Below are 57671 nucleotides of genomic sequence, written 5' to 3'. Positions count from 1 at the left end.
CGATCACCTGGCATCCCCACAGTTTCTGGGAAGTCGTGGTGACGCCCTCGCTCGCCAACACCCGCGCCGACTTCATCTTCACCGGGCGCACCTCGCATGCCGCGGCCTCGCCGCATCTCGGCCGCAGCGCGCTGGATGCGGTCGAACTGATGAATGTCGGCGTTAACTACATGCGCGAACACATGCCGAGCGACGCGCGTGTTCACTATGCCCTGCTCGACACCGGCGGCATCGCCCCCAACGTGGTGCAGGCCCATGCCCGCGTGCGCTATTCGATCCGCGCCCGCGATCTGCCCGGCATGAACGAACTGGTGGAGCGCGTCCACAAGATCGCGCAAGGCGCGGCGCTGATGACCGAAACGGGTGTGGAGATGCGGATCATTTCCGCCGTCTCCAATTTGCTGCCCAACACCCCGCTCGAACAGGCCCTTCACGACATCATGGAGGAACTCGGCCCGCCGCATTTCGACGAGGCTGACAAGGATTTCGCGCAAAAAATCCGCTCGACGCTGACCGAGAAGGATATCGCTACCGTCTACCATGCGATCGGCATGGAGCCGACCGACCGGCCACTGGCCGATTTCATCGTGCCGCTGGACGCCAAGCGCAACCCGCTGATCGGATCCACCGATGTCGGCGACGTGAGCTGGGTCGTGCCGACCGTCCAGGTTCATGCCCCGACCATTGCCATCGGCACCCCCTTGCACACCTGGCAGGTGGTGGCGCAGGGCAAGAGCCCGCACGCCCACAAGGCCATGGTGCAGGCCGCCAAGGCCATGGCGGCGCTGGGCGTCAGGGCTCTGACGGAACCGGACCTGATCGCCGCCGCCAAGGCTGACCTGAACAAGCGCACCGCCCGCACCCCCTATGTCAGCCCGCTGCCGGACAGCGTGGCCCCGCCGCTGGACATGTCGCTGGTCTGACCAAGCGAACAAATTTGGCGCACAGAAACGGCCGGATTGCCGAAGCCGTGTGCGGTGCAAGGACTTTTTGCCCAAACGACGACCATTGAACCGTTTGCGTTCAAACGATGCGCAATCTACCTTCCGTCGGCCGCGGCCCGCGGGCCCGGCCACAACCAAACGAAAACCAGACGGGGACAACGATGCTGGACACTGAACTCAAAGCCATGATCGACGAAGTAAAGGACGGGCGCATGGATCGCCGCGGCTTCGTTCGGCGTATGCTTGCTTTCGGTCTCACCGCACCCATGGCGACGCAGATTCTGGCCATTGGCGGCGTGGCCATGGCCGAAGGCCCCTCCGTCTACAAGCCGACCAAGCGCGGCGGCGGCGGCGCGCTGAAACTGCTCTGGTGGCAGGGACCGACCCTGCTCAATCCGCATTTTGCCACCGGCACCAAGGACCAGGACGGCTCGCGCCTGTTCTATGAGCCGCTCGCCTGCTGGGACCCGGACGGCAACATGAAGCTGGTTCTGGCCGCCGAAATTCCCTCGCTGCAGAACGGTGGCCTCGCCGCCGACGGCAAATCGGTGATCTGGAAACTCAAGCCCGGCGTCAAATGGCACGACGGCAAACCCTTCACCGCCGATGACGTGGTGTTCAACTGGGAATACGCCCGCGATCCCGCCACCGCCACCGTGACCATCGGCTTTCATCGCGACATCACTGTGGAGAAGGTCGACGACCTCACCGTCCGCATCCTCTTCAAGAAGCCGACGCCATTCTGGGCCGATGCCTTTGTCGGCGCCCCCAACTGCATCATCCCAAAACACCTGTTCGCGGACTACAAGGGAGCCAAGTCGCGCGAAGCGCCGAACAACCTCGCCCCCGTCGGCACCGGTCCCTACAAATTCGTCGAGTTCAAGCCGGGCGATGTGATCCGCGGCGTGCTCAATCCAGACTACCATATGCCGAACCGCCCACACTTCGACACCGTCGAGATGAAGGGCGGCGGCGACGCGGTCTCGGCTGCGCGCGCCGTCATCCAGACCGGCGAGTATGATTTCGGCTGGAACATCCAGGTGGAAGACGACGTCCTGCTGCGCCTGGAAAAGGGCGGCAAGGGCAAGACCGTCTATGCGGTCGGTGGCGACACCGAATTTATCGCCCTCAACTTCACCGACCCCAATACCGAGGTCGACGGCGAGCGTTCCTCGATCAAGACCAAGCACCCGCTGCTCTCCGATCCCGCGGTGCGCAAGGCACTCTCGATGCTGGTCGACCGCGAGGCCGTTAAGAAAGTCATCTATGGCCGCGCCGGACGCGTCACTCCCAATTTCCTCAACGGCCCCGAGAAGTTTGTTTCCAAAAACACTAGCTGGGAATTCAGCATCGAGAAGGCGTCCAAGCTGCTGGAGGACGCGGGCTGGAAAGTCGGCGCGGACGGCATTCGCGAGAAGGACGGCAAGAAGCTGAAGCTTCTTTACCAGACCGCGATCAACGGCCCGCGCCAGAAGACCCAGGCGATCGTCAAGCAGGCCTGTCAGAAGGCCGGCATCGACGTCGAGCTGAAATCGGTGGTCGCCTCGGTGTTCTTCTCCTCCGACGTCGCCAACCCCGACACCTACGCCAAGTTCTATGCTGACCTCGAGATGTTCCAGATCCCGATGAGCCAGCCGGATCCGGCCCAGCACATGCGCCGCTATCATTCGCGCAATGTCGCCACCAAGGAGAACAAGTGGCAGGGCGTGAACTTCCCGCGCTGGGTCAACAAGGAATATGACGCGACGATCGACGCCGCCGAGGCCGAGACCGACATGGTGAAGCGCGCCGCTCTCTACATCAAGGCCAACGACATCATGATGCAGGACATCGTGTTCATCCCGGTGATGCACCGCCTGAAAGTGGAAGCTGCCGCCAACACGCTCCGCCCGGTGATCAGCGGCTGGGCCAACGAGACCGACAATCTGTTCGACTGGTATCGGGAGGCGACGGGCTGATCGCGAAGGGATTTTTCCCTCATGAGCCAGTATGTGCTGCGTCGTCTCATGATCGCCGTGCCGAGCCTGCTCGGCATTTCGCTCGTTCTGTTCATCGTGCTGGCGCTCGCGCCCGGCGATCCCTTCAGTGAACTGGCGACCAATCCGAACGTGCCGCCCGAAGTCGGGGCGGCGCTTCGGGCCAAGTTCGGCCTCGACGATCCGATCTACGTCCGCTACCTACGCTGGCTCGCGGCGATGGCGCAAGGCGACTGGGGCTTTTCCTTTGTCAGCCGGATGAATGTCGACACGCTGATCCTGCAGCGCCTGCCGACCACGCTTTACGTGATTGGCTCGGCGCAAATACTGGCGCTGCTGATCGCGATTCCCGTGGGCGTGTTCGCCGCGACCAGGCCCTATTCGATCTTCGATCAGATTGCCAACACATTTGCCTTCATCGGCTTCTCGCTGCCGACTTTCTTCACGGGGCTGCTATTCATCCTGGTCTTCTCGATCACGCTGGACTGGCTACCCTTTGTCTATTCCAGCGACATCAAGGCGACCGGGATACGCTGGCTTTTCGAGCATATCCGCCAGGCCATCATGCCGGTGATGGTGCTCGGCCTGTTCCAGGCAGCTTCGATGACGCGCTTCGTGCGTTCGGCCATGCTGGACGTGATCCGCCTTGACTACGTCACCACCGCCCGCGCCAAGGGCCTCGGGCAATCGAGAGTGATCGTCAAGCACGCGATGCGCAACGCGATGATTCCGGTCGTCACCCTGGTCGCGCTGCAGATGCCCGCCGTGTTCGGCGGCGCCATTGTCACCGAGCAGATATTCCGGATTCCGGGGATCGGCTCACTGCTGATTTCCTCCATCCTCTCCAACGACACGCCGGTTGTGATGGCCGTGACCTTCGTCTTCGCCTGTCTTGTGGTGCTCTTCAACTTGATCGCGGATGTCCTCTATGGCTGGCTTGACCCTCGCATCTCCTTCCGCTGAGCGGCGGCCGGCCTGGTCGCCCTGGCGCGAGACTTGGCGGCGCTATCGCCGCCACAAGCTCGCCGTGGTCAGCGCGTTCCTGCTGCTTGTCCTGATCGCAGCGGTGGTATTCGGTCCCTTCGTCTGGCGCGTCAGCATCAACGACATCGATTTCAATGCGCGCCTTGAGGGCCCCTCGCTCGCCCATCCCTTCGGCACCGATGATCTCGGACAGGATATCCTCGCCCGCATGATCTATGGTGGACGTATCTCGCTCGCGGTTGGGCTTGCCGCCATGGCGGTCGCCGTCCTCGTCGGTACGCTGATCGGTGCGCTCGCCGGCATGTCGCGCGGGGCGCTCGGGCACGCGCTGATGTGGCTGACCGACCTGTTCCTCTCGCTACCGCAACTGCCGCTGCTGCTGCTTCTGATCTATCTGTTCCGCGACGGGCTCAAATCCGTGTTCGGGCCCGAGGGCGGCATCTTCATCCTGATCGTGCTCGTCATCGGCGGCCTGCGCTGGATGCCGGTCGCGCGGCTGGTGCGCGCTCAGTTCCTCTCCTTGCGCGAGAAGGAATTCGTCGAAGCCGCGCGCGCGCTCGGCGCCAGCCCGTTGCGGCAGGTGGTGCGGCACATCCTGCCTAACGCAGTCGGCCCCGTGATCATCGCCGGCACCATCGACGTCGCCGCCGCGATCATCGCCGAATCGACGCTGTCGTTTCTCGGCCTCGGCTTTCCGCCGGATACCCCGACCTGGGGGCGGCTATTGTTCGACGCCAAGGATTATCTCGACATCGGTCCGCATTGGGCGTTGTTTCCGGGCGGCGCCATCTTCATCGCGGTCGTGGCCATCAATTTCATCGGCGATGGCATGCGCGATGCGCTCGATGCGAGGCGGGTGATCTGATGGCCCCATTGCTCGAAATCAAGGGCCTGAAAACCCACTTCGCCACCGACGACGGCATGCTGAGGGCGGTCGACGGCGTCGACATCACGCTCAACAAGGGCGAGACGCTCTGCGTGGTCGGCGAGTCCGGCTGCGGCAAGACCGTCACCGCGATGTCGGTCCTGAAACTGATCGCAATGCCGCCCGGCCGCATCGTCCAGGGCCAGATCCTGTTCGAGGGCCGCGACCTGGTGCCGCTCACCAGCAGCGAACTGGATAACATCCGCGCCAAGGATATCGGCTTCATCTTCCAGGAGCCGATGACCTCGCTCAACCCGGTGCTGACTGTCGGCGAACAGGTTGCCGAGAGCCTGCGCCGCCACGAGGGCCTCTCTAACAAGGACGCACTCGCCCGCACGGTCGAGATGTTCAAGCTGGTACAGATCCCCAACGCGGAAGCCCGTGTCCATGATTACCCGCATCAGTTCTCGGGCGGCATGCGCCAGCGCGTCATGATCGCGATGGCGCTGGCCTGCAAGCCCAAGCTTGTCATCGCCGACGAGCCGACCACCGCGCTCGACGTGACCATCCAGGCGCAAATTCTCGACTTGTTGCAGGACATGAAGGAACGCTTCGGCATGGCGGTGATGCTGATCACCCACGCCATGGGCGTGGTGGCCGAAACCGCGCAGCGGGTCGTCGTCATGTATGCCGGCAAGGTGGTCGAAGAAGCCGATGTCGACAGCCTGTTCGAAAGCCCGCGCCATCCCTACACGCAAGGCCTGATCCGCTCGATCCCGCGCATCGACCTTGCTGCCGCGCGCAAGACCCGGCTGGAAGCGATCGGCGGCACGGTGCCGAACCTGATCAATCCCGCACCCGGCTGCCGCTTCGCGCCGCGCTGCCGCTACGCCTTTGGTCGTTGCGCCGAACAGGAACCGGTGCTGCGCGAGGTCGCACCGGGCCATCGCATGGCGTGTCACCTCGAAGACGTGCGCGGAGAGACGGCATGAGCGAACCCCTGCTGCGCGTCACCGATCTGAAAAAGCACTTTCCCGTCAAGGGCGGATTCCTTTCGCGCGAGGTCGGGCGCGTGCATGCGGTGGACGGCGTGTCGTTTGCAGTCAATCGCGGCGAAACGCTCGGGTTGGTCGGCGAGTCCGGCTGCGGCAAGTCCACCACCGCGCGCTGCGTGCTGCGCCTGGTCGAACCCAGCGAAGGCGAGATCGTCTTCGATGGGCGCGACGTGCGAGGCCTTTCCGGCGGCGACCTGCGCGCCATGCGGCGCAACATGCAGATCGTCTTCCAGGACCCCTTTGCCTCGCTCAATCCGCGCATGACGGTCGGCGCGATTCTCGGCGAAACCTTCACCATCCACGCGCTCGCTTCCTCGGCAAGCGAGCGGGATGACCGCGTGGCGAGCCTGCTCGTCAAGGTCGGGCTGAAGGCCGAGCACATGCGCCGCTACCCGCACGAATTTTCCGGCGGCCAGCGCCAGCGCATCGTGATTGCGCGCGCACTTGCGGTGGAACCCAAGTTCATCGTCTGCGACGAGCCGGTTTCCGCGCTCGACGTCTCCATTCAGGCGCAGGTGATCAATCTGTTGGAAGACCTGCAGGCCGAGCTCAAGCTCACCTATCTGTTCGTCGCCCACGATCTCTCCGTGGTCGAGCACATTTCCGACCGCGTCGCGGTGATGTACCTCGGCCGTATCGTCGAGTTGGCTGACGCGAGCGACCTCTACCGCAATCCCCGGCATCCCTACACGCAGGCGCTGCTTTCCGCCGTGCCGGTGCCGGACCCGAAGGTGAAGCGCAAGCGGATCCGACTGCAGGGCGACGTACCCAGCCCGATGAACCCGCCGCGCGGCTGCCACTTCCACACCCGCTGCCCGATCGCCGAGCCGCGCTGTCGGGAAAGCGCGCCCGAACTGAAGCAAGGCAGCGACGGGCATTTCGTCGCGTGTCATCTGGCCTGACAGCGGCGGCTTATTCCGCCTGGCTATCCGCCGCGTCTCATGGGGCGGCGGCACAGAATTCAATCCTTGAAAACAATACGGCCCCGCCCCGGCAGCGGTCGAACCACTCGTGCCGGGGCGGGGCCGAAATCAGATCGTGGGCGCTAGTCTAGCGCGTGTGGACGCCGTTTTTGCGGATCAGGTCCGAAAGCTGGGACAAAAGCTCCCGAAGCCTGGCATTCTCCTCGATCAGCGCATGGGCTTCGTCGGCCTGTTCGTTTCGACGAAGGGCGGGCTCGTCCCCGCGCAGGGCATTCTCAAGCAGTGAAAGAGCGTCGTCGGTCGGTTCCTCAACCCAAAATGAAGGTTCAGCGCGGCGGTCTCGCTTATTAAGCTGCGGATGGTCTACTCGCATGATTGATACTCCAATTTTAAAAAGCGGAACGTGCCCCCAGTCACCCTGTCTCGCGCGCGGAGAATGAGGTGAGTCGGCAGGCAAATTTGCGACTAAAATTGGAATCGTGCGGAGACGACCCCGGCGCTAAAGCGGCGTGATTGCGGCAAACCGTAAGGCCCGCGCGGGGCAAACCTGCAGCCTGCGCGTGCGATTTAGAGAAACGTCGACAATTGATAGAGCGCGTAAAGAACCTCAAGCCCCATGAGAACGAGGGCTGCGATCATCAGATAATAGCCAAAATGCATGCGGAATTTGAAACCAATGCCTCTCGCGGCCCGTGCGGAATCGCGCCAGGCCGTAAATCAAACTCGATACGCGTCGGAAGGGACAAGCCTCCGGCGAACCATGCGTCGGGCAACCAGGAGCAAAAAGGCCTCCGCCGCCGCGGAAGTGACGCCTTTGCCTCTGCCTTGGTCGCGAGCCTCTTCTTGACCGGAGGTCTCTAGTTCGACGCCAGCTCGCCTGTTCACACACCGTGGAAAATCTTGATTCCCCACAGCACGATGACGATGGCCAATACCAGCGTGGCCGCCGTCAGTACACTTTCTAAGGAAGCGACTCTCATACTAACTCTCCGCTTCCCAGCCCCGCTAACGGTCTAGGCGATTCGTTGATTCGACCGCAATCGCGCGATCACAATGGCTTGAACGTTGCTCGGCGGTTGTGTTTTAGAGGTCACACATCTGGCGTATGGCGGCGCGTTTCTCCGCCGCGATGACGAAGCGGAAAATGCCCGCCTCTTGCGACGGTTTCTCGATTGAAGGGTTTATTCGGGCCGGCTTGCCGGAACGTAGGAGCCCGCCGGAACCGGCGCGCTTCGCCGCTGTTCGGCGAGCGCCGCCAAGCGATCGTATTCTTCCGCTACCTTGAGCAGGCGCCCCTGATCCTTGACGGCAACCGCAGCTAGCTCCCTCGTCCGTTCCGCGCGCTTGCGCCAGTGCTCCGCATTGGTCAGGAAATCCGTCATCGGTACGCCCCTAAGGTGGTTTGCTCCCCCAGCCCACCCCGAGACGCCAGAAAGGCCGGCGGTACGTCAAAAATTGGGCCTAATCCGATCTGCCGTGTGACTCGAACGACGCATGAACTATCTGGCGAGCCTTTTCGCCGTTGCCTTTCCGACGCAAATTTGCCCCGGACTCAATGGAAAGTTGGTCGCTGAAAAGGCGACTGTGCCACCTTGTGATCAGGAAATTGTCATGAGTACCGAACATTCACCGCGTGCCAGACAGGCCGGCGTCGATGCATTTCGGGACGCCGGACATCGCGACAACGTCGTGCCGCTGCGTCAGGGCAAGTACGAGCTTCAAGCGCGCGACGCGCCGCTTCGAGGCGACGCCCTGCTTGCCGCGCTATCGCCCCTGCTCGACGAAGCCGACGGACTTCGCAGAGATGGCGCGCGGCAGCAGGAAAACGGCGATCTCGGGCTGCTGCTCGAGGAGAATGTCCGGCTGCGAAAGCTTGCGGTCAGGCTGTCGAATCTCCTTGGCGACCTTCCCGAACAAGGCAAGTGAGATCGGCCTTGCCGCCGCTCGTCACGCATACGTCGCCGTAACGCTCCCGAACGGGCCGAAATCCGCGACATAGGTCTCACCGGGCTTCGGCCGCAACATGCCTGTCAGCGTTCCCGTGCTGACGGTCTGTCCCGCCTTCATTCCGATGCCGGTGCGCGAGAGCTCGTTGGCGAGCCAGGTGAGCGGCACCATGGGATGGTCGAGCGCCTCCCCCGCCGTGCCCTTTCGGCGCAGCATGCCGTTGCAGGTCAACGACACTTCCTGCCCGGCGATGTCGCGCGTCTTCCAATCGGGGATCGCGGCGCCGCAGACGATGATGCCGCTTCCCGCGCCATCGGCGAGGATCGCGGGCAGCGGCGGAAACGCGGCGTCGTGGACGAAGCGGCATTCGGCGAGTTCGATTCCCGTATGCAGCGACACGACCGCCTCGGTGACCTCAGCCAGCGTGTAGGACTTTTCGCGCGGCGGCAGATCGACGCCCAAGCGCGCCTGATACTCGACTTCGGGAATCGGGCTGCAGAGTTTGGCGTGCTCGACACTGGCCGGCGATTCCATGATCGGTGCGAACACGCGGCCATAGATCGGCGAGTCCGTGCGAAGCTGACGCTGCAGCCCCTCCTTCATGCCGGCGATCTTCCAGCCGACGACCTCCCAGCCCAGTTCTTCCGCGACCATGCCGGCGACGCGATAGGCTGTCGCCTTGTCGGGCGGCACCAGCCGTTGATCGAGGCCGCTCTGCGGTCGTCGTTCACGGCGCAGCGTCGCGAGCAGGCGGGCGAGTTCACGTTGGTGAGCGATGTCCATGACCTATCCCTGCACCAGCGCGGCAGCCTCGCGCAGCGAGACCGGCGCATCGCCGAGCAGCAAATCGATCGCTGCGTTCTCCCAATGCTGCGCCTGCAGATTGGTCGACGAATGTTCGGCCAAGCGATGCTCGAGCACAAAACGCGAAAGCAGCAGGCGGCGTGCGTCGCCGCCGTCGTTGCCGAGGCGCGTACCTTGGGACGCCAATAGCGCGGCCGTCGTGGCGTGGTAGAGCTTTCCGGCGGCGATCCTGCAAAAACGCTCGTTCTCGGGATCCGCCCCAACCTCTTCCGCAAACCGCATCGCATCCGTCAGCGCGCCGGAAAGGCGCGTCCGAAACTGACCCGGCATCCCGGCCGTGTCGTCCAACCGGCGGCCGAGATCGTCGCGCAACGCTTCGTGGCCCCGCGCCTTTCCGACCGCGCGCTGGACCGCATCGAGCGCGTTGATGTTGCTGGTGCCCTCCCACAACAGGCCGAGGTGGGCATCGCGAACCAGCCGCGCGTTCGGCCAGTCCTCGATGTAGCCATTGCCGCCACGGGCCTCCATCGCACCCGTGGCGACCGTGACGTTGTCCCGGCACGCCCGGTATTTTGCGATCGGCGTCAGCAGCCGCAGCACCCTGTCGGGCGCGGTTGCCGCGTACAGTAGCGCCGACAGCGCCTGCTCGGTCGGGACCATCAGCTTGAGCAACTGCCGGCGCATCAGCGGATGGTCGATCACCGCGCGCCCGAACGCGCTGCGATGCCGGGCAGCGATCATCGCCTCATTGAGGCATCGCCGCATCATGCCGGCCGCGCGCGCAAGGTGCGACACCCGGCTCGAATTCACCATCACAAGCATGTGCTTGAGGCCCTGATCGAGCTCGCCGAGCTGGTACGCTGTGGCGCCCTCGAACACGATCTCGCCGCTTGCCATGGTGCGGCTGCCGAGCTTGTCCTTCAACCGCAGGATCCGGTACGAATTCCGCCGTCCATCGGGAAGCACTTTTGGCATCAGGAACAGGCCGAGCCCGCGGCCGCCGGCCACCGCGCCCTCGGGCCGGGCCAGCAACACGGCCAGTTCAGCGTCGACGTTCGAGCAGAACCACTTTTCACCCCACAGCTTCCAATCCTGGCCATCGCTGACAGCAGCGAGTTCGCCGGCGCCCACATCGGAGCCGCCGGTTTTCTCGGTCATGAACTGCGCGCACTTGAGCAGCGCGGCAGGATCCTGACTCCACATCCGTTCGAGATATCGCTGGCGCAGCTCATCCGTGCCGAAACGGCGCACCAGCTCCGAAGAACTGTCGGTGAGGTTGACCGGGCAAAGCAGGCCGAACTCGGCTTGCGCAAACAAATAATGGAATACGTATTTTGCGATCGGCGGCATCGGCGATGGCCAACCCAAGACGCCACCGCGATTGCACATCGCGTGCATGCCGAATTTTTCGAACGCGATGCTTTCCATCTCGCGATACGCCGGGTGATACTCGACCCACTCCTCGTCGCGGCCATAGCCGTCGCGCGGGTGCAGCACCGGCTGATGGCGCTCGGCCTTATCAGACAGGTCATGCAGCCGGCCTCCGGCGAGTTCGCCGAGTTCCGAAAGGTGCGGCGCGAGATGCGCCAGCAGTGATGCCTCCATGTAATGGGGCAAGAGGTCGCGCAGGCTTTGGTCGAGCGAATAATAGTTCAGCCCGCGACAGGTCGGCGCCAGTGCTCTGGAGCGCCGGGCTGCCGCCTCGCGGCCGGTCAGATCGACATGAATGGTCATGGGCATCTCCCTCGGCTCCGCCCGCCCGGGCCGCACCGGCCTGGACGAAACTTGCGGAAAATATCGGCGTATGAGCCGGGGAGCGTCCGTGCAAACGACTTCTTGGGTCGGGGGCTTGAGCCAGACTCAACGCTGCGGTTCCCCCGTTTGCCGGCCGTTCCTTTTGAACTAAGCTCCCGCGATGGCATCACGACGACTTCCTCCCTTGCATGCGGTGCGGGCGTTCGAGGCCGCTGCACGGCATTTGTCGATCACCCGGGCCGCCGACGAACTGAACGTGACCGTCGGCGCCGTGAGCCGGCACGTGCGCGCCCTGGAAGCGCGAATGGGGACCGCGCTCTTTCTGCGCGGCTCGCGCGGCCTGGTTCTCACCTCCGCAGGCAAGACCTTCGCCGATTCCGCCCGCGAAGCATTGGACCGGATCGCAGATGCCGCCGACGGCCTGCGGTTGCGGCGTTTCAGGCGGCTTTCGGTCGGGGTCTACGGCTTCTTCGTCTCGCGCTTCCTGCTGCCGATCTGGCCCACGCTCAATGCGGCCTATCCCGATCTGGAAGTCGACCTGCACACGAGCTCCAATCCGCTCGACCTTCTCGCCAGCCGTTACGATGCGGTGATCGCCGTCTCGGACGGACAGCCTCGCGCCGGGCTCGTCACCCATCCATTGATGCCGATTGCGACCGTGCCGGTCTGCGCGCCGCAATTCATGACGAGCGGCGCCGTGGATTTCGCAACCGTTCCTCTCCTGCATGCGCGGCCGCGCCCGGACGATTGGCGGCGGTGGCTCGATCACGCGCAATTCGCCGACGTGCCCGTGCAGGGCGGCAGCAGCTTCGAAAGCCTCGGCCTGACCATTGAAGCCGCCGCCGCCGGCATGGGCGTCGCCATCGCCATCGACGGCCTTCTCGCGCCCGACCTCGCACGCGGCAATCTCGTCAAGGCCCATCCAACCGTTCGCCCGACGCGCCGGCAGTTCGTGCTCGAATACGAGCAGCGTATGGCTGACGATCCCGCCCTGACCGCCTTCGTCGCCTGGCTGAACAATGCGCGTGGCCAGCAAGCGCCGAAGAAGCCCGCCGCGAAGAAGACTGCGATGAAGGCAGGTTCAGAATACGCGCGTTGAGTTTCACTCAAGGCGCGTTCAAAACGGCTCGAATATTTCGGCTTTGCGGATGAGACGTAGACGGGTAGCGAACGCGCGGCACCCTTGCATCAAGTATCATGGCTCACTGCGATCCGCCGTTCCGGCCGCCGGATATCTTCACGCTCGCCGTATGAACCGAACTCGCGCAAGATCTTGTCTCTGTCCTCGGACGAGATGACCGATCTGGGCGCGAACCGGCTGGCCTTTTTCTCGAGCAAAGCGTGCCGAAAGCCAAATCGGCAGATCACGCTATCCAGACTCTCATCGTTGCGCCGAAGGCGGCGGCCATGAAAATCCATCCACTTCTCGATCCGCTGCAAGCTCAGGCGCCCAAGGCCAGGCTGCCCAAGGAGTTCGCCCCTGGTATGGAGCGACGCAATCTCGAGAAGGTAGTTGATGCGCGTGGATGGTTCCTTGCTGACGAGCCCCGCGTGGTGACTGCGAACCAGTATGGTTGCAATTCGCTCCGGCAGATAGCCATCGATATGCTGCTCGAGAGGGACGGATTTTATCATGACCGGTTCCACGTTGAATATCTGCCGATGCGATTGAGAATGAATCTATCAGTACCGCAAGCGCACGCGATCTCGGCTTGTCTCAGTTAGATGGATTCTAAGTCAGATCACCTCGACACGGCCTGTATACACCCGGGGGTTGCAGACGGTTGCACATTGGTCGATAAGCCCGTGGACATGGCCAACTCCCTGAAGGCTCGACAAGGACCATTTGCCGCATCGCTTTCAATGGCGCATGCAAGCGTCTCACTCGCGTGGTCGATCGCCGTGAAATGCGCGACTCCGCAGGATCAATTGCGGGTGCGATGCTTGGGCGATGCGGATATCACGAGGCCGGTCGGGCCGTTGGAACCGGAAGAAATTCTTTTCTGGCTGGCAGCGATACCTCCATCGCAGGAGATCGCTGCCGGCGAACCCGGCATGCTCAGCGTCGAGCGAGCTGCGAAGGTGCTCGATGCCGATGAGACCGATCGCATGGGGCGATTTCTGCACATCGAAGATCGAATGAGCTATCTGGCTGCGCATGCGGGCGTTCGCCTCATGCTTGGCGGGCTTGTCGGTCAACCGGCCGAAGCGCTGCGGTTTCAACCATCGGAGCATGGCAAGCCCATGCTCGTTGCTGGTCCAGTGGAGATCGACTTCAGCCTGAGCCACGCGAGGGGCTCTGTCGCCGTTGCAGCGGCCCGCATGCCGATCGGCGTCGATATCGAACCGCGGCGGGAAATCGCCGATATGGATTCGGTCGCCGAAATCGTCCTGGCGGCCGAAGAGCGGGAGGTTCTTCGGAACGCTCCCGCGGCGCTTCGGTCCCGGCTCTTTCTTCGCTACTGGACCCTCAAGGAAGCCTTGCTGAAGGCGGCCGCCCTCGGATTCACGATAGCTCCGAACACCGTGATCGTCGACGCAGGCCCGTCACCTGCCGTGCTGTCGGTGCCGGCCGCGCTTGGATCAGCCGCGCAGTGGCGGCTCATCGCGCCCGCCATCTGACGCCCTACGCGATGAGCTCGCGGCGTGAAATCGTCGAAAGCAGCGATTCTGCGATTTCCTGCGAGCGCGTGGCAAGAACGGAGAGCAGCGTGTCGCTCAGGCCGTGAGAGGCCTCCGAATATCCCTGCAGATGGATTTGCGGCCGAAACGCCGGGGTGGTGACGAGCTTGTAGTTGCGGTCCAAGACGGTGTCGCGAATGTAGCGCTGGATCGGCTCCAGAAACGCGTGCGGCGTCTCCCGGTCATAGCCCGTCGCCAGGATGACGGCATCGTAGGTGGATCGGCGCTTTGCACCGCCGAACTTGTCAACTGTGCCGATCTCGATGCCTTCAGGTGCGGCATCGATACTCACTATTTCGCTACGCGGATGCAACGCGATCCCTGTCGTGCCGCTGACGCGCTGCTGGTAGAGCAATCGATACAACTGATCCAGGAGGTCGGCATCGACCACCGCATAGTTCGTGTTCCGGAAGTTGCGAACGATCGCGTCTCGCCGCTCGGCGGGCTGCGCATAGATGAAATCGGTGTAATCAGGATTGAAAATCTCGTTGACGAACGGGCTGCTGTCGGACGGCTTCAAGGCATGGCCGCGAAAGATCAGATCAATGCTCGCGTCCGGAAATCGTCCGCGAAGGTCGACCGTCACCTCGGTCGCGCTCTGCCCTCCCCCGACCACGGCCACGCGCGCGGCCTTTCCAATGAGGCCGATGTCATCGACCGTGTCGAGATAGCGGCTGGAATGCAATAATCTCGGATCATCGGCGATCTCTGCAAACACTTGTGGGATATACGGTCGCCCTCCCACCGCGACCACCAGGTTCCTTGCAAGCCGCACCGTTTCCCCGCCGGCGAGTGTCCGTGAATGAACGCGCAAGGACGTCACCGACTGCCCGACCGTCACCGGCTTGATGGCGACGATGGTCTCGCCGTAAGCCGCCTGAGACTTGAACTGGGCTGCTACCCACCGCAGATAGTCGTTGAATTCAATCCGGCTCGGATAGAACGTTCGGCAGTTGATGAAATCCTGCAAACGGCCGCGCTTGTGCAGATAGTTCACGAACGTGAACGGACTGGTCGGATCACGCAACGAAACGAGGTCCTTGAGAAACGAGATCTGCATGTCGCTGCCTGGAAGCAGCATGCCGCCGTGCCAGGTGAATTGCGGCTGCTTCTCCACGAACAGAGCGGCGCATTTCAGACGTGATCTTCTGGCGGATTCATCCAATGCGATCGCAAGCGCAAGATTGGACGGCCCGAATCCGACGCCGATAACGTCGTGCTCGATCGCAAACTGGTGAGACATGAGCTGCGCTCCGTTCGGGCGTTAGGACGTGGTCGCCGGGCTGGTAGCTGCCGGCAGCCACAGCCGGTCACCAAAGAAGCGTTCGCGCAACAGCATCACGAGCGTGGCCCGCTTGTGCGGAAAATCGAAGTTTTTGATCTTTGCGAATCCCGAGACTTCCAGATTGCGGAGTTGCTGCGCATGCGCCGCCGCCGGCTCGCCGACGATTCGTTGTGTTCGACAGTCGTCCAGGAACATGTAGTGCATCAGTGATGGCAGCCAGGCGCTGATATAGCGGCGCCCGCGATAGGCGTCCTCGCCGACGACGACATGCCAGCCGCGATCGTAATCGTCGGCATCGTAGAACGGCGCGATACGATTCTCCTTGGCCCAGTAGAGCTCGAAATAGCCAAACGGCTCGTCGTCGAAGCAGCCGATGAGCGGCAGCATGTGCGGGTCCGCCAGGATACCGGAGAGATAACGCCGATGCTTTTCGAGATCGCCCGCTTCGTTCCAGAACGCGTCGACACGGGGATCGTTCATCCACCGGTGCAGCAGATGCAGGTCACCGTCCGTGTTGGCGACGCGAAAGGAGATAACTTCGGCGAGCCAGGGTATGAAGCGGGCATAGACTTTTCCCACCGGCTTTGGCGAACGTCGCGGATGGCGCTTGCCGTCCGTCATGACGTGGAGTTGCGGCAATGGCGGCCGTCCGGCATTGACCAGCCAATTGTCCCGCCGCTGCATGATCAGTTCGGGAAGCAGCACGAGGTCTGCCCCCGCCATGAGAGCGAGACCGTGGTTCATCAGCTCGCGCGCAAGCTCCACGCTGGCTGAATCCAGCACAAGCCGGTCGAGACTCGGCCGCCATCCAAAAATGGCTTCAGCCGCCGCCGAAACCGCCGAGATCGCCAGTTGCGGATCGTCGGGAGCGGTCAAGATTTTCAGGTGATCGAGCCGTTCATCGAGACACAGGCGCATCACCGTCGTGATGCCTACGGCAACGCGGATATCTCCACCGCCGTCTTGAACGACGGTCATGGAAAAATCCGGCCCAATCGGGAATGCGCGAGGCCCAGTCGCGGAGCTCGAAGCTTTGTTCATCCGGCCCTCGCATCGCAAACGTGGTTGCTTGAAACAGCACGCGATCTTGACGCGCGCCTTGCGGTGTAAAGCACTCGCGTACAGGATGACAAGAAATGCAGGCACACGCAGTTTAGATTTCTTACAAATCTGACAAAACGGCGTCGCGAAAGACATCGCACGCGTTCCCCGGCGCGCCTCTCGAAAGAGCCTGAACTTCGACGCAAATCTTCCGGAAGAATAAAATAGCTCTAAAGAGAGGCGTCAGTTGGAACCGATGACGACTTGATGATGTCATGGGTCTTCGCATCGCCCGCGACAATCTTGCCGTGCCGCAGTCGCACCAGATGATCTGCCACGCCGAAATAACGGTCATCATGTGAGATCACGATGATCGTCTTGCCCATACGTTTCAGGTCCGGCAGCAGTTCCGTGTAGAAGATATGCCGGAAGGCAGGGTCCTGATCCGCGGCCCACTCGTCGAACACGAGTACCGGCCTCTCCTCGAGCCAGGCATTCATCAATGCCAGCCGCTTGCGTTGACCGGTCGACAGGTCCGTCGTCGTAAACACGCCGTTCTCGACCGAGACCTTGTGCGCGACCTCCAACCGCTCCAGATAGCGCTCCGCGACGTCAGGCACCATTCCCGCTCCCTGCAGAAGATCTTCGAACAGGTAATAGTCGGAAAAGATGGTCGTGAAGAGCTGCCGGTAATCATCCCGCGTTTCCGTCACGACGGGCATACCGTCGCGAAGCAGCGTACCGCTCTGTGGAGCGTAGAGACCCAGCAGCAATTTGATCAGCGTGGTTTTTCCGCTTCCGTTTTCACCGACAATGAAAACGATGTCCCCTTGCCGGACGTGCAGGTCAATCGGTCCGAGAACGAAGGGGTTGCTGCCGGGCACCGCGCGAAAGCCGTACGATACGCCACGGAGCTCGATCGATTCGATCCCGCCTGATCCATCCGGCGCGGCCGAGGGCGCGGCCAGCAAGCCCTGCTCGGGCGTCGCGAACTGCTCCGAAAGCTCGGCGATCCGCTTCATCGCCACCTGGGCGCGGCCCAATGCCGGCAGGATGCCGATCACCTGATCGATGGGCCCCCGCATATAGAGCAGCACCAGGACGAAGCCGCTGGAGACGGCCGCCGGACTGTCAGGCCAGAGGAACGGACGCAACGTCAGCGCGACGCCGATCACGACGAAAAACAACATCGTACCCAACGCCCGCGCGGTCACAAAGAGGTTGATCGATTTGATCTGCACCGCGCTGATCCGGTCGACGGTGCGCGGAAGCTGGTCGACATAGACGCGCTGACGGCGGGCACGGTTCAGGCGCAGCTCCTTCGCGCCCTCGGCGATCGCGCGGTAGTGCTTCTGCAATTGGTCTTCCGAATCGCGGGCGACGTTGAAGCCCTGAACGCCGCGCGTTCGCGCATAGGCATGCGCGAGCGAGCCGAGAACGATGACCAGCCCCGTGATCAGGAAAAGCGGCCACGATAGCACCGCCAGATAAACCATGCAGCCAAGCGTGATGACGACGGACACGAAGAAGGAGGAGAAGAAGAACGCGAAATCGCTGATGGTGTCGACGTCATGAGTGAGGACCGGAATCAATCGATGCGTCCGGTAGATTTCGAGCTGGTCGATCGGAGCGGCCAAAATTTTCGCGGCGAGCGACTTGCGCAGCTCGGCGATGATCCGCTGCCCAACATAGTTGGCGCTGATATCGGCGCCGATCGAGCCGATCAGGATCAAGAGACACAGGCCCGCAAACGCGAACAGCAGCGTTGTGACGTCGTCTTGCGACGCGTAAAGTCCGCGATTGACGACCGCGAGCAGTCCCGCAACGCTGGCGCCACCGACAACGCCCAGAACGGTGCCGCCCAGCACGATCGGCCAGTAGGGCCGCAGGAGATGCAGAATCTGCGCCGTCAGGCCGCTTCGTGGATTCATCATGAGTGCCGCGCTTGAGTAGAGCTGAAGCGAACCTACACGGCCCGTCGTAATACGAATAGCCTTGCGGGAGTGATGCGAATACACGATGGCAGCATCGCTCTTCCAGAGCTTATTTTTCGGCCTCTTTCGATTGATTCTAATTTGTGATCGGCAACGCGTTTAATAAAATGCGAGTAGTAGAGCCTTTGCGTCGCAGCCGGCGAGCGAGTAGGACATGGATCCACTAGCGACATGGATTCGATGTCGGGCTGCGATATCCGGAAATCGAAGCGTGCGCAGGCCAGCATCGGGCAGGCCCGACTGGAGAAATGACTTTGGATTCGCTTGTTTCCGAAACCCGCATCCCGATTGCTGATGCCGCCAGCCTTGCTGCCCGAATGATCGATCATCTCGCCGAGCATGATATCGCCTTCGAGGACCAAGGTGGCCTGATGGTGGCGAAGCTGCCGTTTGGAACCAGTTCGCTGGCCGTCGAGGCCGAGGCGCTCAAGATCCGCGTCGAGGCCAACGACAAGGGCAATCTGGAAATGCTGCGCTCGGTCGTCGCTTCCCACGTCATCGAGTTTGCCGGCGAGGAGCCGCCGACCATCGTCTGGTCCGGCCACGAATCCAACGGCGGCACGCTGGCCAACTTCCGCGAGGTGCGGCTGAAGGCAGCGATCGACCTGACACCCCGCATGCGCCGGCTGACCTTCACCGGCAACGACATCGCCCGCTTCGTGAACGACGATGACCTGCACGTCCGCCTGTATTTTCCGCCGGAAGGCCTCGCCAAGCCTGAATGGCCATGGCCCGCCCCCGACGGGCGCATCCTGTGGCCGGAACCGGACCGCAGACCCATCACCCGCTACTACACGATCCGCCGCATCGACCTGCAGGCTTGCGAGATCGACATCGATTTCGTGGTCCACGATCATGCCGGACCGGGCTCGGCTTTCGCCCTCAATGCGCAAACCGGCGCCATTTGCGGCATGGCCGGTCCACTCGGACGTGGCATTCGGCCGGCGCGCTGGTTGCTGCTGGCGGGCGACGAGACCGCCCTTCCCGCCATTGCGCGAATTCTTGAGATGCTGCCAGCGACGGCAACCGGCGAAGTCTTCATCGAAGTCGCCGACCGGCTTGAAGAGGTTCCGTTGATCGCGCCAGCCGGTGTATCGATCCAATGGCTGCATCGCGGCGATCGTCCGGCCGGGACGACGCAGCTATTGGTCGATGCCGTCAAGGCCGTGCGATGGCCGGATCATCGCGAGGTCTTTGCATGGGTCGCGTGCGAAGCGCAGGCGCTGAAGACGCTGCGAAACCATCTGCGCGACGAGCGGAAGCTCGCCCGCGAGCAGCATCTTGCGGTCGCGTATTGGAGCCTGCGGCAGCCATGACGTCCCCGCATCCGCAGGCCGACGGGACGACATTCACCTCGCACCGCATTACCCCCGCAGGCACTTTCTCATGCATGTAGTTCGGCCAACCGAAATCGCGCAAGCCGCGCCCGATGCGGCCGCGCCCTTGTTCGAACTGGACCAGGTGGCCTTCGCTGTGGCGGGGCGCGCGCTGCTCGAACCGCTCACCCTGTCGCTTCCCGCGCGCAGCGTCGTCGGCCTGATCGGGCACAACGGCTCCGGCAAATCGACTTTGCTGAAGTTGCTGGCGCGGCAACAGCCAAGCTCATCCGGCACGATCCGTTTCGTGGGCCGCGCTTTACGCGAATGGAGCGATCGGGAATACGCCCGCAAGGTCGCCTATCTGCCCCAGCAGACGCCGCCCGCCGCCGGCATGCTGGTGAAGGAACTGGTGGCGCTCGGCCGCTATCCCTGGCATGGCGCGCTCGGCCGGTTCGGCGACACCGACCGCGACAAGGTTGCGGAAGCCATGGCGCTGACCCACATCGAGCCGTTTGCGGACCGGCTGGTCGATACATTGTCAGGCGGCGAGCGCCAGCGGGTCTGGATCGCCATGCTGGTTGCGCAGGATGCCGAATGCCTGCTGCTCGACGAGCCGACGTCGGCGCTCGACATTGCCCATCAGATCGAAGTGCTGTCGCTGGTGAAGCGGCTCGCGCGGGAGCGCAATCTCGGCGTGGTCGTCGTGCTCCATGACGTCAACATGGCAGCACGCTTCTGCAACGAGATCATCGCCCTACATTCGGGCAAGCTGATTTCGCGCGGCGCGCCGGACAAGATCATGACGCCTACCGAACTCGAAACCATCTACGGCATTCCGATGGCGGTGATGCCGTCTCCGGATCACAGCCATCTCATCAGCTTCGCACGGTGAGATCGCAAGTCATTCGGCGCTTCACCGTCTCATCCGCGCTGCGGGCGCAACAGCCAGAGCAGATAGGGCCCGGCGAGCATCATCGCGAAAATGCCGGCCGGCATCTGGAACGGAAATATCACCATTCGCCCGGCCCAGTCCGCAAACACCATCAGGATGGCTCCAATCAGCGCGGCCAGCGCCGTCTGATGAAGCGCGCGCTGCGCCCCCATCATCCGCGCCATATGCGGCGCGATGAAACCGACCAGGCTCAGCAACCCAACCATCAGCGTCGCGGTCGCCGTCAACAATGCGGTCAGCAGCATGATGATGATGCGGCTCCTCGCCATCGATATTCCAACCGAACGCGAGGCCGCCGAGCCGAGCGGCAGAATGTCGAGCCAGCGAGATAGCATCGGCACCATGATCAACAAAAGGGCCGCCGCGGCGGCAAGCACCGAGGCCTCGGCCGGACTGATCTGATAGAGCGAGCCGGTCAGCAACGACAGCAGCATGCCGATGCGCGGATCGCCGGTCGCCAGCGCCATGGCGACGATTGCGGCAAAAGCCGCGCTCATGGCGACACCGGCCAGCAGCACACGCTCCGGACTGAATTCGGACCGCCGGCTGAACAGCAGTACCAGCCCGAGCACGATGAAGGCTCCGATCCCGCCGCCCGCAATCTGCGCCACGCGGGTGTGGGAGGGAAGGAGATAGAGAAGAACGATCACGCCCATCGCGGCGCCGTAGCTGATCCCCATCACCTCCGGAGCCGCCATCGGATTTCCGGTCATGCGTTGCAGCAGCGTGCCCGCCACCGCCAGAGTGGCCCCCGCGGCCAACGCCGACACCACGCGCGGCCAGCGCCACGGCAGGAATTCCTGGATGCCGGCGAGACCACTCCAGCTCCAGCCCTCGGCGCCGACCCCGACTGCGAGTGCGACCCAGACCACGAGCAACAGCAAGGCCAGACCAAGCAGGATCACCCGCCAGGGATGCTCAAGACGTGGCGGAACGGATGGTGTGAGGTTTCCCACTGGAGCTGCGGACCGTAGCCGCGGCAGCAGCACCAGCAACATGGGCGCGCCGATCAATGCCGTGGCTGCGCCGGCCGGCATCTCGCGATAGCCCGGCGGAATCAGCAGCACAAGCTCGTCTGCCAGCCACAGCAAGCCAGCGCCGCAGAGCGGCGCCCAAATCAGCCGATCGCGGAAACGCCGCGCACCGGCAAGCATGGCGAGAGCCGGCCCGGTCAAACCGACAAAGCCCAATACGCCGACCACGCTGACGACCGAAGCGCTGAGAGCGATCGCAATGCCAAGCGCGCAGACCCGCGCGCCTGTCAGTCCGAGGCCGAGGTTGCGCGCGGTCTCGTCGTCGAAACCGAGCAAGGTCAGCGGGCGGACCATCGCCGCGATCAGCACGAACGAAATCAGAAACCGCGGCGCCAGGAACGCCGCATTGCTCCAGTCCTGCTGATTGAGATAGCCTGCGCCCCAGATGAACAGGCCGATCAGGTAGTCATGGTTGAGCAACACCAGGGCCTGGGTCGTCACGGCGCAGTAGTAGCCCACGATCAACCCGGCCAGCACCAGCACGACCGGCGATAGCGCACGTTTCCAGGTGAGGCCGAACACGCACAGGAACGCAGCGAACCCGCCGACCAGCGCAATCCACTCGCGGCCCAAAGCAAGCAGCGACGGCGCCCACAACGTCGTCACCGCCAGCGCGAGATAGGCGCCGTTCGAGACACCGAGCGTGGTCGGTTCGGCCAGCGGATTGCGCAGCACCTGCTGACAAACAGCGCCGGCAAGGCCCAATGCTGCGCCGGCCAATAGCGCCACCGCAATTCGCGGAAAGACGGTATAATGCACGAGCATCTGCTGCGGATCGTTGATTTCAGGACGCCACAGCACCGGCAACCACGCGTTGACGAGGCAGATATCCCGACAGATGCCGAACGGTCAGCGCAGCGGCCGCCGCAAACAATAAGCCGATCAGTATCGCAGGATGCATCTCGATCCCGGATCGGGCGGGCAGCGCGTCAACCTTGCTCATTGTTTTCCTGCGGCAAACGTTCGGCGAGAAGGCGTGCGAAGCGTTCAGCCGCCGGCACGCCGCCATAGAAGAATTGATTTCCCAGCACCGTCAGCCGCCCCGAGCGGAGGAACGGCAAGGTCCGCAGCACCGGGCTTGCGTTGAGCAAAGCTTCGATATCGGCAACCCGCGAACTCATCAGAACCAGCCGCGCATCCGGAACCGCAGCGAGCACTTCAAGGCCAACGCTGGTATGTCCCCACGGACCGCTCTGGCCGGTCCAGGCATTCTTCAACCCGAATTGACTGAGGACTTCCTGGTAAAGGCTGTTCGGCCCGAACACGAGTGCACGGTTACGCGCGATTTCGCTGACGAGGTACAGCGGCTTGTCGTTGCGGCCGCGAAGCTGGTCGCGGTAGCCGGTCATGGCGGCATCGAAGCGCGCCAGATAGGCCTCGCATGCGGCCTGCACGCCGAGACGCTGAGCCAGCTCCATCGTCGAACTGCGCGCTGTTTCAAGCGGATGGCGGCCGGGCTTGAAAATCGTAAAGACCTCGACCGGGGCAATCAGCTTGAGCCGGGGTATTGCGGCCGTGATGCTGGGATCGATGATGATAATATCAGGCGCAAAACTCTGCAGCAGTTCGAGATTTGGCTCCGAACGCAGGCCGATCTCCTGAACGCTTGACGGGACGGCCGGCTCGACGACGAGCCGGCTGTAACGCTCGATCTCCGGCACAACCAGCGGCACGACGCCGAGCGCCAGTATCGTCTGCGCGCAGGCCCAGCCGAGCGCGGCGATGCGGGGGCCTCCTTGCGGTGCGGCTTGAGCAAGCGCCATCGGCCAGCCACCTGCAACCACCCCGCCGCCGATGCCCGCGCCCGCTGCGAGAAGCGCGCGGCGAGACAGCTTGTAGTCGGAGAGTGAATTCTTGCTCATGGGGTGCGGCTCGGGAACGGCTTGCGGCGAGGCTGCGAGAGACGGGAGTTATGACATACCTTCATATGCCATAGCTTCATATGCTCTGTCTTTCCATGCCCGGCCGCTGCCTTTCGCCTGCGGCTCGAAAGGCGCTGGCCAGCGCCTGCCCGATCGCCGCCCGCGCCTGCAGAGCATCGGCCACGACATTGCCCATGCGCAGGAACTCGTGGATCATGCCCGGATAGATCTGCAGATCGACGGGAACGCCGGCGGCGCGGAGCCTTGCCGCGTAGTCGCGCCCTTCGTCCACCAGTGGATCGTATTCGGCAAGCACGATGAGCGCCGGGGGCAGCGCTGAGAGATCTTCCGCGGCCAGCGGCGCAAACCGCCAATCGTCGCGGTCTGAATCGTCGCGGAGATACTGCCCGAAGAACCAGTCGACGGTGCTTCGTTCCAGGAGATAGCCGGAGCCGTATCGTTCGTAGGAATTAGACGTTTGCCGGGAGCTCAGGCCGGGATAGGCGAGCACCTGGAGGACGGGCTGCGGCAGGTTTCGGTTCGCCCTTGCTTCGATGGCGAGCGCCGCGGCGAGCGTTCCGCCAGCGCTATCGCCGCCAACGGCGACGCGGCCGGCATCTAGTCCCGCAGCAGGTCCCTCGCGGCCGATCCAGGCCAGCGCATCGAGCGCATCCTCGAACGCGGTCGGAAACTTGTGCTCCGGCGCAAGCCGATAGCCGACCGACAGCACAGCCGCGCCGCTGTCTTCGGCGAGACCGCGGCACAATGGCTGATGTGAGTCCAGGCTTCCGACGACAAAACCGCCGCCGTGCATATAGAGCAGGACCGGTGTTGGATTGCGACGGCTCGGCTCCTGCTTCGCGTAGAGCCGCGCGTCGATCGTGGCTCCATCGCGCGTCGGCAGCGCGAGGTGGCGCTCATACGCGAGCGCCGGCGGATCGACGTCGAGCAACGGCGAGGATGCTTCGAAATCAGCCCGTGCCTGGACGGCCGTCAATTGCGGAAACGGAATGCGTGATCCGCTTTCGGTGCCGGCCTGCACCATCTCGAGCAGTGCGGCGATATCGGGATCAAGGCTCATGCGAATATTCACTCCGCAGGTTCCGGCACCGTGTCCTGCGACGCCGCCGATGCCGTCTCCGGCACGAGCAGGCCGCAGATCTCATCGAGCAAGCCGGCATCTTTGAGGATCGTGAAGTGGTTGTCTCCGACAACGCCGCGGTCAATGGCGTCAGGCAGTTGCGTCTCCAGCCGATCGCGCTGCGTCAGGTGGCCCGACGTCCACCAGCACAATGGCTTGACCGCAAGACGGCGCGGCGGCGCGGCATTCTGCGTCAGGGACTTGAGGTGCCGGCCGACTGCGAAGGCTGCTGACAGGTCGTCGACACCAAGCAGCAGTGTGTCGTCCGTCGATGCTTCCTCCCCCAATATCTGTGCGACCAGACGTCGGACGCTCTCGGATGTCTCCGGCATGCCTGCGGCCTTCGCCTCCTCCACATGCAAGCTGATACGAACGGCTGCCGCGTGCGGAAGAACGGCCGACAGCAATCCCGCGAGATCATCGGCCCAGTGGGCTGCCGCTGCCTGCCGCTCCGATCCGCCGTGTTGCCGCAGCACAAAGCTGTCGACCATCAGGAGACAGTCGACAAGTTCACCGCACCGTTCGAGTTCGGCTGCAACAAGCGTGACGAGTAGGCCTCCGAGCGACCAGCCGATCAAACTATAGGGACCGTTTGGCTGAACCCGCCTGATCTCGTTCGCATAATCCGCCGCCATCGCTTCGAGCGACCGATCGCTCCACGAGCTGTCAACCAGCATCCTGGACTGCAGCCCGATCACCTGCCGGCGTCCTTCGAGGCGGCGCGCCAGCGGCCCATAATCGAAAACAGTGCCGAAGCCGCCATGCACAGAGAATACCGGATGCACGCCATCAACCGCGGCATTCAGCGGAAGCAGCGCTGTCGGCGGCGCAGCGGCGGGCGCCGGGGAAACGTTATCCGCGAGCAGCGCGCGGATCGTCGGCTTCTGCAGGAGATCGCGCAGCTTGATCTCGAGGCCAAACGTCTTGTCCTGCCGCAGCCGGGCCACGACCTTGAGGCTGAGAATCGAATTGCCGCCGAGCTCGAAGAAATTATCGGTGACGCCGACCTGCGGCAGCTTGAGGATGTCGGCCCACAGCCGCGCCATCGCGGTTTCGGCCGGCCCTTGCGGAGCCACGAAGCTTCGCCCAGCCGAGTCGGGGGCCGGCAGCGCGCGCCGGTCAACCTTGCCGCTCGACAACACCGGCAGCCGCTCAAGCACCATGATCCGCGGCGGCACCATATAAACAGGCAAGGTCTGCTTCAGGAACGAGGTCAATCTATCGACCAGAGCCTCGGCAGCATCTCCCGCTGCGTTCTTTGCCGCCTTCGGCGCGACATAGGCGACGAGTTGGTTTCCGGCTGCGCCCGCTGGCGCCACCACGGCGGCCTGTTCGATCTCCTCGTGACGAAGCAGGGAGGTCTGGATCTCTCCAAGCTCGATCCGGAAGCCGTTGACCTTGACCTGATCGTCGCTGCGGCCGAGATATTCGACGGTACCGTCCTCGCGCCAGCGCGCGAGGTCACCGGTCCGGTATAGCCGCCCGCCTGGCACCGCAGAGAATGGATCGGGCACGAAACGCTCGGCAGTCATGCCGGCCTTGCCGTAATAGCCGCGCGCCAGTCCGAAGCCGCCTAGATAAAGCTCACCGGCGACACCGGCGGGAATGATATTGAGCGAACTATCGAGGATGTACCCGCGGCGGTCGCCGACCGGCACCCCTATCGGCGCATACGGCGTCTCGCATTCGGATGCGCCATCGACCTTCCAGACCAGTGGCGTAACGACGGTCTCGGTCGGGCCGTAGCCATTGATCAGAATCCGCGGCTTCAGAACGCGCCTGACCTTGTCGAAGCCAGCTTTCGGCATCGCCTCGCCACCGAATGAGTAGAGCTTGACCGGCGGCGGATTGCCCGCCTGCTCGACCGCCTCCGCGACCTGCTGCAGATAGGCCGGCGGCAATCCGATATGGCTGACACGATGCGCGTGCAGGTTCTCAACCGTCTGCTCCGGCGTCCACAATTCGGCGTCCCGCATCAAGAGACGCGCGCCATGCGACAAGACCGTCAGCCAGCGTTCGTGGGCACCATCGAAGGCAAGCGACAGGAAGTGCAACTCGCACGAGCTCTCGTCGATCTCGTAAAGCCGGCCCGTGACATGACAGTGCATCGCGAGCGGCCCATGGGCGACGGCGACGCCTTTTGGCGTTCCCGTCGAACCGGACGTGTAGATCAGATAAGCGAGATTCTCGGGATGCAGCTCCGGTTGCGGCGCATGCTCCCGGCCGGCATCGAAATCGAACGTCGCAAGGGAGACTCTCTCGACACCCTCGATGCCTTCCCGGACATCGAGCTGTCCCGTCAGCAGGAACGAGATCCCGGCATCGCGCATGACAAAGGCGCGCCGCTCGGCCGGAATCTCCGGATCGAGCGGAACGTAGGCCCCGCCCGCCTTCAGTACGGCCAGCAGCGCGACCATCGTAGCCTCGGTTCGCTCGACCACGACGCCAACGCGCTGCTCAGGCTTCAACCCGCGGCCGATCAGGTGATGGGCAAGACGGTTGGCCCTGGTATCGATCGCCCCAAATGAGAGCGTTCTGCCGCCGATGGTAAGCGCTGTCCGTTCCGGATGACGCCGCGCGTGGGCGCTGATCGACTCGTGAACCAGCGGCAATTCGGCCGCCGACGTCGCGTGGCGATTGCAGTTTTCGGCGAGCGCGGCGTCGACCGCCGTGACCGGATCGATATTGCCGAGCAACGCCGACGCGTCGCACGTCAGCACTTCAAGCAGACGCTCGAACTGCGCCTTGATCTGCCCCGCCTGTGCCGCGGTGAAATGGCTCGGCATATAGGTGTACTCGACCTGAAGCGTGTCCTCGACGAGTACCGACAGGTCCATCGGATAGTTCGTCACGTCGACGTTCCTGAGGCCGCCGAACTGCAGCGAGCCGCCGCCCTCGTGCATGCTGCGTTCGATCGGATAGTTTTCGAACACGATGATGCTGTCGAACATCGCCTGACCGGCGCGGCCGGCCCAGCTCTGGATATCGTAGAGCGGCGTATGCTCGTAATCCCGGATCGCCGAATTGCGATCCTGAAGCGCGCGCAGCCATTCTCCCACCGTGCTCGCGGACGGCGGCGTTTCGATCACGGGCAGCGTGTTGATGAAGAGCCCGAGCATCTGCTGCGATCCGTCGAGACTGGCTGGCCGGCCGGCGACCGTAACGCCAAACGTCACGGTCTGCTGGCCGGTGTAGCGTTGCAGCAGCAACGCCCAGATGCCTTGAACGACGGTATTGAGCGTGATCCGTTCACGCCGCGCGAACGCTTTCAGCTCCGCGGTCGCCGTCTCTCCAAGCCGCGTGTAGCAGCGCTCGTGGCCGGATGGCTGGTGACGGCGGGCGCCGAAAGCGTCCGCCAGTTGCGTCGGCTCGTCGAACGATTTGAGCTGTTCACGCCAGAAAGCTTCGGCAGCCTTGGCGTCCTGCGCCAGCAGCCAGGCGATGTAGTCGCGGTAACGCGTCGGGTTCGCCGCGGGCGCGCCGCCATAATAGCATTCCAGAACTTCCCCGACGAACCTTGCCGAACTCCACCCATCCATCAGGATGTGATGATAGGTCCAGATCAGGCGGTAGAGATCGTCTTCGAGGCGCAGCAGCCGCACGCGCTGCAGCGGCGGCGTCGAAAGATCGAACTCGGCGGCGCGTTCGCCGGCAAGCGCCGCCGCAATCCGGTCCTCATTGATGGCTTGTCCGCGCCAGTCTTCCTGTTCGAACGGCGCGACGGCCTCGCGATAGACGGCTTGCAGCGGAGATCCGGCAAGCTCGCGCCACAGGAATCCGGTCCGGAGCATCTGATGGCGTGTGGTCACCTCGCGCCATGCTGGGTCGAGACGCTCCGCATCAAGTCCGCGGATTTCAACGCTGACCTGGTTGACGTAGACGCCGCTGCCGGCATCGCGCAGGCTGTGGAATAGCATGCCCTGCTGCATCGGCGACAGCGGGTAGATGTCCTCGATGCGGCTCCGGTCGAGATCGAGCCGATCGAGCTGTTCGCTGGTCAAACCCGAAAGTGAGCCGCGCGCCGATGCCGGAGTGTCATTGTTCGGGCTGACGTCGCGGGACAACGCGGCCAATGCTTCGATCGTCTGGTGCCGGAAGACATCGCGCGGCTCGATCGATACGCCTTCGCGGCGCGCGCGGCTCACCATCTGCAGCGAGATGATCGAGTCGCCGCCGAGCTCAAAAAAATTGTCGGTGACGCCGACGTTAGGCTGTTTGAGCAGATCGGCCCAGATCGCGGCAAGCGCCGCTTCCACCGGCGTGCGCGGTGCCACATGCTCGGTTGATGTCGCGAGCTGGTCCGGGGCGGGCAGCGCCTTGCGGTCGATCTTGCCGTTCGGCGTCAGCGGCAGCCGGTCCAGCACCACGATCCGCGCCGGCACCATGTAGTCCGGCAGCAGCGACGACAGCGCGGTCTTGAGAGCTGTCCCGTCCAACGACGCCGCGCCGCTGACATAGCCGACGAGCTGGCGGGTAGCGCCGACCTCGCGCGCCACCACCACCGCCGAGCGCACGCCAGCCTGCGCCAACAGCCGCGCCTCGATCTCGCCGAGTTCGATCCGAAAACCGCGGATCTTCACCTGGTGGTCGGCGCGGCCGATATATTCGATCACGCCGTCGGCGCGCCACCGCGCCACGTCGCCGGTGCGGTAGAGCCGCGCGTCTGGCGGGCCGAACGGATCGGGGATGAAGCGCTCCGCCGTCAGCGCGCCGCGCTGCCAGTAGCCGCGCGCCAGGCCCGCGCCGCCGATATAGAGCTCGCCCGCAACGCCAACCGGCGCCAGGTTGAGGTCGTTGTCGAGGATGTGCAACGTGGTGTTGCCGATCGGGCCGCCCAGCACCGGACGATCGTCCTTGGCATCGAGGCGGTGGCGGGCCGACCACACCGTGGTCTCGGTCGGGCCGTACAGGTTCCAGACCTCGCCGGCCCGCGCCACCAGCCGCCGCGCCAGATCCGGCGGCAAGGCCTCGCCGCCGCACAGCACGCGGCAGCTTGGGGGCAGTGATGGGCCGTCATGATCAAGCAGCATCCGCCAGGTCGAGGGCGTCGCCTGGATCATCGTGACGCCGTGCTTCGCTACTATCGACTTGAGGCGCGAGGGATCATGCGCGGCGGCGCGATCGGCCAGCACCACGCATGCCCCGAGCGTCAGCGGCAGCCACAGTTCCAGCACCGCGATGTCGAACGACAGCGAGGTCAGGCCGAGCACGCGATCCTGGGCCGTTATGCCCGGCTGCTCCGCCATGGTTGCCAAAAAGTTTATCACCGCATCATGGCGGACCATCACGCCCTTGGGCAGGCCGGTCGAGCCGGAAGTGAAGATCACATAAGCGAGGTTCTCGGGATGGACCGCGACGTCGAGGTTCGCCGCATCACCGCTCTCGCCATCTCCGTCCTGCTGCTCGTCGAGCAGCCACGCCTCGGCGCCGGTCTCCTTCAGCACGGGCGCAAACTGCTCAAGCAGCGTCCGTTGCGTCAGCACCAGCGCCGCGCCGCTATCGCGCAGCATGTGCGCCAGCCGTTCCGCCGGGTAATCCGGATCGAGTGGCAGATAGGCCCCGCCCGCCTTCAGCACCGCCAGCAGCGCGACCATCATCTCAACGCCGCGCTCCAGCGCCAGCCCCACCACCGCGTCAGTTCCGACGCCGCGATCGCGCAGCCGGCGCGCCAGCCGATTGGCGCGCACGTTCAACACGCGATAACTCAGCTCCTTATCGCCAAACACCAGGGCCACCGCATCAGGAGATTGATCGACCAGTGCCTCGAATTGCTCGACAATTCCCCGGCGCGGCTCATCGCGGCGCGTGTCGTTCGCCCGGGAGAGCAGCGCATCATCGGCCGGATCGCTGGCCGCGATCATGCCGACGGGCCGATCGGCATCGATACTCAACGCGTCCATCAACTGCACAAAAGCGCACTGCAGCCGCGCGATCTGCGCCTCATCAAAATGCCTGCGCTGATAGTTGAAGACCAGCCGCAACCGGTCATCGATGCCGACACTGGCGAACAGCGGATAGTTGCTGGTCTCGACGATCCTGGTCTCGCCGACACGGATCTGTCCATCTTTCCCTATCAGCGCGTGGTCGACCGGGTAATTCTCAAACACCAGGATGCTGTCGAACAGCGGCCGCCCAGGACGTCCCGCCAGGCGCTGGATCTCGTAGAGCGGCGTCCAGCCGTATTCGCGCAAGGTCAGATTGCGATCCTGCAACTCGCGCAGCCATGCGCCGACTTTCTGCTGCGGACCGACATCGTCGATAACAGGCAAGGTGTTGATGAACAGGCCCACCATATCCTCTGCGCCGGCCAATTCCGGCGGCCTGCCTGATACGGTGACGCCGAAGCAAACCGTTCCCTGCCCCGTATATTGCCGTAGCAGTTGCGCCCAAGCCGCTTGCACGAGCGTGTTCAGCGTCACACGCTCGCGCGCAGCAAATTGCTGCAGACGTTCAGTCGCCGCAACATCCAGCTCCAGCGTGAGCATGCCGTGACCGGGCGACTCCGCATCTGCATGTTCGGTCGGACCACCTGCCAGGAAGCTCGGTTCTTCCAGCTTTGCCATGGCATTGCGCCAGAACGCCGCCGATGCATCGCCGTCCCGGCTCTGCAGCCAACCGATGTAGTCGCGATAGCGACGCTGCAATGCAGGCAGCCGGCCGTCGCCATTGTGCTGCATCACCTCGGCGATCAGCCGCGCCGAGCTCCATCCGTCGAGAAGGATGTGATGGTGCGTCCAGATCAGCCAATGACGATTTTCTCCGAGCCGGATCAACCGCACCCGCTGCAGGGGCGGCTTCGACAGGTCGAACCCTTCGACCCGTTCACGCAGCGAAACTTCGCCCAGCGCAGCCTCCAACTGGGACGGCTCGGACGCCGCGGCTCGCGCGCGCCAGTCCTCCTCGACGAACGGCACCTCAGCCCGACGATAGACGATCTGTTGCGGCGAGCCTGCCAGGTCGCGCCAGACGAAGCCCGTTCTCAGCACCGCATGGCGATCGCTGACCGCCTGCCAGGCGCGATGGAGCTTTCCGGCATCGAGGCCGCGCACTTCCGCAGCGACCTGATTGACGTAAAGCCCACTCTCGCCGTCGTGCATGGCATGGAACAGCATGCCCTGCTGCATCGGCGACAACGGATAGATGTCCTCGATCTCTCGCCAATCCAACTCCAGCCTGTCGAGATCGGCCTGGCCAAGTCCTGACAGTGCCACGTCCGACGGCGTCACGCCGCAGGCGCCGCTGGTGCAGTGATCGACCAGTTCGCGCAGCGCCGCTTCGTACAGCCCAGCCAGTCGCTCGATCGTCTCGCGCCGATAGCGCTTGCGACCGAAGCCGAACGAAAGCCGCAACTGGCCTTCGCGCACGGTGCCGTTCACGCTGAGCCAGCGCCGCAACGGGCTCGATGCGTCACGCGAGGGGCCCGCGCTCTCCGATGCCATGGCGAACAATGCCGCGTCTTCAACGCCGCCGTCGATCTGGCCGAGATAGTTGAAGGCAAGCTTCGGCTCGGCAATGTCAGCCAGCGCCGCGCGCTGCTCTTCGGAGCCGAGATAGCGCAATACGCCATAACCGAGTCCCCGGCCGGGAATGCCGCGAAGTTCCTCCTTCACGGTCTTGATGAGTGACGAGGGGTCCTGTGACCCGCCAGCCAGCCGCACGGGAAACGCGGTGGTGAACCAGCCGACGGTGCGCGAGATATCGAGATCGCCGAACAGGTCCTCGCGGCCGTGGCCTTCCAGCTCGACCAGCACATCGTCCTGTCCGCTCCATTGCCGGACAGCGCGTGCAAGGCCGGCGAGAAGAAGATCGTTGATCTGCGTACGATAGGCGGACGGCGTGTCCGTCAGCAGGCGCTGCGTCAATTCCCGCTCGAACGTGAGCAAGACTTCATCGGCATCGGCGACATAGTCGCTGCCGCCGTGATCGTCGTCGCAAGGAATATCCGCATTCGCACGGCGATCGATCCAATAGGACAATTCAGTCGCCAGTTCGGGCGATGCTGCATGATCTTGCAGCCGCTTGCCCCACACGGCATAGGCGTGGCTCTTCGGCGGAAGCGCAACCGCGGCGGCGCCGTTCACTAGCTGGGCATAGGCGGCGGCGACGTCTTCCAGCAGAACCCGCCACGACACGCCGTCGACCACCAGATGATGGATCACGATCAGAAAACGCTGAGTGCCATCGGCGACGTCGATCCCGACCGCCCGCAGCAGCGGTCCCCTCGATATCGAAAGACTTGCCTGCACTGATCCTGCCAACGCCGTCACGGCTTCCCCGTCGGCCGCGCTTCGTATCCAAAGTAAATCGCCGGCGGCGGGTGTGGCACCATGCGCCGCGCGCCACGTCCCTTCGGCTTCCTCGAAGCGAAGCCGCAGCGCGTCATGATGGTCGATCACGGCTGCCATCGCGCGCCGCATCATTTCCCAATCGAGACGATCCCTCGGCCGCAGCAGCACCGCCTGGTTCCAGTGATCGCGCTTTCCTGCGTTCTCCGCAAAGAACCGCGCCTGGATCGGCAGCAACGAATGCGGGCCAGTGACCTGCCCCTGATCGGCGAGCGCTTCGCTGCGTTGCTCGGCACGTGCAGCCAGCGCCAGCGCTTCGAGCGTTTGATGCTGAAACACGTCGCGCGGTTCGATCAGGTAACCGGCGCGGCGGGCCCGGCTTACCATCTGCAGCGAGATGATCGAATCGCCGCCGAGCTCGAAGAAATTGTCGGCAAGGCCGACAGCAGGACGGCCGAGCAGTTCGGCCCAGATCGCCGCAAGCGCCAGTTCGGCCGGCGTACGCGGCGCCTCGTACTGCGCACCCGTGGACTCAACGTCGGGCGCCGGGAGCGCCTGGCGGTCGATCTTGCCGTTCGGCGCCAGCGGCAGCCGCTCCAGCACCACAATCCGCGATGGCACCATGTAATCAGGCAGAACGGCCGACAGCGCCGTCCGCAAAACCTGTTCCTCCAGTTCACTCGCGCCACTGACGTATCCGATGAGCTGGCGGCCTAGTCCAGCCTCGCGCGCCACCACCACCGCAGCGCGGACACTGGGCTGCTCGAGCAGCCGTGTCTCGATCTCTCCAAGCTCGATGCGGAATCCGCGGATCTTGATCTGGTGATCGGACCGCCCGATATACTCGATCGCGCCATCGGCGCGCCAACGCGCCAAATCACCCGTTCGATATAGCAGCGCGCTAGGGCCACCAAAGGGATCGGGAAGGAAGCGTTCCGCCGTCAGCGCCTGACGTCGCCAGTAGCCCCGCGCCAGCCCTGCTCCACCAATGAACAGTTCACCGGTCACGCCGGCCGGCACCATGTTCAGGTCGGTATCGAGGATACGAATGACCGTACCCGGGATCGGCCGTCCGATCGGCACCCGCGCCGCGCCATCGTCACGACAGTTCCAGAACGTGGCATTGATCAAGGCTTCGGTCGGACCGTAGCGATTATCGAAGCGCACATTGGGGAAGGCTGCGAGCACACGCGCCTTCAACTCTGACGACAAGGCTTCGCCGCCGGCAAACAGCCGCCTCAGGGTGACGCAGCGTTTCGCTTCGGGCTCGGCAACAAAATGCTCGAGCATCTGCGGCACGAAATGCAACGTCGTCACGTCGTGAGCGACGATGGCATCGACCAGCAGCCGCGGCTCCCGATGCGCTCCCGGCGCTGCGATCGCAAGCCGTGCGCCGGTTGCGAGCGGCCACAGGATCTCCCAGACCGAGACGTCGAAGCTGAACGGCGTCTTCTGCAGCAACGTCTCGCCGGCATCGAGGCGATACTCCGCCTGCATCCAGCCAAGCCGCGCGGCCAGCGCACCGTGCGAGCACGCGACGCCCTTGGGGATGCCAGTCGATCCCGACGTGTACATCACATAGGCCAGGCTGTCGGCATGGAGCGCTACGTCGAGATTGCGGACCGGCTCTCCGATCGGCCCCCCGGTCTCTTCATCGATAAGCCAGGCCTCGACGGCAGCGTCCGCGATCACCGGCGCAAGGCGCTCCGCTAACCGGCCTTGCGTCAGCACCAGCGCAGCTCCGCTGTCGCGCAGCATATGCAGAAGACGGTCCGGCGGATAATCGGGATCGAGCGGCAGATAGGCTCCGCCGGCTTTCAGCACGGCGAGAACACCGACGATCAGTTCGACGCTGCGCTCCAGTGCGAGCCCGACCAACCGGTCGCGGCCGATGCCGTGGCCTTGCAACCGTCGCGCCAGACGATTGGCGCGAGCGTTCAGCTCCTCATAACTGACCTGCTGGTCGCCAAATACCAACGCAATCGCGGATGGCGAAGCAGCCGCCCGAGCCTCGATCTGAGCAACGATACTGTCGCCAACATTCGGCGCCTTGGCAAAGCCACCGCTCCAGCCGAGCACCTTCCGCGTCTCATCGGCATCGAGCCCGCTGAGTTCACCCAGCGGTCGGGAAGCATCCGCGACGATCTCGGCAAGGAGCCGCGACAGCGTGAGCTGCAGATATCTGATCTGGTCTTCATCGAACCGGCTGCGGTCGTAGCGGAAGCCGAGATTGACCCCGTCGGCCTTGGCGAATACCGCCACCGTCAGCGCATAGTTGGTAATCGAGACCTGCTCGACCCGCCCGAAGCGGCGACCGCTTTCGTTCTCGCCGCGCAAGGCCTGGTCGATCGGATAGTTCTCGAACACCAGGATATTGTCGAACAATGGCCGACCGGATCGTCCGGCGAGGCGCTGGATCTCGTAGAGCGGCATCCAGCCGTGATCGCGCAAATCGATGTTGCGTTCCTGCAGATCCCGCAGCCACGTACCCAAATCAGTTTGCGGCTTTGCCCGATCCACAACCGGCAGGGTGTTGATGAACAGGCCCACCATGTCCTCGGACCCGCCGATCTCTGCCGGCCTGCCCGATACCGTCGCACCGAAGCAGACCACGCGCTGGCCGGTATGACGGCGCAACAATTGCGCCCATGCGCCCTGCAACAGGGTGTTCAGCGTAACGCGCTCGCGCTTTGAAAATGCGTGCAGCTTTGCCGTCAGATCGGCAGTGAGAAGCAGGTCGAGCGAACCATGGCCGGACGCGCCGGTGGATGCAGGTCCTCCCAGCGTATCCGCCAGGAAACCCGGCTCATCCAGTTCCGCCAATGCCGTGCGCCAGAACGTCCCGGACGCGTCGCGGTCCTGCCGTTGCAGCCAGGCGATGTAGTCGCGGTAGCGGCCCTGCACGGCAGGTAAACGATCGCCGCGTTCATGTTGCAGTATCTCGGCCACCAGCCGCGCCGAACTCCAGCCGTCCAGCAGGATATGATGATGCGTCCAGATCAGCCAGTGACGGCTTTCGTCAAGCCGGATCAGGCGCACGCGCTGCAACGGCGCCTGCGACAGGTCGAATCCCCTAGCGCGCTCGGCCTGCGACGCCTTCGCCAGCGCCGCATCGAGTTCGCCGCAGTCCATGGCTGCGGCCTGCTCGCGCCAGTCTTCTTCCGCGAATGGCAGCGTCACATGGCGATATACCACCTGCTGTGCCGCGCCTGACAGCTCGCGCCAGGCAAAGCCGGTTCGCAGCACCGCATGACGCGCGCCCACCTCGTGCCAGGCTGCACGCAACCTGCCGGCATCGAGACCTCGCACCTCGAGACCTACCTGGTTGACGTAATTGCCACTTTCTCCGTCGCGCAGCGCATGGAAAAGCATGCCCTGCTGCATCGGCGACAGCGGATAGACGTCTTCGATATCGCGGCAATCGATCGTCGCGCCCAGGAGATCGAGATCGGCTTGGCTCAAATTCGACAATGCGAAGTCCGATGGCGTGATGCCGTGGGCGCCACTTGTGCAATGGTCGACGAGTTCTCTCAGCGCCGCGGCATAATGCTCCGCGAGGCGTTCGATCGTGGCTCGCCCGTAACGCCTGCGGCCGTAGCTGAACGACAGCCGTAGCTGGCCTTCCCGCACCTGGCCGTTGATGCTCAGCCAGCGGCCAAGCGGCGCGCTGTCGCTGCGCGACGGCCCGGCGCTCTCAGGAGCGATCCTGAACGGTGTGCCCTCACCCACGCTGGAATCGAACTGGCCGAGATAGTTGAAAACGATGCGCGGCTCGAGCAGCGCGGCAAGCGCATGGCGCTGCGCCTCGGTGCCGAGATAGCGCAATACGCCGAAGCCTAACCCGCGGGCGGGAATCGCCCGAAGCTCCTCTTTAACGGATTTGATCAGGGAAGCATCATCGCCGGAGCCGCCCGGCAAGCGCACCGGGAAAGCGGTCGTGAACCAGCCGACTGTGCGGGAAATATCCACCCCGGAGAAGATGTCCTCGCGGCCGTGCCCTTCGAGCTCGACGGCAACGTCCTCAATTCCACTCCAGCGCGATACCGCCCGCGCCAGTGTCGCCAGCAGCAGATCGTTGACCTGAGTCCGGTAGGCGGACGGCGCTTCCTTGAGCAGCCGCGTCGTCAACCCGGCATCGAATGCCAGCAGGATTTCCTCGCCCTCGGCAACCCGGTCGACACCATCATGATCGTCGTCGCACGGCAGATCGGCGCGCGATCCCCGTTCGAGCCAATAGGGCAACTCGGCAGACAGCTCTTCGGTGCCGCTATGTGCCTGCAAGCGCACGCCCCAGGATGCATAGGACTGGCTCCTCGCCAGCGCGATCGACGCTGCGCCTTGCTGAAACTGCCCGTAAGCCGCAGCAAAGTCTTCGAGCAGCACGCGCCATGATACGCCGTCGATGACGAGATGGTGCACGACGATGAGAAGCCGCTGGCTACCGTCGGCGAGATCCATGCCGACCACGCGCAACAGCGGTCCTGCCAGCGACAGGCTCACCTGGGCGGCAGAAGCGACGGCCGTCACCTCGGCTGCATCGCGGATGCCGCTCCGAATCCACAACAACTCCGACGCTGCCGGCGCGGCGCCGTGGGTTGCGCGCCAGACACCGTCGATCTCCGCAAAACGAAGACGCAACGCATCGTGATGCGCGACAACGGCGGCGACCGCGCGCTCAACGCTCGTCCAATCCAGCCGCGCCTTCGGCATCAACAGGACGGCCTGATTCCAGTGATGACGCTCGCCGGCATCCTCGCTGAAGAATCGCGCCTGGATCGGCAACAGCAGATGTTCGCTGCCCTCGAGGTCTCTCTCGGGAGCCGCCGCTTCCACCGACCGTTCAATGCGCGCGGCCCGCGCCAGCTCCTGCAAGGTCTGGTGCCGGAAAACGTCACGCGGTTCGATCACGAGGCCTGCCCGCCGGGCGCGGCCGACCAGTTGCAGCGAGATGATGGAATCGCCGCCGAGCTCGAAGAAATTGTCGTCAACCCCAATGAGCGGCTGGCCAAGCAGCTCGGCCCAGATCGCGGCAAGTGTCGCCTCGGTCGCGGTGCGCGGCGCGACATGTGCGGCCGTTGCAGAGGGCATCTCGGGCGCCGGCAGCGCTCCGCGGTCCACCTTGCCGTGCGCGGTGAGCGGCAGCCGCTCAAGCTTCACGATACGGGCCGGCACCATGTAATCGGGTAGTTCGTCCGAAAGGGCCGCGCGCATTGTTGCTTCGTCGAACGCGCCCTCGCCGGCGACATAGCCGACCAGCTGGCTGGTTACGCCGGCTTCGCGCGCGACGACCACCGCCGATCGCACGCCCGGCTGCCGCATCAGCCACGCCTCGATCTCGCCGAGCTCGATCCGGAACCCGCGGATTTTCACCTGGTGATCGGAGCGCCCGACATACTCGATCACGCCATCGGGGCGCCATCTCGCCAAATCGCCGGTGCGATACAGCCGCGCGCCGGGCGCATCAAAGGGATCGGGGACGAATCTCTCGGCCGTCAATCCGGCGCGCCGCCAATAACCTCGCGCCAGTCCCTCGCCGCCGATGAACAATTCGCCGGTTACGCCAACCGGCACGATGTTCAGGTCCCCATCCAGAATATAAGCCGAGCGGCGTCCCACGGGACGGCCGATGGGCGCATAGTTGCCCTCGATCTCTTCGCTGGCATCGACCTTCCAGACCAGCGGCGTCACGACGGTTTCGGTCGGGCCGTAGCCGTTGATCAATGTTCGCGGCTTGAGCGCGCGCTTGACCTTGTCGAAGCCTGCCTTCGGCATGGCCTCGCCGCCGAACGAGTAAAGCCCGACCGGCGGCGGATCGCCGCGCCACGCCGCAAAGTCGGCGAGCTGCTGCAAATAGGCCGGCGGAAAGCCCGCATTGGTAACGCGCTGCTGGCGCAGCACGTCGAGCGTCTGTTCGGCCGACCACAGATTCTCGTCGCGCATGACGAGCGCTGCGCCGCAGGTCAGCGCCGTCCAGAGCCGTTCATGGGCGCCGTCGAACGTAAAGGACAGGAAGTGCAGTTCGCGCGAGTGCCGGTCCATGTCGTAGAGCCCGGCGGTCACCTCGCAATGCATCGCAAACGGCCCATGCTCGACGGCTACTCCCTTCGGGATGCCGGTGGAGCCCGAGGTGTAGATGACATAGGCAAGGCTTGTTGCTTCGACGGCAATGCTAGGATCGTTCTCCGGCTCCCGGCCGAGATCGCTTGCGTCGAGCGGGACAGCCGCGATCCCTGATGGAAGCGCAGCGAGTGCCGAACCTTCGGCGTCAACCAGCACGAAGCGCACGCCGGCGTCGTGCATGGTTCCGACCTGTCGCTTTGCCGGATGCTCGGGATCGAGCGGCAGATAGGCCGCGCCGATCTTCAATATAGCCAGCAAGGCTGCAACAAGCGACGGCGACCGCCGTGCCGAGATGCCGACCAGATCGGCAGGACTGACGCCCAGGCGGATCAGGCGATGCGCGAGCCGATTGGCGCGACGGTTGAGCTCAGCATAAGAGATCACGTCGTCGCCAAAGATGAGCGCCGGCGCGTCGGGCGTTTCCGCGGCCAGCCGCGCGACCGTTTGATGCACCGGCGTAAACGGCGCGTCCATCCCGGCTCCCGCGCCGTTCCACTTGCGCAGCGTGGCCAGTTCCTGCGCGGAAAGCAGCGCCATGCCGGCGACCGACTGCGCGCCGTCCTGAACCATCGTGTTCAGGATCGTGATCCAATACGACGCAAGGCGTTCGATCGTCGCCGGCTCGAATAGCGCGGTCGCATAGGTAAAGATCGCGCGGATCTCCCCTGCCGGTCCCTCTTCGCTGTCGAGCGCCAGGTCGAACTTGACCGTGTCGACTTCGGCGTCGATCTTCTCGATCTGCAGACCGGTGCGGTCGGGCGGATTGTCCGACACGCGCCGACGCTGATGATTGTAGAGCACCTGAAAGAGTGGGTTCTGGCTCAGGCTGCGCTTGGGTTGCAGGATTTCCAGCAACCGCTCGAACGGAAGGTCCTGGTTCTCCTGGGCTTCGATCGTGGCCGAATGAACGGATGCGATGAAGTCAGCGATCGTCGCGCGACCATCGAGCTGCGTGCGTAGCACCTGGGTGTTGACGAACAGCCCGATCACGCCATGCGTCTCGTCGCGGTGGCGATTGGCGACCGGCACGCCGACGCTGATGTCGGACTGGCCGGTGTAGCGATAGAGCAGCAGTTTGAAGCTCGCCAGCAGGACGACGAACAGCGTGGTCTGATGCCGGCGCGCCACCGCGCGCAAGCCCTCGGCGAGCGCCGGATCGAGCGCCATGCGGAGCGCGGCGCCGGCGAGATCGGGAACCGCCGGCCGCGCCCGATCGATTGGAAGCTGCAGCACCGCCGGATCCTTTAAGCGCGCCGTCCAGTAATTGACCTGGCGCTCGCCATCGACGGCGCTCATCCAGAGCCGCTGCCAACAGGCATAGTCGACATATTCAATATCAGGCTCCGGCAAAGCCGGCGCCTCGCCGCCTGCGAATGCCGCGTACAAGCGCCAGAACTCGTCGACCAGCACGCCCATCGACCAGCCATCGGCCACGATGTGATGCAGGCTGACGACAAGGAGATGGTCGTCTTGTTCCAGCCTCAGCAGCGCGGCGCGCATCAGCGGGCCGGCTTCGAGATCGAACGGCAGCGATCCTTCCTGCCGCGCCAGCAGATACGCCTGTTGCTCGCTGTCATCGCCATCGAGCGATACATGCCGCAACGCGAACGGTTGCGGGTCGAGCACGACCTGCTCGGCTTCCTTGCCCTGCTGCCGGAACACCGTACGAAGCGCGCTGTGACGGGCGACCAGCGCATCGAAGGCCTGCTGCAGGGCGTGCCGCTGGAGCTGCCCTCGCACCCGTACCGTCGCCGATATGTTGTAGGCGGCGCTATCCGGATCCATCCGCCACAAGAACCAGAGGCGCGATTGCGCAAAGGAAAGCGGTGCCCGCGTTTTCTCCTGACGCGCAATCGGCAGCATGGCGAGATTGACGCCCTTCGCCGCGAGCTGCGTCAGGAACGTTAGTTGCTTGCTGGCATCAAGGCGCATCAAGCGTCGTGAGATGTCACGAAGCTGCTGCTTCTGCGTGGCGGCGATATCATTCATCGGAAAGCTCGACTTCCTTCAACATGTCGAGCATCGCGGCGATGTCGTCGCTGCGCTTGTCGACCTGAATCTCCGGGGCAAGCGCAGCAGCCATCGTCTCGATGGTCGTCATTTCAAACAGGCGGTTCAGCGGCAGGTCGTGACCGAGATCGCGCTTGATGCGGCTGACGAGCTGGACGGCGGTGAGAGAGTCGCCGCCGAACTCGAAGAAATTGTCGGTGACGCCGATATTGGGCTGGCGCAGCAGATCGGCCCAGATCGCGGCGAGCGCCGCTTCCACCGGCGTGCGCGGTGCCACATGCTCGGTTGATGTAGCGAGCTGGTCCGGGGCGGGCAGCGCCTTGCGGTCGATCTTGCCGTTCGGCGTCAGCGGCAGCCGGTCCAGCACCACGATCCGCGCCGGCACCATGTAGTCCGGCAGCAGCGACGACAGCGCGGTCTTGAGAGCTGTCCCGTCCAACGACGCCGCGCCGCTGACATAGCCGACGAGCTGGCGGGTAGCGCCGACCTCGCGCGCCACCACCACCGCCGAGCGCACGCCAGCCTGCGCCAACAGCCGCGCCTCGATCTCGCCGAGTTCGATCCGAAAACCGCGGATCTTCACCTGGTGGTCGGCGCGGCCGATATATTCGATCACGCCGTCGGCGCGCCACCGCGCCACGTCGCCGGTGCGGTAGAGCCGCGCGTCTGGCGGGCCGAACGGATCGGGGATGAAGCGCTCCGCCGTCAGCGCGCCGCGCTGCCAGTAGCCGCGCGCCAGGCCCGCGCCGCCGATATAGAGCTCGCCCGCAACGCCAACCGGCGCCAGGTTGAGGTCGTTGTCGAGGATGTGCAACGTGGTGTTGCCGATCGGGCCGCCCAGCACCGGACGATCGTCCTTGGCATCGAGGCGGTGGCGGGCCGACCACACCGTGGTCTCGGTCGGGCCGTACAGGTTCCAGACCTCGCCGGCCCGCGCCACCAGCCGCCGCGCCAGATCCGGCGGCAAGGCCTCGCCGCCGCACAGCACGCGGCAGCTTGGGGGCAGTGATGGGCCGTCATGATCAAGCAGCATCCGCCAGGTCGAGGGCGTCGCCTGGATCATCGTGACGCCGTGCTTCGCCACTATCGCCTTGAGGCGCGAGGGATCATGCGCGGCGGCGCGATCGGCCAGCACCACGCATGCTCCGCGCGTGAGCGGCAGCCACAGTTCCAGCACCGCGATGTCGAACGACAGTGAGGTCAGGCCGAGCACGCGATCCTCGCGCGTAAGGCCCGGCCGATCCGCCATCGTCGCCAGAAAGTTTGTCACCGCATCATGGCGGACCATCACGCCCTTAGGCAGGCCGGTCGAGCCCGAGGTGTAGATCACATAAGCCAGGCTTTCGGGGTGGACCACGACATCAAGATTGCCGCCGTCACCGCCCTCGCCATCTTCGTGCTGCTTCTCGTCGAGCAGCCACGCCTCGGCGCCGGTCTCCTCCAGCACCGGCGCAAACTGATCCAGCAGCGCCCGTTGCGTCAGCACCAGCGCCGCACCGCTGTCGCGCAGCATGTGCGCCAGCCGCTCCGCCGGATAGTCCGGATCGAGCGGCAGATAGGCCCCGCCCGCCTTCAATACCGCGAGCAGCGCGACCATGATCTCGACGCCGCGCTCCAGCGCCAGCCCCACCACCGCGTCGGTTCCGACGCCGCGATCACGCAGCCGCCGCGCCAGCCGATTGGCGCGCACGTTCAACGCGCGATAACTCAGCTCCTTATCGCCAAACACCAGGGCAACAGCGTCCGGAGATTGATCGACCTGCGCCTCGAACTGTTCGATAAACGAGCGGTCCCGTGGATATTGTGCCTGCGTCCGATTCCACGTCTCCAGCAAAAGCTGACGCTCTTCGTCAGGCAGAACATCCAGTTGCCGCACCGGAGAGCGAGGCGCGCGCTCCAGCACCTCCGCCATCTGATCGAGCGCCTGCTGCATCAAGGCGCAGATGCGATCGGCCGAGAGCGGATGGACGACTTGAGCGGTCAAGCCGAGCGCCTGACCATAATCCTCGACCGCCATCATCAAGGGATAGTTCGTACGCTCTTCGCCGCCGAGCCACTCGATGCCCTTCAGGCCTGCGCCGCCCCGCCCCGTGGACGAAGCCTCCGGCATGGCGTTGTGCCGGTAATTCAGGATCGAACTGAACAGGGGCGCGGGGGCGGCGACACCGCTGCATCGCTGCGCGAGCGCCAGCGAGGCATGTTCATGTGCCATCAGCTCGGCCAACCTTGCGTGAGCATGACGAACGCTGTCTTCAACCGCGGTGTCATCGAGATCAAGCCGCAGCGGCAATGTATTGATGAACAGCCCCATGGTGCGGTCGCCGCCGGCGCCCGCATGCATTCGGCCGAACAGAACCGTGCCGAACACGACGTGCTCACGCGCGCTGCTTCGCGCCACTACCTGACCCCATGCGAGATGGCAGAGGCTGGCAAGGCTAACCCCCAGCCGCCGTGCCAGAGCGCGGAGCCGTGCATTGAGCTGCTCCGGAAGCGTTCGCCGCGTTTCCGCCACGCCGCCACCGTCGCCATGCACGCGATCCAGTCCAAACGGCGTGGTCGGCTCATCGATATCAGACAGCATGCTTCGGAAGAAGCGCTCGTGCTCCGCAATAGCTGCCGATCCTCGCGACTGCGCCACCAGATTCCGGAACGGATAGGGAGCCGGAAGCTCATGACCGCGTCCGGACAATATTTGCTGCACTTCCTCGTGCATCACTTCCAGAGTGGAGTGATCGCCGATCATATGATGCAGCAACACCAAAAGCAGCCAGCGCTCCTCGCCGGGATCGCGCGCGACCGCAAATCGCAACAGCGGCGCCTGGCCAAGATCGATCCGATGGCGGCGCGGATCGAAACGCCGCGCAAGCTGCTCATGCGCCGGGCTCTCGCGGTCCAGCACGACCTCGGTGATGACTACAGAAGCGCGCCGCCAAACCACCTGCGCCGGAGCTGATAGCCCCTCCCATGCAATGGACGTGCGGAGAATATCGTGCCGGTCGATGACCTGCTGAACGGCGGCGAGATAACGGTCGATCAGGTCGCGGCTTGCGAACGCCATCTGGCCGACCAGCAGATACGGGTCGCCCTGCTTCGACAGCAGATGGTGAAACAGGATGCCATCCTGTAGCGGTGACAGGCCGTAGATGTCCTGGATGTTGGCGATGCCGCCGGGCACGTTGGCCACGATGCTGTCGATGTCGGATTGCTTCAACGCGATCAACGGCAGCAGCTCAGGCGTAATCGCCGTCGTCTGCGGCGTGATCAGATTGGCCGGAACAGCCGCGCCGACGCCGCCACTGAGGCTGGCGGCGAAATCGGCGAGCACGGGATTGGCGAACAGCACGCGCACATCGGCGCTCAGCGAATGCCGCTGCAAGCGTTCCAGCATGCGGACCGCGAGCAGCGAGTGGCCTCCCAGCTCAAAGAAGTGATCGTTGCGTCCGATCCGATCGACGCCGAGCAGCTCGGTCCAGATCCTTGCGACGACCTCCTCGATCTCCCCCTGCGGCGGCTCGAAACTGCGCCTTGCAAAGGCATCATCCTCCGGCGCGGGCAGCGCCTTGCGGTCGACCTTGCCGTTCGGCGTCAGCGGCAGTGCCTCCAGGCGTACGAACGCCGACGGCACCATGTAGTCCGGCAAACGTTCACGGAGGTGATTGCGCATCACAGCCGCAAATTCACCGGCATCGAGCTTCAGGCCATCGTCCTTCGCGGCCACATAGGCGACCAGGCGCGGATCACCGCTGTGATCCTGACGGACCAGCACCACCGCGTCGGTCACGCCGGTGTGCTCATTAAGGCGAAACTCGATCTCGCCCAATTCAATGCGGAAGCCGCGGATTTTTACCTGATGATCGTTGCGGCCGAGGAACGCGATGTTGCCATCCGGCAGGTAACGTCCGAGATCGCCGCTGCGATACATCCGCGCGCCAGTATCGCTACTGAAGGGATCGCGCACAAAGCGCTCCGCCGTCAGATCGGCGCGACTGAGATAGCCGCGAGCGACCCCTGCCCCACCGATGTAGATTTCGCCGGTCGCACCGAGCGGAACGGGCGCGCCGAAGCTATCAAGCAGATAGATTCGCGTATTGGGAAGCGGGCGACCGATCGGGACGACGTCGCCATCGAAGCCCGCCGGGCGCAACCAACTGGTAGCGCAGACCGTTGTTTCCGTCGGCCCGTAGCCATTGAAGACGGCGACGCCAGGCGGCACACCCCTGATCAATTCCGCCTTGGGCATTTCTCCGGCGAGGACGAGCACCCGCAGCGACGCCAGCCTGCCGAGATCATCGCGCCCCTGCAGCATGGCCGGCGGCAAGGTCGCGTGCGTAATGGCGTTGTCCGAGAGAAAATCGAGCAGTTCCGACGTATTGCGATGCTGTCGCGGACCGACGAGAAACAGCTCGGCCCCCGAGCACAGCGCCATGACAATTTCCCAGGTGCTGGCATCGAAGCTGAACGAGGCAAACTGCACGATGCGGCTGCGCCGGGAAACGTCAAACAGCGCTCGCTGCGCCAGCGCCAGATTTACCAGGCCGCGATGCTCGACCATCACCCCCTTTGGCCGCCCGGTCGAGCCGGACGTGTAGATGATGTAGGCGAGATGCCGTGACGTAAGTCCCGTGACAAGGCCGCCTGGATCTGATGCCGCCAGACTGGCGACGGTGGATGCGCTCGCCTCCAAATCGACAACCTTGCACGCCGCATCCGCGAAGATTGCGCGTCCGGCATCGTCAACGATCAACAATCCCGGGCTTGCATCCTCCACGATCTGCCGCAGCCGCTCCGCAGGATAGGCCGGATCCAGCGGCAGATAGGCGCCGCCCGCCTTCAGCACGGCCAGCAGGCTGACGACCATGGCGATGCCGCGCTCCAGGCAGATCGCGACCGGCTGATCTGGACCGACGCCCAAAGCGATCAGGTGCCGCGCGAGCCGATTGGCCTTCGCATCAAGCTCGCCATAGCTCAGACGAACGTCCTCGTGAACCAGCGCTGTGGCTTCGGGGGCGGTTCGGACTTGCTCTGCGAACAGTTCGTGGATGCAGCGCTCCGATGGGAACGGCGCAGCAGTTTCGTTCCATGTATCCAGAACGAGCTTGCGTTCCTCTTGGCCGACAATATCGATTTGATCGACGATTTGATCCGCGTCGATGACCATGACCCGCAGCAAGACGAGCAGATAGTCTCGGTAACGCTTGATCGTCGCTTCGTCGAACAGTGCCGTTGCATAGTTCAAGGCGCCGACGATTCGGCCATCCGCCTCCCCCAGATTGAGCTCGAGATCAAACTTGACCTGCTGCAGCGGAATATCGGCTATCTCGGCCTTGAGGCCTGGTAGCTCAACGATTGCCGCCTCGTTGTTCTGCCAGGCGAACACGACCTGAAAGACCGGCGTATGCTCTAGCCGCCGCGGCGGTTGAATGATCTCGACGAGTTGCTCGAACGGCAGATCCTGATGATCCTGAGCTTCGAGCGCCGCAGCGCGCACGCGGCTGAGCAACTCCGCCACATCAGGCTCTCCCGATAAATCGACGCGGAGCGCCAGCATGTTGACGAAGAAGCCGACCAGGCCCTCGATTTCGCGCCTGTTGCGGTTTGCCGTCGGCGTGCCGATCACGAGATCGGTCTGCCCGGAAAGTTTTGACAACACCGCCGCCCAGGCCGCCAGCACCGTCATGAATGCCGTCGCGCGGTGCGACTGGCTGAATATCCTGATGCGATGCGCAAGCTCGGCGTCGATCTCGATCGGCAATGACGCGCCGGCGAGAGACCTGACCGGCGGGCGGGGCCGGTCTGTCGGCAATTCGAGCACCGCGGCAGCGCCCGCGAGCGCCTGCCGCCAATAGTCGACCTGCCGCTGCAACCGCTCGCCCGTCAGCCACTGCCGTTGCCAGGCAGCGTAGTCCGGATACTGAATTGCCAGCGGCGGCAACGGATCATTTTGGCCCGCCGTGAAGGCTCGGTAAAGCGCGCCCAGTTCGCGCACGAGCACGCCCATCGACCAGCCGTCAGATATGATGTGATGCTGGGTGAGCAGGAACAGATACTTCTTCTCCGCTGTCCGTATCAGGCGTCCGCGGATCAATGGTCCTGCGGCGAGATCAAACGGCGTATCGACCTCCTCGCGGCACAAGCGCGCGAGTTCCTGTTCGGCATTCAGGCTTTGCCGCAAATCATGTTCGAGCACCGGCAGGTGCGCATCGGCCGGCAGCGATTCAACGCAAGGCTTTCCTTCGACCACGCGGAAGACACTGCGCAGCGCTTCGTGACGCGCAAACAACCGGTCAAGGCTGCGACGCCATGCATCGACGTCGAGATCACCCGCGAGGCGCAAAGCGCCGCGAATGTGATAGTTGGCGTTGGCGCCATCGACCTGCGCCAGCAACCAAAGCCGCTGCTGTGCAAAAGACAATTCCAGCGGCCCGCCGCGCGGCACCGCCGGAATCGAGGAGATTGCATTCTTGCCGGCAGTTCGACCGCGGTCTCTCGCCAGCGACAGGAGCTTTTTCACCTGTGCGGAATCCAGATCACGCAAATCCGGCATTGATGGTTCAGCCATGTTCACTGCCCTGCCGCGATCAGATCCTGGAGCTCATCGGCATCGAACTCCTGCTCGATCAGCCTGATCGACACGACGCGCGCGAATGACGCGAGGTCGGGATGAACGAAGAGATCTGAAACCGGGATCGACACGCCGATCTCCTGCGACACCCGGCTAAGCACCCGCACCGCCAGCAATGAGTGTCCCCCGAGCTCGAAGAAGTGATCGTTGCGTCCGATCTGCTCTACGCCGAGCAGTTCGGTCCAGATCCTCGCCAGCGCGATCTCGATTTCGTCCTCGGGCGCCTCATAGAAGCGGGGCGGCTGGGGATCCTCGTGCGGCGACGGCAATGCGCGGCGGTCGATCTTGCCATTGGGGGTCAGCGGCAATTGCTCGAGCACCATGATCGCCGATGGCACCATGTAGTCGGGCAGAATGGCCGACAGCGCATCGCGCAAGGCGCGGCCGTCAAGCGTCGGCTCGCCGCTGGCATAGGCGATCAACTGACGGCCGGTCCTGCTCTCGCGCGCCACCACCGCGGCGGCGCGCACGCCGCGCTGCTCGAGCAGGCGCGCCTCGATCTCTCCCAATTCGATCCGGAAGCCGCGGATCTTCACCTGCTGGTCGGCGCGGCCGACATAGTCGATCACGCCGTCCGCCCGCCACCGCGCAAGGTCGCCGGTCCGGTAGAGGCGCGCGCCGCTACCGCCGAACGGATCCGGGATAAACCGTTCCGCTGTCAGCGCGACCCGGTTCAGATAGCCTCGCGCCAATCCAACACCGCCGATGAACAGCTCGCCAGTGACACCAACGGGTACAATGTTGAGATCGGCATCGAGAATGTAGGCGGACCTATTGCCAACGGGCCGTCCGATCGGCGCCGGCTGGCCCGGCGTCAACGCGGCGTCGTCGACGAGCCACGCTGTCGGCGCGATCACCGTTTCGGTCGGGCCGTAGGCGTTGACCAGAAGGTCGACATCGGCGGCCTGGCGAAGCGCTTTGATTCCGCTATCCGACCAGGCCTCGCCGCCGACAATGCAGGCCCTGATCGAAAGCCGGCGTCCACTCTGCCGCAACGCTGCGCTCAATTGATCCGCATAGGCCGGCGGCAGAAAGATCGACGTTACCGAGTTTCTCGCAATCTCATCGACGAGGTCGTCGATCAATAGACCTGGCCTGGACGGCAGCACGAGCGAGCCACCTGTCATCAGCGGCACCAGCCAGCGCTCGTGCGCAATGTCAAAATTGATCGAGGCCGACTGGAATTCCCGGTCGCGGGAAGTCATGCGGTACAACCGGCCGATCGCTTCGCAATGCATCGCCAGCGGCCCATGCGTTACCGCCACGCCCTTCGGCGTCCCGGTCGAACCCGACGTGTAGATCACGTAGGCCAGACTATCCGGATGAATCTCGACATTCAGATTGGCTGTATCTTCGCTGACGGGCCGTTGCGGCTCGTCGACGCACCAGGCCTCGACGCCGGTCTCGCGCAGCACCGGCGCGAGAGGTTCGAGCAGCGCGCTTTGCGTCAATATCAGTGTCGCCGCGCTGTCGCGCAGCATGTAGGCGAGCCGCTCGGCCGGATAATCCGGATCGAGCGGAAGATAGGCGCCGCCTGCTTTCAGGACGGCCAGCAGCGCGACCATCATTTCAGGGCTGCGCATCAAAGCGATGCCGGTCAGGCGATCTGGACCGGCGTCGAAGTGGCGAAGCCGCCGCGCAAGCTGGTTGGCCCGGGCATTGACCTCGCCATAGCTCAAGCGCTGGCCGCCCCATACAATCGCAACGGCAGAAGGCGCCGCCGCGGCTTGCGCCTCGATATGCGCGACGACGCCGACATAGGAAGCACCTGTCGCCAAGCGGCCGGCACTGCTCCATTCCAGAATTCGCCGGGCCTCATCACCGGCGGATAATCCGAGATTGCCGATCGGCCGCTCCGCATTGGCAGCGATCCGCTCCAGCAATCCGTGCAGGATGTCCCGGAGGCGCCGGATGGCAACCTCGTCAAAGCGGGCGCGGTCGTAGCTGAACTCGAGATCGAGCCGTTCGCTTCCGGCAAACACGGCAACCGCCAGCGCATAATTTGTCGGCGTCACATGTTGCACCCGTCCCAGGCGCGGGCCGCTCTCCCCCGTTCCGCGCAGCGCCTCATCGATCGGATAGTTTTCGAACACCAGAATGCTGTCGAACAGCGCCTGCCCGGCCTGGCCGGCGAGGCGCTGGATTTCGTAGAGCGGCGTCCAGCCATGCTCGCGCAAGGCCAGGTTCTGCTCCTGCAACTGACGCAGCCACTCGCCGACTCGCGCTTGCGCGCTCGGCGCGTCGACAATCGGCAACGTATTGATGAAGAGGCCCACCATCTCCTCGGAGCCCGGCAGGTCTGCCGGACGGCCCGACACGGTCACCCCGAAACAGACGGCGGCCTGCCCCGAATGCCGCCGCAACAACTGCGCCCACGCCGCCTGAACGAGCGTATTGGGCGTCACGCGCTCGCGCTTCGCAAATGCCTTCAGCCGTTCGGCCAATTCCGGATTCATCGAAAGCGCAATGCTGGCGTGTCCCTCCTCCGATGTTTTGTTGTTCGTAGCCGGCGCATTCGCCAGCAGGGTCGGCGCTTCGAGCCCTGCCAAAGCGTCGCGCCAGAATTTTTCGGCGCCTGCATGATCGCGGCCCTGCAGCCATGCGATGTAGTCGCGATAGCTGCCCTGCACGGCCGGCAGTGTGCCCCCGCTCACATGCCGAAACACCTCCGCAACCAGCCGCGCCGAGCTCCAGCCGTCGACAAAGATGTGATGATGGGTCCAGATCAGCCAGTGGCGCTTGTCGTCGAGCCGGATCAACCGCACCCGCTGCAACGGCGGCTGAGAGACGTCAAAGCCGCTCTCGCGCTCCCGCCGCGACGCGTCCGCCAGCACGGCATCCAGTTCAGCGCGCCCGCCATTGCGTTCCAGCGCTGCCGTCCGGTTGCGCCAATCCTCTTCGACGAATGGCACCGTCACATGACGGTGCACAACCTGCTGGGCCGCGCCTGACATGTGTTGCCAGACAAAGCCGGTCCTCAAGGCGGCGTGCCGGTCACTCACCGCTTGCCACGCGGCTCGAAGCTTGTCGGCCTCGAAGCCGAACAGCTCGAACCCGACCTGGTTGACATAGGCATCCTTGTCACGATCCCGGACCGCGTGGAACAGCATGCCCTGCTGCATCGGCGAAAGCGGATAAATGTCCTCGATGCTGCGGAGATCGAAAGTCGTCGCCAACCGATCGAGATCGGCCTGGTCGAGCCCGGACAACGCAACGTCCGAAGGCGTGAGACCAGATGCTCCGCTGCAGCAATGCGCCACCAGCTCGCGCAGGGCCGTTTCGTAAAGTTTCGCCAGCCGCTCGACCGTCTCTCGCCGATAGCGCTTGCGTCCATATCCGAAGGACAGATGCAGACGTCCCTCGCGCACCAGACCGGTGATGTTCAGCCATCCCCGCAAGGGAGCAGTGGCGCTGCGCGACGCACCCGCGCTCTCAGGCGCGAATCCGAACAGCGAGGAAGCCCCCACGCTGCCGTCGAAGCGGCCGAGATAGTTGAAGACGATCTGCGGCTCCGCCAGTTGCGCCAGCGCCTTGCGCTGGTCCTCGGAGCCGAGATAGCGCAACACGCTGTAGCCAAGCCCACGGTTCGGAAGCGCGCGAAGCTTCTCCTTCACCGTCTTGATCAGGGAGGCATGGTCGTCCGACCAGACTTGCAGCCGCACCGGGAAGGCCGTCGTGAACCAGCCGACCGTCCGGGAAACATCCGCTCCGGGAAATATGTCCTCGCGGCCATGCCCCTCGATCTCGATCGTCACATCGTCGCGCTGGCTCCAGCGCGATACGGCACGCGCCAGGCTCGCCAGCATCAGATCGTTGACCTGGGTCCGATAGGCCGATGGCGCCTCCTGCAGCAGGCTTGACGTCACTTCGGTATCGAACACCAGCGACACCTCTTCGCCGTCACCGACGCGATCGACGCCGCCATGATCATCGTCGCACGGCAGGCTTGGACCCGCCGCACAATCGAGCCAGAACGGCAGTTCGCCAGCAAGCTCCCTGGTCGTCGCATGGGAATGCAAGCGCTCGCCCCAGGACGCATAGGACTCGCTCTTCGGCGGCAGCGTCACGACGGCGCCTCTCTTCAACTGGTCGTACGCCGAGGCCATGTCTTCGAGCAGGACCCGCCAGGATACGCCGTCGACAACCAGATGATGGATCACGATCAGCAGCCGCTGGCTGCCGTCCGCAAGGTCCATCGCCACCGCACGCAGCAAACGACCCGCGGACAGCGACAAGCTTTCCTGCGCGGCCGATGCAAGCGCGGTGACCTGTGTCGCATCTCCGACATCGGTATGGATCCACAGCAATTCCGAGGGCGATGGCGGTGTGCCCTGCGCCGCGCGCCACGCGCCGTCGACCTGCGCGAACTGCAGGCGCAACGCATCGTGATGATCGACGATCGTCGTCAGCGCACGCCGCAGCGTCTCCCAGTCCATCCGCGTCTGCGGTGCCAGCAGCACCGCCTGGTTCCAATGGTTCCTGTTGCCGATGTCTTCGCTGAAAAAACGCGCCTGAATGGGCAGCAAATGACGCATGCCGGTTGCCGCATCGGTCGAAACCTTTGCGGTCGAACTCTCCTTCCTTGCCGCAGGTGCCGCCGCGACGGCGGCAACGGTTGCCAACCCCGCCACGGTCTGCTGGCCGAAGACCTGCTTCGGCGTCAGGCGAATGCCGCGCTTGCGCAAGCGTGCGATGATCTGCAGGCTGAGAATGGAATCGCCGCCAAGCTCAAAAAAATTGTCGTTGCGGCCGATGCGTTCGCGACCGAGTACCTCACGCCAAACCGCCGCAATCTGTTCCTCAGTGTCTCCCAGCGGCGCGGAATAGTTCGCGGCCACCACATCTCCCGCCGGCTCGGGCAGCGCCTTGCGGTCGACCTTGCCGTTTGGCGTGAGCGGCAGCCGCTGCAGAACAATGACGTGCGACGGCACCATGTATTCCGGCACCACCGTCGCCAATTGCTGCTTGATCATATCCGGCTTCGGCGTGGCGCCCATCGCGGGCACACAATAAGCAACGAGCTCCTGGCGTTCGGCGCTGCCGCCGATGGCGCGTGCGACAACCACCGCGTCGTCGATCCCCTGCAGCGCCTTGATCGCGCGCCCGACTTCGCCAAGCTCGATGCGATAGCCGCGCAGCTTGATCTGATCATCGCCTCGGCCGAGGAATATCAGGCGGCCTGCCCGATCGCAGCGAACGCGATCGCCGGTGCGATACAGCCGCGCTCCGGCAGGCCCAAACGGATCCGGAACAAAGCGTTCGGCGGTCAAGCCAGCCTCGCCACGATAGCCCCGCGCAACGCCGGCGCCGCCAATATAGAGTTCGCCGGCTACGCCGATCGGCACTTCGTTCAGCGCATCATCCAGAACGTGCGCGCGCAGATTGGCAAGCGGCAAGCCAATCGGAACCGAACCCGTCCCGCCTTCAGCTTCACATTCGTGCGTGACCGCGCCAACTGTCGTTTCCGTCGGCCCGTAGTGATTCAGAATTCGGCATTGCGGCCGCAACTGCCGGATCTCGTTCAACAGCGCAGAATCACTAGCTTCCCCACCGAGGATCAGCGCATAGCTCGGCAGGAGATCGGCCGAGCGTGACGCCTTCAGCAGCCCTCGCAGATGGCTGGGCACGATCTTGAGAATGTCGACTTCGCCGTCCCGCATGGCTTTCGCGAACGCATCCGCATCGAACACCACTTCGGGCGGCAACAAATGCAGCGTCGCGCCGGAGGCGAGCGCACCGAACAGGACGGTATGGCCGAGATCCGCCGCGACTGTCGAGACCATCGCCATGTTCGCCAAGTGCTGCGGCTGCAGGCGTTGCAGCAGGGCCTGCACATAATTGGCCAGCGCGCCGTGCGAGACGGCGACGCCCTTCGGCGTCCCGGTCGATCCGGAGGTATAGATGACGTAAGCGGTCTGCGCCGGGTGGATCACATTGTCGGGCGGTACGCTCGATGTATCCCCGCGCGCCGCTTCGGCTTCCGCATCGAGCACGAGGCAATCGAGTGCACGCGCTTCCGCCAGCTTATCGCCGGCAGCCAGCACGATTTCGATGCCTCCGTCCTTCAGGATGCGCCTGATGCGCCCCAGCGGCCATTTCGGATCGAGCGGCACATAGGCGCCGCCTGCTTTCAGCACGCCAAGCAGCGCGGCAACAAAGGCCGGCGAGCGCTCGATCCACAGCGCAACCGGCACCTCGCACGTCACGCCCTTGCTTGCAAGCATGTGAGCGATGCGGTTCGATTTCCGCTCCAGCTCGGCAAACGTCAGCGTCTCGCTGCCGCACCGGATGGCAATCGCGGCCTGGCGATCGGCGGTCGACGCGCGATGAAGGCCGACCACATCGGTGAATCCGAACACGGCTGCCTCGCTCGGCACGGCCTGCCGGTTCGCATCGTCGATGACGAAGTCGGAAATCCGCCGCTCCGCATTTTTCGCGATCTGGCGCAGCATCGAACCGAATTGTGCGGCCAGTCGCGCAATCGTCGGGGAATCGAACAGATCGGTGGCGTAGTTGAACGTCGCCTTCATGCCGCCGGCGCCGTCGACGACATCAAGCGCGAGATCGAAATGTGAACCCGCGAGGTCCATGATGTCGATCTCGGCGGTGAGCCCTGCGATGCCGTCGAACCCGCGCGGCGCCGTCATGTAGTTGAACTTGGCCTGGAACAGCGGATTGTGCCCACTGCTTCGTTCAGGGCGCAGCCCGTCGACCAGCATTTCGAACGGCATATCCTGATGCGACAGTGCTTCGATCACCGCGTCCTTGACCTGCTGCAGCAGGTTCGGGAAAGTTGCTTCATCGGCAATCTCGGCGCGCAGCACCAGCGTGTTGACGAAGCAGCCAATCAGCCGCTCGAGTTGGGCGTGACGACGCCCCGCGACCGGCACGCCGACGCGCAAATCGCTCTGCCCCGTATAGCGATACAGCAGCGCCTGATATGCACCGAGCAGCAGCATGAAGACGCTCACGCCATATTTTGCGGCGATGTCCCGCAAGCGGGCGGCCAGCGCGCCATCGATGGCAAGGCCGATCGTATCGCCGGCATGGCTTTGCGTTGCGATACGCGGACGGTCATGGGGCAGCGCCAGCACGGGGTGCGCGTCACCCAGCTTTGCGCGCCAATAGGCGAGCTGCCGATCTCCCTCGCCACAAGCGAGCCAGTTTCGTTGCCAGACTGCGAAATCGGCATATTGCATCATCGGCACCGGCGGCCGGCCTGCGTCCTGCCCGGTGCCGTTGCGGTAGAGTCCCGCCAGCTCTTCGAGCATCACGTCGAGCGACCATCCATCGACGACGATGTGGTGAGCAAGCAGCAGCAATTCGTGCGCATCATCTGCGAACTGAAGCAACAGCGCCCGCAATAGCGGCCCATTGACAAGGTCGAACGGTTTTCCGAGTTCGAACCGTCTGACTTCCGCCGCATGCTCGGCGGAAAGACCCCGGAGATCCTGGTGCCAGATATCGACGCCGAGGGCGTCGTGAATAACCTGCCTTGCGCGACCGTCCGTTGCGACGAATGTGGTGCGCAGCACTTCGTGACGCTGAACGATCTCCGCAATCGCCTGCGACAAGGCGGTATGATCGAGCTTTCCCTTGAGCCGGATCGTGCTCGCGACCGTATAGGCCGTACCATTGGGGTCCAGATTCCAGAGAAACCACAGCCGCTCCTGCGCATGGGACAAGGTCACGCGGTCGGCCGGCGCTGCCCGCTGGATCGGAGGAAGCGCCCTCTTCGCGCCCTCGCGCAACAGGGCGTCGATATGATCCGCGAATGCTGCAAGCTTCGGCACGTCGAAAAAGCTGCGCAGTTCCAACTCGACGCCGAAGCGTTCGCGCAGCGCGGCCGCGGTCTGGCCGGCCGCGATCGAGTTTCCGCCCAGCACGAAGAAATCGTCCTCGCGATGCACGGCCTGGACGCCCAGCGCCTCGCACCAGATCGATGCCAGCGCGCGCTCGGTGTCGGTTACGGGCGCCGTCAGCGTCGCGCCATCGCGGCGTCGCCCTCGCTCAAACACCATAAAGCTGTCGAGCGTGTTGTTGGCCCAGCCGGCGGCGCAGGCGGAGCGCTGCAGTTTTCCGCTCGTCGTCAGCGGCATCGCTTGCGGATTCAACAGCACGATCACGGCCGGATATTCCTGCGCCTGCCGCAGCACCGCCTCGCCGATTCCCTGGGCGAGAGCCTCGGGACGCTCGCGCTTGAGAACGGTACGGCTGAACTCTGCCGCGACACCAATGCTTTCCCGTCCATCGATCTCGACCGCAAACGCGGCAACCCGTCCGCTGCGGACGGTTTCGACCTCGGCCTCGACCGCCTGCTCGACGTCAGTCGGATATACATTCTGGCCACGAACGATCAGCAGGTCCTTGAGCCGGCCCGTCACGATCAGCGTGCCGTCCTTGACGAAACCGATGTCTTCGGTACGCAGCCAGCGCGCGCCATCGCGCGCGACGAAGGCTTTTTGCGTGGCTTCGGGATTGTTCCAGTATCCGAGCGCGACACTCGGGCCGGCGACCCAGATCTCGCCGACTTCGTCGGCCGGTGCCGCAGCCGACCCGTCGATGCACATGATGCGCGTGACGTGGCCCGCGACCGTCCGGCCGCACGCCACGAGATCGGTGCCTTGGTCGGCTGTTGCGACGCGGCCCGCCGCAAGCGCCGCCGTATCGAGGGTATAGCTGACAGTTTGGGTCGAGAGGTCACCTGCCGTCACCAGCAACGTCGCCTCCGCCAGGCCGTAGCAGGCGGTCAACGCGCATCGATTGAACCCCGCCCGCTCGAACCTCTCCCCGAACCTGCGCAGCGTGGTCTGGCGCACAAATTCCGAGCCTGAGAATGCGAACTTCCAGCGGCTAAGGTCGAGCCGGTCGATCGTTTCGTCGGAAATGCGATCGGCACACAGCGCGAAGGCAAAGTCGGGTCCACCACTGATCGTGCCGCCGTGACGATCGATGGCCTCAAGCCAGCGTCGCGGCCGCTCGAGAAAATTGCGCGGCGACATCAGGACGGCGGTAAAGCCGGTAAACAGCGGATTCAGCAACCCGCCGATCAATCCCATGTCGTGATAGAGCGGCAGCCAGCTTACGAAGACGTCGTCGAGCGCCCCTCGGGCCACGGCCTCGATGGCCTTCTCGTTGGCCGTCAGGTTGGCGTGCGAGACGCAAACGCCTTTCGGCTGCGAGGTCGATCCGGACGTATACTGCAGGAAGGCGACCGCATCTGCCTCCGGCCTCGTCTCGCGCCACTCTGCAGCAAGCGCCGCCGGTATCGCATCTACCGCAACGATCTCTATGTTCGCCCGCTCGGAAAGTGCCGCCTCCACCGCACCAACCAGCGCGGCTTCTGTCAGGATGAAGCGAGGCGTCGCATCGCGCAGAATGCCGTTGAGACGCCCCGCATAGCGTTCGGCGCCGCCCTCTGGCGGATAGGCCGGGACGGCGATCACGCCGGAATACAGGCACGCATAGAACGCCACGGCATAGTCGAGGCCGCTGGGCAGCAGGATAACCGCGCGCTCGCCCGCGCCGCCCAACTGCTGCAGGTAGGCTGCGACGGATCGAATCCGGGCGTCGAGACCGGCAAACGTCAGCTCTTCGGCGACGCTGTCTCCCTCCAGGAAGCGCAACGCGATCCGATCGGAGCGTAACGCGGCGTGGCACCGTAGTCGTTCGACGAGGTTGTCTTTGTACATCTTCTCGAATCCAGTCCGCGCGCGACGACGATTCTCGCCGCCCGAAAGTGCCGATCAGCCCTGCCGATGCGCTTCCGCCATCGCGACGATCACCTTGCGCGGCCCCTTGAACGGCGCGCGCGCATGCGCGGTGAGCATGTTGTCGAGCATCACCACATCGCCGGCCTGCCAGGGAAAGCTGATCTTGTGCGTTTCGAGAACGTTGCGGACGGTGGCGAGCGTCTCGTCGTCGATCGGCGAACCGTCGCCGTAGAAGACGTTACGCGGCAGTTCAGTCTCGTCGCCGACCACGTCGAGCAGACTCTCGCGAACTTCCGGCTCGAGATTGGAGACGTGAAACAAATGGGCCTGATTGAACCAGACCCACTCTCCCGTCACC

28 protein-coding genes (2 of these 28 only partly in view) are annotated in these 57671 nt (G+C 64.2%); 11 read left to right on the top strand and 17 right to left on the bottom strand.

Annotation, left to right across the window (positions count from 1 at the left end):
- The 6 genes from V1278_RS13025 to V1278_RS13000 form a co-directional block, all read left to right on the top strand.
- Positions 1-923, top strand: the 3' portion of a protein-coding gene (locus V1278_RS13025) for a M20 family metallopeptidase (RefSeq protein ID WP_334381004.1). 496 nt of this gene lie to the left of the window's left edge; the window shows 923 of its 1419 coding nt (coding positions 497-1419); its start codon lies beyond the left edge, outside the window; its stop codon occupies positions 921-923.
- A 182-nt stretch (positions 924-1105) separates the two neighbouring features.
- Positions 1106-2902, top strand: a complete 1797-nt coding sequence (locus tag V1278_RS13020) for a peptide ABC transporter substrate-binding protein (protein ID WP_334381003.1) — start codon at positions 1106-1108, stop codon at positions 2900-2902.
- 21 nt (positions 2903-2923) lie between these two features.
- Positions 2924-3883 carry an ABC transporter permease gene (locus V1278_RS13015; RefSeq protein ID WP_334364247.1) on the top strand — a complete coding sequence of 320 codons (960 nt, stop codon included), beginning with the start codon at positions 2924-2926 and terminating at the stop codon, positions 3881-3883.
- Complete coding sequence (locus V1278_RS13010) at positions 3849-4769, top strand: ABC transporter permease (RefSeq protein WP_334364248.1); 921 nt, start codon at positions 3849-3851, stop codon at positions 4767-4769. Before V1278_RS13015 ends, V1278_RS13010 begins: the two co-directional genes overlap by 35 nt.
- The gene (locus V1278_RS13005) at positions 4769-5761 is read left to right on the top strand and encodes an ABC transporter ATP-binding protein (protein WP_334381002.1); all 993 of its coding nucleotides are present in this window, start codon (positions 4769-4771) and stop codon (positions 5759-5761) included. Before V1278_RS13010 ends, V1278_RS13005 begins: the two co-directional genes overlap by 1 nt.
- Complete coding sequence (locus V1278_RS13000; RefSeq protein ID WP_334381001.1) at positions 5758-6726, top strand: ABC transporter ATP-binding protein; 969 nt, start codon at positions 5758-5760, stop codon at positions 6724-6726. The genes V1278_RS13005 and V1278_RS13000 overlap by 4 nt, the downstream gene beginning before the upstream one ends.
- 148 nt (positions 6727-6874) lie before the next feature.
- Here the strand turns inward: V1278_RS13000 and V1278_RS12995 are convergent, their stop codons facing one another.
- A complete protein-coding gene (locus V1278_RS12995) occupies positions 6875-7120 on the bottom strand; it encodes a hypothetical protein (protein ID WP_334364251.1) in 246 nt (81 codons plus the stop codon).
- An 808-nt stretch (positions 7121-7928) separates the two neighbouring features.
- The gene (locus V1278_RS12990; protein WP_334364252.1) at positions 7929-8129 is read right to left on the bottom strand and encodes a hypothetical protein; all 201 of its coding nucleotides are present in this window, start codon (positions 8127-8129) and stop codon (positions 7929-7931) included.
- Positions 8130-8241: 112 nt separating this feature from the next.
- Here V1278_RS12990 and V1278_RS12985 point away from each other — a divergent pair, with 112 nt between their 5' ends.
- A complete protein-coding gene (locus V1278_RS12985) occupies positions 8242-8673 on the top strand; it encodes a hypothetical protein (protein ID WP_334381000.1) in 432 nt (143 codons plus the stop codon).
- 21 nt (positions 8674-8694) lie between these two features.
- Here the strand turns inward: V1278_RS12985 and V1278_RS12980 are convergent, their stop codons facing one another.
- Both V1278_RS12980 and V1278_RS12975 read right to left on the bottom strand, forming a co-directional pair.
- Positions 8695-9477 carry a 2-keto-4-pentenoate hydratase gene (locus V1278_RS12980; RefSeq protein ID WP_334364254.1) on the bottom strand — a complete coding sequence of 261 codons (783 nt, stop codon included), beginning with the start codon at positions 9475-9477 and terminating at the stop codon, positions 8695-8697.
- Between the two features lie 3 nt (positions 9478-9480).
- Complete coding sequence (locus V1278_RS12975; RefSeq protein ID WP_334364255.1) at positions 9481-11232, bottom strand: acyl-CoA dehydrogenase family protein; 1752 nt, start codon at positions 11230-11232, stop codon at positions 9481-9483.
- A 181-nt stretch (positions 11233-11413) separates the two neighbouring features.
- Between V1278_RS12975 and V1278_RS12970 the strand changes: the two genes are divergently transcribed.
- Positions 11414-12352, top strand: coding sequence for a LysR substrate-binding domain-containing protein (locus V1278_RS12970; RefSeq protein WP_334380999.1), 939 nt, complete (start codon positions 11414-11416; stop codon positions 12350-12352).
- Positions 12353-12441: 89 nt separating this feature from the next.
- On the opposite strand, the gene V1278_RS12965 is transcribed toward V1278_RS12970, so the two are convergent.
- On the bottom strand, positions 12442-12900 hold the full coding sequence (locus tag V1278_RS12965) for a hypothetical protein (RefSeq protein ID WP_334380998.1): 459 nt from the start codon (positions 12898-12900) through the stop codon (positions 12442-12444).
- Positions 12901-13134: 234 nt separating this feature from the next.
- The gene (locus V1278_RS12960) at positions 13135-13476 is read right to left on the bottom strand and encodes a hypothetical protein (RefSeq protein ID WP_334380997.1); all 342 of its coding nucleotides are present in this window, start codon (positions 13474-13476) and stop codon (positions 13135-13137) included.
- On the opposite strand from V1278_RS12960, the gene V1278_RS36935 reads away from it, so the two are divergent.
- The gene (locus V1278_RS36935; RefSeq protein ID WP_442893768.1) at positions 13363-13875 is read left to right on the top strand and encodes a 4'-phosphopantetheinyl transferase family protein; all 513 of its coding nucleotides are present in this window, start codon (positions 13363-13365) and stop codon (positions 13873-13875) included. The two genes, V1278_RS12960 and V1278_RS36935, sit on opposite strands and share 114 nt — an antisense overlap.
- 4 nt (positions 13876-13879) lie before the next feature.
- On the opposite strand, the gene V1278_RS12950 is transcribed toward V1278_RS36935, so the two are convergent.
- The 3 genes from V1278_RS12950 to V1278_RS12940 form a co-directional block, all read right to left on the bottom strand.
- Complete coding sequence (locus V1278_RS12950; protein WP_334380995.1) at positions 13880-15178, bottom strand: lysine N(6)-hydroxylase/L-ornithine N(5)-oxygenase family protein; 1299 nt, start codon at positions 15176-15178, stop codon at positions 13880-13882.
- Positions 15179-15199: 21 nt separating this feature from the next.
- On the bottom strand, positions 15200-16198 hold the full coding sequence (locus V1278_RS12945) for a GNAT family N-acetyltransferase (protein ID WP_334380994.1): 999 nt from the start codon (positions 16196-16198) through the stop codon (positions 15200-15202).
- A 293-nt stretch (positions 16199-16491) separates the two neighbouring features.
- A complete protein-coding gene (locus V1278_RS12940) occupies positions 16492-18192 on the bottom strand; it encodes a cyclic peptide export ABC transporter (RefSeq protein ID WP_334380993.1) in 1701 nt (566 codons plus the stop codon).
- Between the two features lie 317 nt (positions 18193-18509).
- On the opposite strand from V1278_RS12940, the gene V1278_RS12935 reads away from it, so the two are divergent.
- Positions 18510-19571, top strand: a complete 1062-nt coding sequence (locus V1278_RS12935) for a siderophore-interacting protein (RefSeq protein ID WP_334380992.1) — start codon at positions 18510-18512, stop codon at positions 19569-19571.
- Between the two features lie 70 nt (positions 19572-19641).
- Positions 19642-20466 carry an ATP-binding cassette domain-containing protein gene (locus tag V1278_RS12930; RefSeq protein ID WP_334380991.1) on the top strand — a complete coding sequence of 275 codons (825 nt, stop codon included), beginning with the start codon at positions 19642-19644 and terminating at the stop codon, positions 20464-20466.
- Between the two features lie 29 nt (positions 20467-20495).
- Here the strand turns inward: V1278_RS12930 and fhuB are convergent, their stop codons facing one another.
- The 8 genes from fhuB to V1278_RS12890 all read right to left on the bottom strand — a co-directional run.
- A complete protein-coding gene (gene fhuB / locus V1278_RS12925; RefSeq protein WP_334380990.1) occupies positions 20496-22319 on the bottom strand; it encodes a Fe(3+)-hydroxamate ABC transporter permease FhuB in 1824 nt (607 codons plus the stop codon).
- A 25-nt stretch (positions 22320-22344) separates the two neighbouring features.
- Positions 22345-22503, bottom strand: coding sequence for a hypothetical protein (locus tag V1278_RS12920; RefSeq protein ID WP_334380989.1), 159 nt, complete (start codon positions 22501-22503; stop codon positions 22345-22347).
- Complete coding sequence (locus V1278_RS12915) at positions 22490-23422, bottom strand: ABC transporter substrate-binding protein (RefSeq protein WP_334380988.1); 933 nt, start codon at positions 23420-23422, stop codon at positions 22490-22492. The genes V1278_RS12920 and V1278_RS12915 overlap by 14 nt, the downstream gene beginning before the upstream one ends.
- A 76-nt stretch (positions 23423-23498) precedes the next feature.
- The gene (locus V1278_RS12910; protein ID WP_334380987.1) at positions 23499-24503 is read right to left on the bottom strand and encodes an alpha/beta hydrolase; all 1005 of its coding nucleotides are present in this window, start codon (positions 24501-24503) and stop codon (positions 23499-23501) included.
- Between the two features lie 8 nt (positions 24504-24511).
- On the bottom strand, positions 24512-40957 hold the full coding sequence (locus V1278_RS12905) for a non-ribosomal peptide synthase/polyketide synthase (RefSeq protein ID WP_334380986.1): 16446 nt from the start codon (positions 40955-40957) through the stop codon (positions 24512-24514).
- Positions 40950-47537 (bottom strand): amino acid adenylation domain-containing protein, encoded by a 6588-nt coding sequence (locus V1278_RS12900; RefSeq protein ID WP_334380985.1) that lies wholly within the window; start codon positions 47535-47537, stop codon positions 40950-40952. Before V1278_RS12900 ends, V1278_RS12905 begins: the two co-directional genes overlap by 8 nt.
- Before the next feature lie 2 nt (positions 47538-47539).
- Entirely contained in the window at positions 47540-57292 is a 9753-nt protein-coding gene (locus V1278_RS12895) for an amino acid adenylation domain-containing protein (RefSeq protein WP_334380984.1), read from the bottom strand.
- A gap of 54 nt (positions 57293-57346) precedes the next feature.
- Positions 57347-57671: the 3' portion of a TauD/TfdA family dioxygenase gene (locus V1278_RS12890; RefSeq protein WP_334380983.1), read on the bottom strand. Its footprint extends 644 nt past the window's final position; the window shows 325 of its 969 coding nt (coding positions 645-969); the start codon falls outside the window, past its right edge; it ends in the stop codon at positions 57347-57349.

It is taken from the genome of Bradyrhizobium sp. AZCC 1577 (assembly GCF_036924575.1).
Taxonomy (GTDB): domain Bacteria; phylum Pseudomonadota; class Alphaproteobacteria; order Rhizobiales; family Xanthobacteraceae; genus Bradyrhizobium.
The sequence above is the reverse complement of the archived record's forward strand: the minus strand, read 5'-3'. Positions and strand labels throughout refer to the sequence as shown.

Excerpts from the sequence above, each read along its gene's own strand:
- V1278_RS12940 (WP_334380993.1), bottom strand. The coding sequence starts at position 18,192 with ATGAATCCACGAAGCGGCCTGACGGCGCAGATTCTGCATCTCCTGCGG.
- V1278_RS12900 (WP_334380985.1), bottom strand. The coding sequence starts at position 47,537 with ATGGCTGAACCATCAATGCCGGATTTGCGTGATCTGGATTCCGCACAG.
- V1278_RS12920 (WP_334380989.1), bottom strand. The coding sequence starts at position 22,503 with ATGAGCAAGGTTGACGCGCTGCCCGCCCGATCCGGGATCGAGATGCAT.
- V1278_RS12945 (WP_334380994.1), bottom strand. The coding sequence starts at position 16,198 with ATGACCGTCGTTCAAGACGGCGGTGGAGATATCCGCGTTGCCGTAGGC.
- V1278_RS13010 (WP_334364248.1), top strand. The coding sequence starts at position 3,849 with ATGGCTGGCTTGACCCTCGCATCTCCTTCCGCTGAGCGGCGGCCGGCC.
- V1278_RS12985 (WP_334381000.1), top strand. The coding sequence starts at position 8,242 with ATGAACTATCTGGCGAGCCTTTTCGCCGTTGCCTTTCCGACGCAAATT.
- V1278_RS12995 (WP_334364251.1), bottom strand. The coding sequence starts at position 7,120 with ATGCGAGTAGACCATCCGCAGCTTAATAAGCGAGACCGCCGCGCTGAA.
- V1278_RS13015 (WP_334364247.1), top strand. The coding sequence starts at position 2,924 with ATGAGCCAGTATGTGCTGCGTCGTCTCATGATCGCCGTGCCGAGCCTG.
- V1278_RS12990 (WP_334364252.1), bottom strand. The coding sequence starts at position 8,129 with ATGACGGATTTCCTGACCAATGCGGAGCACTGGCGCAAGCGCGCGGAA.
- V1278_RS12895 (WP_334380984.1), bottom strand. The coding sequence starts at position 57,292 with ATGTACAAAGACAACCTCGTCGAACGACTACGGTGCCACGCCGCGTTA.
- V1278_RS12915 (WP_334380988.1), bottom strand. The coding sequence starts at position 23,422 with ATGAGCAAGAATTCACTCTCCGACTACAAGCTGTCTCGCCGCGCGCTT.
- V1278_RS13020 (WP_334381003.1), top strand. The coding sequence starts at position 1,106 with ATGCTGGACACTGAACTCAAAGCCATGATCGACGAAGTAAAGGACGGG.
- V1278_RS12950 (WP_334380995.1), bottom strand. The coding sequence starts at position 15,178 with ATGTCTCACCAGTTTGCGATCGAGCACGACGTTATCGGCGTCGGATTC.
- V1278_RS13005 (WP_334381002.1), top strand. The coding sequence starts at position 4,769 with ATGGCCCCATTGCTCGAAATCAAGGGCCTGAAAACCCACTTCGCCACC.
- V1278_RS12980 (WP_334364254.1), bottom strand. The coding sequence starts at position 9,477 with ATGGACATCGCTCACCAACGTGAACTCGCCCGCCTGCTCGCGACGCTG.
- V1278_RS36935 (WP_442893768.1), top strand. The coding sequence starts at position 13,363 with ATGGGGCGATTTCTGCACATCGAAGATCGAATGAGCTATCTGGCTGCG.
- V1278_RS12930 (WP_334380991.1), top strand. The coding sequence starts at position 19,642 with ATGCATGTAGTTCGGCCAACCGAAATCGCGCAAGCCGCGCCCGATGCG.
- V1278_RS12970 (WP_334380999.1), top strand. The coding sequence starts at position 11,414 with ATGGCATCACGACGACTTCCTCCCTTGCATGCGGTGCGGGCGTTCGAG.
- V1278_RS12910 (WP_334380987.1), bottom strand. The coding sequence starts at position 24,503 with ATGAGCCTTGATCCCGATATCGCCGCACTGCTCGAGATGGTGCAGGCC.
- V1278_RS12975 (WP_334364255.1), bottom strand. The coding sequence starts at position 11,232 with ATGACCATTCATGTCGATCTGACCGGCCGCGAGGCGGCAGCCCGGCGC.
- V1278_RS12905 (WP_334380986.1), bottom strand. The coding sequence starts at position 40,957 with ATGAATGATATCGCCGCCACGCAGAAGCAGCAGCTTCGTGACATCTCA.
- V1278_RS13000 (WP_334381001.1), top strand. The coding sequence starts at position 5,758 with ATGAGCGAACCCCTGCTGCGCGTCACCGATCTGAAAAAGCACTTTCCC.